Genomic DNA, 54,200 nt, shown 5'->3' with positions numbered 1-54,200 from the left:
GCGTAAGAAGGTCTGATGCCGATAAACATCGTCGACACCGATAATGCAAAAATCAAAAATGCGATAAAACTTCGAACAAAAAAACTAACTGAATCCGGTTTTAATTTCATTCTCCTTCATCCTCCATAATAGAGTTACATTGAATTTTTATCCATAACCATGTAATTGTAGCAGACTGATATTACCGTTTTATGACATTTAGGTTAAGTTTTGTTAAATTTCGTTACGGTTTTGTGATATTAAGGTTAGAATTGGCAGGGATGGACGATAGGATTGCCCGAAGGAACATATAGATATTACGGAAGCTTAAAAAACTTTTTATAAATCGAGGTTTGACCTATCGCAATTTTAAAACGTTGCTTGTTCTGCTTTATATCTGCTTTTTGCAATAGGCAAAATAAGGTTTTTTAAAAGAGATTGATTATAATTGCGTTTAAGAAAATCACACGGATTGCCTTTTGTAAATTTCTTGACTAAGTATCTGTATCCTATATTGCCGAATTTTTCGAATAGATATCTATTGACAAGGGATGTCTCAAGCATCGGTTTTAATTCTCTTCTCCAGAGCAAATCATAATCCAAACCTGAAACTATACTCTTTGCAGCCATATAACCGGATAAGATTGCGTATCTCATTCCAAATCCCCAGAGGCAGTCTTGAAATCCGGCCGCTTCCCCCGCATATATTTTTTCGTTATGTACGTTTGTATTTCTTATGAAGAAATTTCCGCGACCCCCAAACTTCTTGTCATTTTTAATATTAATATTTTTTTTATTTTTGAAGAAATCAACCATGTTTCTAAAATATTTTTTTACATTTTTGCGATCTCTATAAATCACGGTTGCCATAGTTCCTAAAGTATCATTGATAATCATATATGCATATCCCTTGGGAGCGATTTCGTCATCAAAAACCACTACAGCCCGGTTACTCATTTCCGTGTCGAATGTTATGCCTACCGCAATAAAGTCTGCCCTTTTTGGGCCGGTGGTAATGATGGTTTTACCGGAAGCTGCTTCGAAGCGGGTATTGAAAAATATTTTAACGCCGAGAGAAAGAGCCTGTTCCTTGAGTCCGTTATCAAGTGAACCTTCTGTTGAGCCTCTTTTTATAAGATAAAAAATAGGCTTCTCGGATTTTATTTCTAGAGGTGCCATCTTGGGAGCGTGTACATCGCCGTCGTAGTAGGGAACGCATAAAAAATTAATATCTACGCCTATATCTTTTAAGAGTGAGATGATATTTTTATCGGAACTCCAGTTTTCTAATCCCTGAAAATCGCCGTTCATGCGATGACCGATATCGGGAGATATTTCATAAACCCTTGCTTTATAGCCGCATTTTGCAAGAACTATAGCTGCGGTCAAACCGGCAGGTCCGGCTCCGACAATATTAATGTAGTTTTCCTCTTTAGAGTTCAAGGCTTTGAGGTATAATTAAATAAAAACATACATTTCTGATTTTGTAAATATGATCTAAGTATAACACATATAAGGGGCGAATCAAGAGATAAATAAATTACATAAAAGGGGATGTTATGATGAAAGCATTGATTATCAGCGGTGACGATTTTGAAGATACCGAGCTTTTGGTTTCGTATTACCGTTTAAAGTTTGACGAGATAAATTCCGACTATTACGACATTCTCATAATCCCCGGCGGAAAAGCCCCTGCCGCTATTAGAAAGGATAAAAAAGCGCTTGAAATCACTAAATCTTTTTTGAAAAAGAAAAGCCGATTGCTGCAATATGTCACGGACCCCAAATCTTAGTAACGGCAGGGCTTTTAAGGGGCAGATGTGCAACAACCTCCTATATGACCGTCGCCTCTGAACTTAAAGAAGCGGGTGTTTATATATATCGATAGAGACGTCGTGGTTGACGGTAATCTTATAACAGCAAGACAGCCGTCCGATATTCCCGCTTTTTTAAGGGAGACCGTAAAAAAATTAAATGAAATACTTTCTAAGCGGGCATAACAGGTATTATCAAAGTAATTCTTCAAAAACTTCCTCAGGGGTTAATGCAGTAATTACATCTCTTGCAGATTCGAAATATTCTACATTATTTGTAATTACAGCATCAACCCTTGCGCTTTTTGCAACTTCCACAAATTTTAAATCAGACAAGTAGATTAAATCGATGTTTAATTTTCCCGCTGTGACGAACATGGCGATTTCATTTATAAATTTTAATAAATAATTAACGTCCCTGCTTTCAAATCCCAACCCTGCCCTATTTAAAACCGAAACATATTCAAAATAAATCCTATCGTCTAACGCAATAGCGAAACGTTCATCTGAAAAGTAATCTATAAGCCGCACAGGATAATATGACGACATAATGAAGCCGGATAAAAAAACGTCCGTATCTATAACAAATATCATTTTTTCTCTTACCATCTTCCCTCCTTAACGGCCGCTATCTCTTTTTCTATATCTTTATGAGACAGCTTATTTTTCCTTATTGTTTCCCGCATATTTCTTATTGCTTCTTTTGTTTTTATGGACCTTATCAAAAATAATGTCTGTTCCAAATTAGTTTCATCAATCGGAATCATTAAAGAAGCCGGCTTGCCATTTGCCGTAACTATCATTTCCCCTTCTTTCCTTAATTCGTCGAATATCTCTCCGGTCCTTAATCTCAAATCTCTAGACGGTATAAATTTCAATTTTCTTCACCTCCCTAATATATTGATTATTGTACCCTTAATTATAAAAGTAAACTTGCCATCGTAGAATTAAAGCATCTAAAGCCTTACCGGAGCGGCGGCATGACCTATATAAAGAACATGCCGCGCAATTAATAGATTATTTACGGTAATATTGAGTGCTTAAAAATATCCGGGTGGTTTTTATAGCAGTCAAAAAATATTTTTATTCGCTTTCAGATTATGCCTAAAAGCAACGGTAAGGACAATGGCTAGTGGCCTTTTTTCGTTTAAGTATTATCTCCTCTACGTATATGTATTATTATTTGAATAGATTGCGTAAATTCTTTTTAATGCCGGAAACGTTTTTCTTATTACTCTTGTTTATTGCCCGTATTTTTTCTTCCGCGGTCTCTAACGCTTTTCTGAATATTTTATTCGAAGGTAACAAATTAACGGCGGATTTAAAATTTTCTGCGGCAAGATCAAGTTCGTTTAAGCCGTATTCGGCCCTTCCCGTTATAAAATGGGCAAACGGATTTTTAGGACTGTTTGCGATTACCTTTTTAGCATAATTTTTTGCAAGTTTAAATTTACTAATTTTTTCATAACCTATTGCGGAATTAAGCATTAACATATTTTTTAAACGTTTTGCATTAGCATAAGCCAACCCCTTTTTATAACTATTTAATGCATTCTCGGTTTCGTTTTTTTTCAATAGGTCGTTGCCGATTAATAAATAATTTAAACCAATGTTGTTTTTAGCCATACTTATAAATTTATCTATTCTTTTATCGGTTGAACTCTTTTTAGAGGCATTAAATACGGCGTAAGCAAGAGATTTTTTAAAATAATGGTTACTAAGTTTGAATTTCTTTAAGAATTGAAGTATGTTTCCGTTCAATTCAAGCGTGTATGTGTTTTTATTTTCTTTAAGTGCTTTTTTTGCTTCTTTTAAGGCTGAATCATATTTCTTAGACTTTAATAATCCCAATGACTTCTTGTAACTTACCTGCCATTTTAAAAGGGCATGTGCCGAGATCGGCGAAAATGCGATAAAAGAAGCTAAAAGAAATAATAATAATAAAGGAACGGAAAAATAGGTTAAATTAATTGAATTTGTGTTTTTTTTTCTCATAATTCTCCTTTGAATTTAAATAATTTAATAAAAACAGTGACAGTTATAAAAGTTATCAACGTTTAACTATAAAAAACCATTACAGGAGAACTGTAAGTTCTCCTGTAATGGAACCCAACCACTTTATAAGAGAGAGGGAATCAGGCTTAAAATTTAACGGCTGCCGTCAACATTGCAAATCTTGGAAGACCCGGCAAACCTGTTTCGTAATAATATCTTGAACCGTTCAATGTTCCGTGGTGCTCATATACATTTGCGTTATAATGTTTATTTAATATATTATCTATGCTCAAAGAAAGAGTAACTCCTCTAAGGTGCATTTTTTTCAATGCACCGCCCATTGCGTCAAAGTTAAAATAGTGGTTTAAATATACGTTGAATACCCAGTAGCCTCCGTAATGTTTACCCGACGGCACGCCGTTTATATAATTGAATGCGGATTGCCCGGTATATGTTCCCCACAATCTTAATTGCGAATTTGATGTATAACCGTCAAATCCTATATTCGCCAAATGTCTTGGAACATTTGCGATATGATCTCCGGCTTCTATGGTTCCATAATTCCCCTTGTAATCCGACGTGTATATTGCGGTGTTATACGACCAGTTGCCAAATAGTTTCAAGTATCTATCTATTTTATAATTTAAAGCTAATTCTATACCCTCATACATTGAATTACCGCTGTTGTATTCAAGGGATACACCCAGGGAAGGATTATAAAAGTGGCTAAAAGTATTCTCAAAAAGCTCTTTATAACCATTTAGCGATAAATGCAACCCGGCGTATTTGTATCTGGTTCCAAGCTCATAATCCGTTACGTATTCCGGTTTGACCGTTAGCGGCGGAGTGTAAGTGTGTCCATTTGCAGACCCTACTAAATCATAATAAGCGCTGATATTCGGAACTTTTTGAATTCTACCCCAAGCACCGTAAACGATCCAATTTTTTAACGGTTGGTAGCTAATGCCGACTGAGGGCTCATAATAAGTAAATGTATTAGACTCGGTTCCGCCCATCTTGTAGTAATAACCCCGATTGTCCGCGGATGTTGTATTGGTTGTGTTGTATTTTATACCGGGTTCTATACTGAGTTTGTTATTTATCAGGTATATTTTATCTTGAACGTATAAGGTATCGTTGGTTCTTGTATCATGCTCATTCCATGCGTTGTTATAGGAAGTGGCCTCGGGTACATTTGAATTGCCGTACCAAAACTCCGCGGAACGAACATTGCCGAAGAAAAATTTGCCGCCGAACGTTATTTTATTTTGCGGTAATTGTATATTAAATTGCGGAATATCTCCTGCTTCATTCATGTTTTCTATATAAAGATGATAATCGGTTCCGTAATTGCTCGAGCCGAATAGTGCTTCGGGATTGTAAGTGTTCGTAGAAGACGGATATACCCAGCCTTCAGATTGATTCGGCAAATAAAACGGCTGCTGTCCGTCTATCGTTATCGAACTGCACACTCCTTGTTCCGCCGCATTATAAATGGGGCTTGACGGATTATTGTAGACATCAGTCATACACTGAGGATTAGAATATGACGTTCTTAAGTAACGATTATTATGATAAAAAATTTTATTTTGAAAATTAAAATCTTTATTTACGTAATTTTTTAAACTAAGAATTACATAATAACTATCGTCGATGTTATTGCTTTTGTCGATAGAAGTCGGCCAGTTATAGGTAAATCCGTATTTCTGCTCAAGTGGAAGGGGGATAGAATGCGGAGTTTTGCCCACATTGTCGTTTCGCATATAAATTAACGATATATCTGACCTGTCCTCATTGTACGGCTTAATCAATGAAATATAGTATGAATTGTTTTTATCCTCGGTATTTTTTATCCATCCGTTGGAGTCGTTTTTCGTTGCACGGATGTACATTCTGATATCTCCGGGAAGAGTGCCGGTATTCACATAAAATCCGTATTTTCTTGTGGCATAAGAACCGTATCCGCCGAATATCTCGCCGTTTGCTTTATAGGACGGCAATAGGGGATTGTAATTTATAGTGCCGCCTAAAGAATTAAAGGAACTGACACTCGGATTATTTATTCCTCTGTAAATGTTGATTGATGAAACGTCGCCTAAAGTGAAAGGTACATTATTCCTTACGGAAGCAAAATTCTGAGAGCCGCCGTCAAAAAGGCTATTAAGAGGTATGCCGTCAAAAGATTCTGTTATTTGTCCGCTGTTAAACGCCCTCATTTCAATATGCGTCCGCATTCCGTTAGGGCCGAACGAACTGGCGCTAATGCTTGGTTTGGTTGACAATATAGAGGCGATGCCCGTCATCGGATTATTTAAGGTTTTAATCTCTTTTTTAGTAATCAGAGATCCTGAATAAGATGATTTAAAGAGTTTTTTCTTTAACTGTTCGGTTTTAGATACTTTCTTTGCGCTCACAAGTGCTTTTCCTAAAATTATTTCCTTAGAATTAATAATGCTGCTTGTCCCCTCTTCTGCATTTGCAAGCCCGGCGCCGAATGCAAGCATAACTATCATAGTTGCAACAATGAATAAATAGCTGCCTTTCATAATTCCTCCAGTATTATCGTTCTTTTTTGGTTTAAGTCGTTTCCATGCTTAAAATATGCCATTAATTATTTTAATGGCCTTTATTTATTTTACTAAACTAATATTACGGTTTTATGACATTCAGATTAAATTTCTGTTACAATTTTACATTGAAGCTATGTAAAATTGTAATTCGGCTGCCACAAAATAGGTTTTATTAAAGCCTCTTATTTTTGTATAATAAGTAAAAATATTTTTCTTTAGAAATTAATTATTAATATGTTTATAAAAAAAAATGAAGATAATTTTTATGACGTAATCGTCGTAGGGGCGGGGCATGCCGGTATAGAAGCGTCTCTGGCAGCCGCAAGAATGGGATTAAGGACCGCCGTTATTACTATTAACTTGGACAATATCGGACAGATGTCTTGTAATCCGGCCATAGGCGGTTTGGCCAAGGGGCATCTCGTAAGGGAAGTCGATGCCCTTGGCGGAGAAATGGGGAGGGCTATCGATAGAACCGGCATTCAGTTCAGAACGCTTAATACGAGAAAGGGTCCGGCCGTACGGTCTTCACGTGCTCAAGCAGATATGTTTCGCTATAAAACTTATATGAAAACCGCATTGGAATCGGAGTATGGCTTGACGATAATACAATCCATGGTCGATTCTTTAATAATTGAACAGAGAAAGGTCTCCGGAGTTGTTTTATGGGCGGGCGAGCGGCTTTATTCAAGCGCGGTTATTTTGACTACCGGAACATTCTTAAAGGGGCTGGTCCATATCGGTCTTTTTAGTTATAACGCCGGAAGGGCGGGGGATTTTGCCGCCGATAAGTTATCATTAAGTTTAATCGAAAACGGCTTTGAACTTGGAAGACTTAAAACCGGAACTACCCCCCGTTTAGACGGCAGAACAATTGATTTTTCGAGACTCGAAGAGCAAAAAGGCGAAGATGATTTTATTCCATTTTCCATTGAGGATAAAAAGATTTCGAATAGTATAAGCTGCTACATGACTTATACAAACGAAAAAACTCACAATATCGTTTTAAACGATTTGGATAAATCACCCTTATATTGCGGCGTTATTAAGGGTGTTGGACCGAGGTACTGTCCTTCCATAGAGGATAAGGTCGTAAGATTTAAAGACAAAGAAAGGCACCAGGTGTTTTTGGAAAGAGAAAGCCTTGATTCCGTGGAATACTATCCTAACGGGCTTTCAACAAGCTTGCCGTTGAATACCCAGCTTAAGTTTTTAAGAACAATAGAAGGGTTGAAAAATGTTAACATCATGAGGTCGGGATATGCCATCGAATACGATTATGTTCTGCCTACCCAGCTTAAACATTCGTTGGAGACCAAAATTATAGAAAATCTATTTTTAGCGGGGCAGATTAACGGAACGTCCGGTTACGAGGAAGCGGCGGCGCAAGGGATTATTGCGGGAATTAACGCCGTTCTAAAAATTAAGGGCGAAGCCCCCTTAATACTCAGAAGGGATGATGCATATATCGGGGTATTAATAGACGATTTGATTGTACTTGGGACTAATGAGCCTTACAGAATGTTTACGTCGCGGGCAGAATACAGGCTTTTGTTGCGGGAAGACAATGCAGACTTCAGGCTTTGTGAGTATGGCAAGAGAATAGGGCTGTTAGGCGAAGAAAGATACTCCGTCTATAAAGACAGGCTATTCAAATTTAATGAACTGTTATCCTTTTTAAAAACATACGAAAATGGCAAATATTACAATATGTTAAAACGACCGGATTTTTCCGTCGTAAATCTGGAGGCTGCATTTAATACCGGGATAGGAACGGAGTCTAACCATTACGATACGGATATATTGAATAGAGTTAAGCTTTTTATTAAGTACGAGGGTTATATCAACAGACAAAGAGAAGAGATAGATCGACTAAAAAAATTCGAGAATGTTAAGTTGGATAAGGATATTGATTTTAAGGTTATTCCGGGCTTATCGCTTGAGGTAGTAGAAAAACTTAATAAAATTAAGCCTGAAACCGTTGCCGAAGCCGGCAGAATTTCAGGCGTTACGCCTGCTGCAGTCGGTATTTTATTAATGAGGTGCCGAAAATCTTAATTCAGCTAATTTAATTTTAATTGAGGATTGAACCGATGGAGATTCGTTATTCCGTTTGCCCGCACGACTGCCCCGACACCTGCTCCTTAAGGGTAGGAATAGACGGAGGAAAAATAGTTAAAGTTGGGGGTGACCCGTCTCACCCTATAACCAAAGGGGTTATTTGCGAAAAAGTTCGCGCTTATCCGAAGCGCATATATAATCCCTCTCGAATATTATATCCTATGCGCAGGGTCGGGGAGAAGGGAAGCGGCAAGTTTGAAAAGATAAGCTGGGCAACCGCCGTAGGAGAAATTGTTAAACGCTGGAAAAACCTTTTAACAGCATACGGTCCCGAAAGCATTTTGCCTTATTCCTACGGAGGGACCGAAGGCGTGATAAATCATTCCTCTATGGACAGGCGCCTTTTTAACAAGATAGGCGCGACAAGGCTTAAGCGTACAATCTGTTCTACCGCAGGAACCTTAGGATATAAATTGGCTTACGGCGACTCTATCGGCACAAACCCTATAGATACGATTAATTCTAAACTTATAATATTTTGGGGGATTAATGCTCTAGAAACCAATATGCATCAGGCTATCTTTGCCGATAATGCCCGCAAGAACGGTGCTAAGATTATAGCTATAGATGTTCATCGGAATAAGACGGCAAGATGGGCAGATGATTTTTATTTGATTTTACCCGGTTCGGACGGCGCATTGGCTCTGGGTTTAGCCCATATTATATTGAGAGATGATTTAGCCGATAAAACATTTTTAGAAAAATATTCGTACGGATTTAGGGAATTTTATGCAAAAGCGATGGAATATCCCCCGGAGCGAGTTGCGGATTTAACTGGTATCACCAAAGAACGGATTGAGGGGCTGGCAAAGGTTTATGCCGAGACGAAACCGAGTCTGATACGCATTGGAAATGGTCTTCAGCATCACAATAACGGCGGTATGAATACATGGCTTATTTCATTACTTCCCGCATTGACCGGTGCATGGCAAGACAAGGGCGGGGGTGCCATAAAATCAAATTCGGGGTATTTTCCCTTAAATAATAATGCGTTAGAAAGACCTGATTTGATTAAGAATTCCCCAAGGACCGTAAATATGGTTCGGCTCGGTAAGGCATTATGCGAACTTAATCCGCCGGTACGCTCGCTTTACGTTTACAACAGCAATCCGGCTATTGTAGCACCGAATCAAAATTTAGTCTTAAAGGGTTTGGCAAGGGAAGACCTTTTTACGATCGTACATGAACAGGTAATGACGGATACCGCTAAGTGGGCGGATATAATATTACCCGCAACGACAAGTTTTGAACATGCAGATTTATATATAAGCTACTGGCATACTTCGGTTCAATGGGCGGAACCCGTGATAACCAAAATGGGTGAGGCTAAGCCCAATATAGATGTATTTAAGCTTATAGCGCATGCTTTTGGATTTACAGAATCATGTTTTTTAGACTCGGAGGAAGATATAGCCCGTCAGGCTTTAGATATTCCATATTGGCATCGTAAAGGAATAACGTTTGAGCGCCTTAAAAAGGAGCGATTTATCATGTTGAATGTTTCCGGTTATCCGTTTTCCGACGGTTTTCTCACCCCCTCCGGTAAAATTGAGTTTAAGAGTGAAAAGGCCTTGGAATCGGGATTGTGCGATATGCCGGATTATAAGCCGATTAAAGAATCACGCTTCGCAAATGCCGTCGAAGAAAACGAGGCACCTCTTGCCGAGCCTGAAGTCGATTTTCCGTTAACGCTTATTACGCCGCCCAATCACTTTTTTTTAAATTCTACTTTTACTGATATTCCGTCTTTTATAATTAAAGCGCGGGAGCCGCTTTTAGAGATGAGTACGGAAGATGCTGAATATAGAGGAATTGAAGATGGCGATTTGGTCATAGTTGAAAATAAACGCGGACGTATAGTTATAAAAGCCAAAGTAATAGACTCGGTTTTGCCGGGCGTCGTAGTTTCTACGGGTTTATGGCGCAGAGAAAATTACAAAAACGGCAGCGGAATAAATGCCTTAACGTCCGATAGTCTATCCGATATCGGCGGCGGAGCAACCTTTTTCTCGACTTCGGTTGAGGTCGAGAAAGCAGTATAGGCATTCAAGTCATTAGGGTCACTTGGTTTATAAATTTAACAAATATGTTTATGTATTGAATTGCCGGGCGTCGTTTTTTTATGTTCTTTACCAGTTAATTCTTTTGCCAAACGGATTATATCCGAAATCAAAATATCCGCCATATCGCTGCTAAAATTCTCTCTTATAACTATCCTTAAAATTTTAACATCTTCGGCATCCTTAGGTAAATTATACGCAGGAACGATCCAGCCTCTTTCTTTTAATCTTGCCGATAATTGAAAAACGTCGAACCCGGATCCTTTTTTGATAGATGCAGTAATTATGGGCAGTTTTATGGTTTCCAAGACCGGTTCTAAAAAATCTATCCCTTTTATTTTTTCCAAAAGATAAACGGCATTTTTAAAAGTATTTTCCATTATGCGTTTATATCCGTCTTTTCCCAGCATTAAAAGGTTGTAATATTGAACAATCATCATTGAACTTCCGCGCGAAAAATTCAGCGTATAAGTAGCTTCCTCACCCCCTAAATAATTCACGTAGAATATCAGGTCTTCGGGTAATTCGGTTTTATCCTTAAATATAAGCCACCCTATGCCAGGATAAACAAGGCCATATTTGTGTCCGGAAACGTTTATAGACTTGACGTGCGAGAGCCTGAAATCCCATTTCATGTCAGGATACAAGAATGGTACTATAAACCCTCCGCTGGCTCCGTCTACGTGGATAGGAATATCCCACCCCTTTTGTTTTTTTACATTCTCTAACATTTCGTTTATTTCTTCAATAGGGTCAATCTGCCCCGTGAAAGTAGTACCCAAAACCGCGCCGACGCAAATCGTATTTTCGTCGATATTTTTTTTGACGTCGTCTACGTCCAATATATATTTTCCTTTTTTCATCGGAATGATTCTCATCTCAACATCAAAATAACGGGCAAATTTTTCCCATACTATATGTACATCCGCCCCTATTACGATGTTCGGTTTGCTGCTGTCTCTATTTAACCCCTGCATTTTCTTTCTAAAATTCCATTTATGGGCTAAAAGTCCGAGCATTATGGCCTCCGACGAACCGACGGTCGCCGTTCCCGTATGTTGATTATTGCCGGGTGCATTAAACAATCTTGCAAGCATATTGACGATGCGTTCCCGTATGACGCCGGTTTGAGGATATTCATCTTGGTCTACAAGGTTCTTATTCATGGTCTCGATTATAAGTTTTTCCGCATTTGGATCCATCCATGTTGTAACAAAAGAGGCTAAATTTAAAGACGGATTTCCATCGATATTCAGTTCATCGTGAATTATTTGATATGCGACATCGGAGCCTATTCCTTTATCTGGAATATCATGTTTGGGGATAGACTCGGAAAAGAATCTGCTTGCATAAGTCGTGGCAATGCTATCGTTATTATCTGTAATTATGTTTTTCTTTTTAGACGACATGGCGTATTTCCTCCAAATAATCATTAATTACATGCATTAGTAATAGTTAATATATTACAGATTAAAAAATTAATCAAATGTGACTCAGGTCATTTTTTATTGGGTATCAACAATGATATGATAATCTAAACATCGATATATGTCGATAAATGAATTTTAAAAATGGAGGTTTTAAATGTTTTGTTTTCAATGTGAAGAAACCGTCGAGCGCAGTGGATGCATAAAAATAGGGATATGCGGCAAGACCGACGAGGTTTCCAATTTGCAGGATTTGCTTATTTATAATCTTAAAGGGGCGGCTTTTTGGATGGCTGCAGTGAAAAAAAGCGGCGGAACAATAGAAGATGTAGATTATTTTAACATACTTAAGGGTCTTTTCTCAACCGTTACGAATGTAAATTTCGATCCGAATGCGATGAAGGTTCTTTTGGATGAATCGCTGAAAATAAGAGATAAATATAAGAAAAGCTATTCAGGGAATGAAGTCGGTTTTATCCCGGATTGTGCGGTATGGGAGCCGGTTGATGCGAGTTTGGCGGAATATAATCAAAAAGCGGTTACGGTCGGTATAACAGATCGGGAAGACGACATTGTTTCTCTGAAAGAGTTGCTGACTTACGGACTAAAAGGCATGGCTGCATATGCATACCATGCTCACGTGCTGAACTATACGGATAGTTCGATAAACGAATTTACCGTGAGGGCATTAAATTATTTAAATGCAAAGGATGTAAATATGAATGATACCCTCAATCTTGTTTTTGAATGCGGCGAAAAAGGGGTTAAGGCAATGGAGCTGTTAGATAAGGCAAATACTTCCCATTATGGAGACCCAGAGCCCACTCAGGTTTTAAACGGAACTAAAAAGGGTAAGGCGATTTTAATAAGCGGACATGATTTATATGAACTTGAGAAATTATTGGAACAGACTCAAAATACGGGAATAAACGTGTATACACATGGGGAAATGCTTCCCGCACATGCTTACCCGTTTTTTAAAAAGTATAAAAATTTAGCGGGTAATTTCGGTGGCGCATGGTGGGAACAGCAGACAGAATTTGAAAATTTCGGTGGCGCTATCGTTATGACTACCAATTGCATACAGAAGCCTACGAAGAAATACATAGATAGAATTTTTACGACGGACTTAGTTGCAATGCCGGGCGTGAAACATATTAAAAATTACGATTTCTCCGAAGTAATCAAAACGGCGTCAGCTATGGATGGAACGGAAGAGGATATTAAGGGCGAGATTACTACCGGGTTTGCCCGCAATACATTAGTGAAGTCTGCGGATGCGATTATAAATTTAATAAAGAATAATAAAATTAAAAATTTTGTGGTTATGGCGGGCTGTGACGGAAGAGATAAAGGAAGAAATTATTATACGGAGCTTGCCCAGAACCTTCCCGGCGATTCCGTGATATTAACGGCGGGCTGCGCAAAATACAGATATAACAGATTAAATCTCGGCAGCATTGAAGGGTTGCCGCGCGTAATAGATGCCGGACAATGCAACGATTCATATTCTCTTGTGGCAGTGGCGTTAAAATTAAAAGAGGCTTTAAATTTAGATGATATAAATGAACTGCCGATATTTTACGAGATTGCATGGTACGAACAGAAGGCCGTTTTGGTATTACTTGCCCTGTTATATCTTGGCGTAAGAAATATAAGGCTTGGGGTTAATCTGCCGGCATTTTTATCGCAAAACGTATTAAACCTGTTAGTAGAGAAGTTTCACGTAATGGGTGTTTCTTCGGTTAAAGAAAGTATAGATTATATTAAAGGAGAATAATCACGCGCCTGATAGCTTAATCACCGTGTGTTATTCTATTTTGAATTTAAGACGGCGACCGCAAATATGTGAATCGTCGTCTTAAATTTGACAAATTCGGCAGGTATTGTATATAATTGATAATCAGAGGCGGTTATAATGCAGAATACCGGAATCAAAAAAAACAATCTTTCTATCACTGTTTTATTCATCTTCCTTGTTATTGTCACATCGACAGTCTTAAGCGGATGCGGGCATGAGGCCAAAGTGCTTAACGGAGAACTGTCGCTCAAGCTTATTAACCAAAAAACAAAAATATCGCCGTTTTTCGGCGTTCTATATTCCAGGGCAGTAAGTATAGACAGAGATTCTTTTTACCCCGTGCTTTTCAAGAACGGCTATATAAAATTTAATAGAAAATTGGGATATTCGTCATTTACGGCAAAACTGAGGCCTTTTTTATTTAAAAAGGCAGGCAAGGTATATGTCATATTCGGAGGGTTTTCGGCTCAAAAACCTGATGTAAAATTTATATCCAAAAACCGCGCCGAGGTTTCTTTTTATTTCATTTTTAAGCCGAATCGACTATACAAATTAGCAAAAAATAAGCACATTGCGTTTCCTCGATTAAATAAAATTATTATGTCGGGTAAGGCCGTTGCAGTTTTTATGCTCAAGCCCTTCCTTGGATGGCAAATTGCGAGGTTTAAACCGTTTTCGGCCGGTTCATAGTCTTGCTTGTTAAATTATGGGTTTTATCGTATCTTGCTCTTTTTAATACAGACTTAAATATGGACAGAGTGTGTTTATGGCATGAATAATGTATAAACACAAAAAATTTAGCCTCTTCTAATTTAATAATATCAGAAGAGGCTAAATAAAGCTTTCCTATCAATAGCAAGGCAAATTAAAATCCGAACTTTAGACCAAACTTTAAGAATATTTGATTGTATTGATCGGAGGGTTCAATACCCCATGAGCTCTCATTGGATGCACCCATTTTGTTTTGTTCAAATGTTACTCCTGCATACGGACTGACAGATAAAACAGGGTTGTTTTTATAACTAAACTGCCATAACTTATATCCTATCTTTGCTCCGATTATGTAACCCGCCTTGGGAGTCATGATGAAATTAGGATTACCAGGGTAGTAGAGGTAGTAGATATAATAAGGTTCTGACGGCCCCAGGCGGTTGTTATCTGCCATGCCCAGGTCAACTGTGTCATTAATATCATTTAAATAATATACAGAGGCTTCTACCCATAATTTATTATTTAATACAGGAGGGATATAATATCCCTTAATGCCTAACATATAATAATTTAAATGGTAATAATCACTGTTCAAACGAGGATCAAGATCTCTGTTCCAGTTAACAAATTGGTAGCCAAAGTTAGGGATTATAGCCAGCCTGTTTGATATATTAAAGACATAACCAAGTCTAAATCCATATTTAGCCATATTAGTTTTATGACTAATATCAGTCGGTCCTGTTATTTCATCATAAATACCCGACCCGGGGAGGTATGAATAACCTGCCTCATACCAAATGGGTATCTGTTTACTTAATATACTCTGAAAGGATATGCCATAGCCATGCATACCTATATGCTCGCCATCCGCATAAGACCCTAATGGTTTTGTCCCTGCAGTACGCGTACCATAATACTCGCCATAATGGAAATAGTCATTCTCAAAATAAACATTTATGGATTTTATTACAGAGTCAATATTAACACTGTCTAATTTTTTTAATTTAGGTATTGGCATGCTCTTGCCATACAAATTTGCAGACTTTGCAAAACTCCAAGCATTAGAATTGGGTATTGAAACAAAAGACAATGCGAATAAAACTAAAACATAAAACAAAATCATTCTTTTAAATTTTTTCATAATCTTTCTCCCGTGGTCAAGGTTTATCATTTGTGTTAATTTTGGTTATAGTGCCGCCCCTTATTCCGGTAAGTCTATGCTCAAGCCCTTCCTTGGATGGCAAATTACAAGGTTTAAACCGTTTTCGGCCGGTTCATAGTCTTGCTTGTTAAATTATGGGTTTTATCGTAATTTTGCTCTTTTCAATTCGTATTCCGTGACGGGTATCCCCATAATTTTTATTTGATGCCGATATGGTGCAGAAAGATGACAAGGTCTCGTCATTTAGAGAGTCATATATTACCTTCTTTATCTTGCTCATAGACTGTCTAAGCATGTCCATACTCAAGCCTCCTTTATAATTATATAGAAGGATATCGACCCTCGAAGGGCTTATTATTTTATATATTTTAGCCATTTCTTCCAGCGCCGGTTTTGTGGATAAGTCTAACAGGGACGGAAAACACTCCGTGCAGTCTATGCAATATTTCCGATCTGAATATTTACAATTATACAGTTTAATTTTTAAATAGGTTGCATATATCATAAGTTGCATGGGACTTAATTTTATATTTATACTCATGCCCCACAAGCTGTTCGATATATTATCCGAACTCTCCGGGAGGTTAATTCTGATTGTCCTGTCGTATAAATTAATCATTATATTCGGATGAGCGATCGCCGTATCAATCTCTCTCTGTCCGTATTGGACAGCAGATTCGAAATCGCTAAAATCCATTTTTATTCTATTTCTAAGTTTGAACATGGGTAATTCAATCAGGTTGATTTCACAATTTTCAGTATCCAGAATTTTATCTTTGGATTTTATCTTTTTGCTTTTACATGGTTTGTAATAAAAGTCACTATTCGATTCAAATTCGGGAGAAATCAGTATATGATAGGTTTTATCCCATGATCTCGCGTATAGCTCCATTGCGAGGCCCATATAGAAAGACATTGTCTTTCGTCCTCCCGATAGAAATGTGTGGAGTCTTGACGCAGAATTTACCGTTTTTCCTTTTATAAAGGATGTTATGAAATTTGCCATGATTTGGTTGTCCGCGGTTGTTGTTATATCCGCCAACTCTTCACCGTTATCGTATTTCGGAACAATAATGCATTTCTCATCTAACAAAAAAGCCGTAGATCTGCCCCCTATATCCATGCACATCTCTCTGAAGATATTGTTTTTAATTAACTTCTCGGTTAAGATATTTTTCCCTACCTTCGTAGTTATTATAAAAATCTCATCATAAAAAACCGGAGGGTCTTTTTTTGACAGGGAATAAATTCCTTCCGTGACTATTTGAGGCGTTACTCCTACGCCGAAAATGAATATTTCTTTGCTTGATTTGTTGTTCATATTGAATTAAACCGAATTAATGTGAACTAAATTTTATAATAATGAGCTCTAATATAACATTTTACGAGATAGCGTGGTAAGTAATAAATCAAATATAAACAGTAAATACAGGCGAAGTGTCAGTCAATCTCCAGACTCTGATACTCCCCCCTCGCAGCATACATTAGAGTGTGCCGGGAGGGGGGAATGAGAGGAGATAAATTTAGAAGTTATAATCCACTCCTATGGTATAGCTATTTATGAATGATGCTCCAATGTATTGCGCAGATATGCCCCATGTCCTGTTAAACATATATTCTATGCCTGCTCCGTACATTATGCTATGGCTCGTTTCGTTTTTAGAAATTGGAAAATAAGCAGAATAAGCATATGAGTATGGTCCGGAAACTGAAAGGATTGCATGATCGGAATAATCTAGATAGCCCAACTTTACAAAGGGCATTATATTTTTAAATGCATATCCCGCCTTTATCGCCGCAATAAAATAATAGTTCTTCGTGAGGGCACCCTTAACATTATCTCCATACCCATCAAAATTATTTTTAATCCACGTAGTATTGCCCGTATCACCCAGGGTTACTTCCCCGCCGATCACAAACTTGTTAATATTAAAGTTTTTTCCAAAAGACAGGTTTAATGTTCCGACGGAGTGTCCTTTCAGGTTTTCTGGTTTAATCTGAACACCGCCTGCATTAATGCTTAAGTAATAACTGTTAAAATACTTTGTGCCGGCATAGGCTTTTGCCGTCAAAAACATGAATGAAAATACCAATGTCAGCGCCAACACGGCTGCGCTCGTGCTGATGACACGAGTAGAAGCCGATTTACTAAATTTCTTCATTTTATCCTCCTTAATTGTTAAATTTAAATATTGTCATCTTACGATTATCATCATGCAGCAAAATCGGATTTTACTCCATAAAAACAATATTGCTGCAATATTGTTTTTATGGAACCTGCGTCGGTCATGCAGGTATCAGAAATGCATTCACCGTTTTTGATGAACAAAAAAAGTCTATAGTATTAAGAATATTGGAGAATTTGTTTTCCATATCGGCAAAAATATGGGGTCTTATCTTTCTTGACAAATACTGAATTTATGCTATCATCGCTATAAATAGTGTATGGTTTTATTCTTTTCTCGAGATTCGAGTGGTCGTATCCTAATTAGTTAAATAAAGAGGTATCTTATGGAAGTTGAGCGGGACAAATTACGTGAGCAAATTATGCGTCAGGCTCAAGGCGCGCTCAGTATGAGCATTGCATATATCGGTATAGTTAATCGATTATTTGCTCATCTTGCCGATGCAGATTCGGTCTCTCCGAAATGGTTGGCACAAAAAACCGGTATGAATACCGATTACGTAGCGCGTTGGTGTGATGCCGCGTATGCTTTTGAATATCTTGAGCAGCCTGTCGAGAACATATTTGGCTTGACCCCGCTGGGTCATGCTTTTCTCGATGATCAGCCTGGTAATTTGATATCTTTTGCCGTCCAGAGTATGCTGTCGGCGCACATGGCGGAACGCGCCGCCGGTTTGATGCGAACGGGAGAATGCCCCGGAGAAAAGATATTGAACGAGTGGGAGACAATTTTGCCATGGTTCGGACCAATGCTTGAACATATGTTCGGTCCTCTATTAAAAAATGAAATTATCGATCGAGTGCCGGCTTTTAGTGAGGTTGATGCCCAAGGCGGTACGATCATTGATCTGGGATGTGGTAACGGCTGGTATCTGCGCGCAATAATCGGTAGTTATCCGAAGTTGCGCGGTATCGGGCTGGACGGTATCGGGGAAAATATTGATCAAGCAGTTAAAGCGGCAGAACGCGAGGGGTTGACGAATCGTCTTACTTTTGCGGTTGGTGATATATATAATTTTCATGTCGATGAGCCGGCCAATCTTATTGCCATGAATAGGTCGCTGCATCATGTTTGGGATCAAAAGAAAAAAATATTTACCATTCTTCGCGATCATTTGTGTCCGGGAGGATCGGTAGTGATCTGGGAGCCTAACTGGCCATTGGAATATGAAAACTTACGGATACCCGATCGCCGCGCATTAGCCTTCCAAAATTTAAGCGAACATGTATTGGGTAACCATTTTCTCCATGCCGATGAAATAGTTGCCGAGCTTAAGGCTGTGGGTCTTAAGCCTGAGGTATTTTCTATTGCGGGTGGGCGCGATGTGGTCATTACCGGCACGCGAAGCAAATAGGAAGTTATATATGAAACTTTTAATATTGCTGATAAGTAACGAGACGATCCCTAATGTTTTATGCGCATGGCATTTTAAGCCAGATGCTATCTTGTTCTTTACTACCAAGGGCATGGAGAAAGAACATAAAACACAAATTATATTGAACGGCCTAAAAAAAATATCGGATAGTTTTGCATTTTCGGAAGAGAAGAACAATTATTGGTCTGTTACCGTAGATAAAAACTCGGTAATTGATATAAATGACAAATTGGATGATTGGATTAAGAAATATTGGAATGATAGATTTGATGAGATTATAGTCAATATAACCGGCGGTACTAAGTTGATGTCATTAGGGCTTTATACTGGGATTAGAAGTAAAATTAAGGCAGGCAAAGAATTTTCCGATAAAAATACTAAAATTATTTACCTTCCAATAGGAGAAAATAAGGTTCTCTTCCTGGAAGGTAATAGTGCAGGCAGCGGTAGTGCTATAATAGAAGAAAGATTAAACATTGCTGAATTCTTTGAGTCTTCCGGAATACAAATATTGTCTAGAGGTGATGATGCTCGTAAAAATAAGGAATTGGCCGAACTTATAATGAAGCATTACGATACATTGAAGGAATTTTTAACAAAACTCTATGGAAAAATAAATGATAAGGATAATGATAGAAAAAGAGAAATGAAAAAGCAATTTAAAAAACATCATCCTTACGCTATAGATGTTAGTTTTTATCTTGAAACCAATAAACCCGCAAATGATTTTAATGAATGCTTTAACCGTATATTTGAATTTGATTACTTAAATCATCTTGACGCTAAATACGAAAACGATCAAATTACCATAAAGGGAAACCTTGAGAAAGGTGCGTGTGGGTTTTTGAAGGGAGGGTGGCTTGAGCAATTTTGTTTTAATGAGCTTTTAGAATTAAAAGATGAGAAGATCTTTGACGATGTTAACATTAATGTCAGTGTGCGGAATACTTTAGGCGCCGAGACCGAAAATGAATTTGATGTTTTGTTTACGTGCAATAATGCGCTATATATGCTGGAATGCAAATCTCTGAATCAAGAGTATGATAATAAAACGGATATACTTTATAAAATTTCTGCATTACAGGTAGACTTGGGACGGCTCACTGCCAAGAGTTTCCTTGTCAGTACGTCTGAAAATATTATAGATGAAAAAGGAGAAATAAAAGAATACCTCGAAAAGCGCGCCAAACTATTAAAGTGTGTTATTATTAAACCCGACAATATAATCAATCTTAAGGATGAGATTAAAAAAAAGCTAAGCGTATAGATAAAAACATTGCCCGCTTTGCTTGGCAATATAAAACCCTTATACTTTGCAGACTGTAGTAAATAACACTAAATAAATGTTAAATTTATATTTCTTTGCCGCGGCCCATCGAATTCACAAAGAAAAATACCCTCCCATCTTCCAAGATTTAATTTATTATTAGAATAGGGTATAATTCTTGAGTTGCCGATTATAGACGATTTTATGTGGGCAGCTGAATTTCCCTCGCAGTGACGATAATTAAGTTTTTTCGGTACTAAACTGTCCAAAAAATTATTTATATCGAAAGCTGCGTCTGCATCATATGCCTCATTAATAATAATACCGGTGGTCGTGTGAGGGGAATAAATTATGCATATTCCTGCAGTCTTAGAAGAGTTTAAAACAAAGTTTCCGATTGTTTTAGTAACGTCGATTAACTCTGTCCTTTTATTTGTTTTGACCGAAAAAGTATAGGTTTCCATCTTTTTGGTTTACCTTAAATGTTTGTTTTTATACGTATAACTATATAGCATAACATATTTTTTCATATATTTAAAAATCTTGACACGGCAAATTAATCGGCTATATAATAGACGTATGAGCGTATATTCATATAAAGACATTTACAATGAAAGTTTGAATGTGACGGATTGTTGCAATAAATCTAAACAACCTGTTCTTGTAAAAACATCATCCGATTGGTCATTGTCCGATTATTTAGGTTCGTTTAAATGTAGAGTAAGCAATTCATTCAGAATGAAATATGGGGTTGAGCCGGCTCTTTATTTATTAGGCGTGCCTGACGACGAATCGGATGTTTTTGTGAGCGCTAACTATAAACTAAGTTTTGATATTCTTAGGAAGGCGTTGGAAGGTTTGAGCGTATGGATATTAGTTATAGATACTAAAGGAATAAATGTATGGTGCGCTGCCGCAAAAGGAACATTCGGCGCCAAGGAATTGTCTATGCGTATGAATGAGGTTGGGCTTGCCGATATCGTGAATCACCGAAGGATAATTGTACCTCAGCTTGGTGCGGCAGGTATTAGTGCCGGCGCCGTTTTCAAGCATACGGGCTTTAAAGTGTGTTTTGGTCCGGTTTATGCAAAAGATATTAAAGGATACTTAAGTGCCGGCAGAAAAAAAACCCATGAAATGAGAAGAATTAATTTTTCAATGACGGATAGGCTTATTCTTACCCCTATAGAGATAATCCCATTAATTAAAAAATTTCTTGTTTTTACGGTAATAATTCTATTATTTTTCGGTCTTCGACCTTCGGGTATTTTATTTGAAAATGCATGGTTGTTGGGTAAGCCGTTTTTGTTACTGGGATTAGGGAGTATTATCGGGGGTGCATTTATAACCCCGATTCTTCTGCCGTTTATTCCTTTTCGTTCTTTTGCCCTCAAGGGTTGGATGATCGGGATTTTGTTAACCTTAACGACGATATTTTCTTTCAATATACAAGAGCAAAAAAATATTTTAATTTTTATGGCGGAGATTATTTTTTTCCCGATGGCGAGTTCTTATTTGGCGCTGCAATTTACCGGTTCAACAACATTTACAAATATATCGGGAGTCAAAAAAGAGTTAAAAATTGCATTGCCTGTTTATTTTGTTTCGGCATTAATATCAATAGTACTAATGTTAATATATAAAATTGGCATATTAGGGGTTTTATGAAATATCTAAAAAATGTATCGAGTCTCAGTTTTTTTCCTGACAATTGTATAAATTGCATGACCTGCATTGATGTCTGTCCTCACGGGGTATTTTTCATAGAAAATAAAAGGGTTGCGGTGTGCGACAAAGATTCATGCATGGAATGCGCTGCCTGCATTCTGAATTGTGAATATGGAGCTATTACCGTAAATTATGGCGTAGGATGTGCATCTGGTATAATAAACGGCATGATATCCGGCGGAACGCCTTCGTGCGATTGCGACACAGTTCGTCATTCGTCGAATGTTGTTGAATAAGGTATTGTTCAAATTTTAATGCAGGAATAGAATATATTAAGGATTATAAGGAGGTATTAAAATGAAGACGCCAATTTGTTTTACATGCGGCTGTTCCCTCGTAAGATTGGGCATTACTAAGGAGAGTGCGGTAACGCGGAAATACCGAGAAAAAGAATATTTGTTCTGCTGCGACGGATGTGCTGTTATGTTCGAAAAAAATCCCGAGGCACTGCTCAAGGAGACTGCTGATATAGTCGTGTGTCCAAGTTGTTTAGCGGAAAAACCGATAGGTCAAACTGTGAAAATCAACTATCGGGGCGAGAGGCTTAATTTTTGTAAGTGTCCGCATTGTATGACTGTTTTTCAGAGAGATCCGGAATACTATGTAAAACGTCTATCCGGCGAAATCGAATTTTCCGGTATTTTTTCTGAAGGACGAGGATGTTGTTCGTAATATATGGAGAAGACATATAACAACGTTGTATACTTGTTCGTCTTTTAGGCGCTTTTGAAAAACAATCTGAGTTTCTGCCTGAGCGAAGGAAAATATAATAGGAAAGTTTGGAATAAGTGAGGTTATTTATGAAATGCATGGTGTTAACGAAAATATCAGATTTAAGAGTAGATAAGAACCCTTTATCTTATAAAGAAACCGATGTTCCAAAGATTAATAAAACCGAAGTTTTAATAAAAGTAAATACATGCGCGGTATGTCATACCGAGTTGGATGAAATAGAGGGCAGAATCAAACCGATTAAGTTGCCGGTTATCCCCGGACATCAGATAGTCGGTATGGTAATCGAAATAGGGAGCGAAGTAAAAAAACTTAAAAATGGAGATAGGGTGGGGATCGGCTGGATTAATTCGGCATGCGGTAAATGTGTTTATTGTAAGAGCGGATTTGAAAATTTATGTCCGAATTTTGTGGCAACCGGCAAGGATATAGATGGCGGTTATGCCGAATATACGAAAATAAGCGAAGATTACGCCGTTCCAATTCCTGAAAGGTTTACCGACGAAGAAGCCTCGCCGCTGCTTTGCGCAGGTGCCGTGGGATACAGGGCATTGAAGTTAACCGGCGTTGAGGACAAAATGAATTTAGGGCTTCTCGGATTCGGGGCATCTAACCATTTGGTCCTAAAAATAGCAAAAGCCGTTTATCCTAACTTAAAACCGTTTGTCTTTGCAAGGTCGGAAAAGGAAAGAGCGCTCGCCAAAGAGCTTGGGGCATACTGGTGCGGCAACATTGAAGAAACTCCGGCGGAAAAATTAAATGCGATTATAGACACTACGCCGGTCTGGGTGCCGGTCGTGAAAGCAATGAGAAATTTAAAGCCGAACGGCAGACTTGTTATAAATAATATCAGGAAAGAGGACATTGATAAGGATGAACTCGTAAACATAGATTATTCAAGAGATTTATGGATGGAAAAAGAGATAAAATCAGTTGCAAACGTTACTTTTAACGATATAAAAGAGGTTTTAAACATCGCTGATATTTACGATATAAAACCAGCATATCAACTATATGACCTTATGGATGCCGATAAGGCTGTAATGGATATAAAAGAAAAAAGAATCAAAGGGGCAAAGGTCTTAAAGATATAGTAATAAGCGTAATATGTTAGCAGGTTGCCCCATTTAAAAGAATCAATGTCCAAGTATTGTCGTAAAAAACGTCAAAACGTCAGTGGTTGATATCCGTCTGCCATGAATGATGCTATCGCTTGACCGGCATGAACAAGCTCTATCTTTTTATCCGTTAATATTTGGCTGACACCGTATTCCTCGGCCACAAAGATACATGCCTGAGGGGCAATGCCGTTTGCAAGTACCTGTTTGTAAGCCTCGAGAATACCCTCGTCGTCGGTCTTCGCGATAAGATCTTCTCCCGGACCGAAGAATACTAACTGCACATCTTCAAAAGCCCCGCTGTTTTTTGTTCTCCACGCAATGGTAAGGCCTAATTTGACTTTTATCGGATCGTCAGCACCGGATAGAATAATTATCAAAGCCTTTGCTTTTGCCATAAATCATCCTCACTCTGAAATTTAATTGATTTTTTGCAAAACTAAGCAAACTCAATTATAGCATGGCAAGCCAATCTCGGTCAATTTAAGTTATAATACGAGATTATCAAAACGGGATAACATTTTACAGTACCTTCTGACCTTCAAAAAAGTCTGATAATACGGTTCAGAAGATAGAATGCAATATTAAGGCTGTCGCCGCTAATGATAAAATTATCATTACCATATAATAAAATGTTTTTTGGTTTATGACGAAATGAAACTTATTGCCTAAAAAAAGACCTATCAATACGGGTGGTATTAGAACAGCGGACAGCTTTAATGCCTTGAGGGTTAAGAGTCCTAGAAAGGTATAAATAAATAGCCTAAAAACGCTGTCTGTGATCGCAACTATTTGAAATGTTGCTCTAAATGTGCGTTTTCCATGATGTTTCATTTGCAGGTAAGCCACTATAGGCGGACCGCCGCCACCGTACAAACTGCCTATGAATCCACCTAAAAACCCCAAGGGTACACCTATGGTATTTTTTACGTAGGGAAGTTTATCCTGTTTAATGCTCATGGCATATATTACATATGCCAGAATAAAAATTCCCAGAAAGATGGTTAGCTTTTGCGGGTCTGCGTATTTTAATATATATGCTCCGAATAAAAGCCCGAAAACGGTTGCTGGAAGCAGGTATGAGAGGTCGTTCCATTCAACTTCCTTGAAATCATAAGCCCCTAGTAAAATACTACCCAAAAAATCAAGTACGAAAACTGCCGGAACGGTTATACTTATCGGGATAAATATTGTCAATAGCGACACAGAAATCAATCCGGAACCGAAACCTATAGTAGCCCTAACGAAGAAAGCTATCAAAACTATTACGATTCCCGCTATTATGTCAAATGTGGATATTGGGTGCATAACGTATTTTATACTTACAATTTTTTTAAGGGGCAATCATCACATTGAGGAGTTTTTTTGCAAAACATCTTTCCCGTTTTTACTATTAGGGCATGATATTCGTTGCATAAGGAGACATTTGTTTCATCAGGGGAGATATTAGCCATAAAGAATCCCTGTATATTCTTATATTTTTCCTTTGAGGCGTTTTCGATTATATTATGTCTTTCGAGTATTCTTCTTGTATATGCATCTATTACGAATACCGGTTTTTTTAATGCGTATAAAAGAATACTGTCCGCCGTCTCTTCGCCTATACCGAAAATAGTTAAAAGCTTTTCTCTCATTACGTATGTGTTCTCTCTTTTCATCAAATCTATGGAAAAATTATATTCTTTTTTTGCAAAATTTATGAACGCCTTAATTTTTAACGTCTTCTGATTGTAATATCCGGAAGGCTTAATATACTCCTTTAATAAATCGGAATCAATTTTATAAATGGCTTCAAAGGATAAAAGATTGCGTATCTTTAAGCTGTTTATAGCTTTCTCGACATTTGTCCATGCGGTATTTTGCGTTAGTATGGCGCCTATCATGACCTCAAAGTCTGATTTTGCAGGCCACCAGTTCATCGGTCCGAATTTACTGAACAAGATGTCGTAAATTGTCTGTAAAATGTTACCCTTATTTTTTTTGGTCATTTCTTGTCGGTTTATTTAAATTTTATCTCAGGTATTATAGAATATGCTGAGCCCTATTGACAGACATATTTTAAAAAAGTTTAAGGTGTACTCTTCTAATCCGCATTGTCTAAAGGAGTAAGGCATTCAATGTATTGATGAAACCGTTCCTTATGGTAAAACATGAAATATCTCTTAATCCCTTTCTTTAGTTCTCCCATAGTTTCATATGATTTCAAATAGATGTCTTCATACTTCAGACTCCCCCATAATCGTTCTGTATGGATATTGTCCAATCCAACTTTGTTTAAGAATCTCTTGAGGTACCACAAGATTCCAGTCAAAAATAAAACGACCGGATCTTCGCTTGCTTCGCTCCAGATAATAAGAATGCTTCGGACGAAGAATTTAAGTAAGACAAAGAAAGAAGAAATGCAATGAAGGCAATTAGTGCTCCGAAGCTATTCTCTCTTGCCGCATTGCAGTAGGAAGCAAACATGATATTGGGATTATCGGCACGGAAAACACTTAACATAGTCCGAAATTTGTATGAGGCGCACTGCAACAAAGGCAAACTGCAAAAAGCTGCGCAAAAAAGGTGGACGCGCAGCAAGATACCTATCCTAAATCGGCGGCAGACATTGTTATTGCAGGATCTGTTGCGGGCGGCGTATATCGCCGTTCAGCGCGGTATACAGCGCCTCAAAATTTGCCGTACATGCGCTGGCTGAAGACCTGCGGCGCTAAGTCTGCTCTAAAGGGGTTCGCGTTTTATTGGTTGAGTCGGGGATCGTATTGAGTGGTTTTCAAGCGGGTGCAGAAATGGTGCAGAATTTCAACGATAAATTTGGACAGCTTTTAATCGGAGATGACGTGGCAAACGCTATCCATTATATTGCTACCCAGCCGCCACATGTGCACATAAGCGACATTATTATCCGCCCTACGCGCCAAGATCATCCATGATTGCAACAAAGCATAGCGTTGTGAGATAAAACCCGGGGGGATGTATGGATTTAAAATTAAGTGGCCGGACATGTCTTGTTTCAGGTGCAAGTTCAGGAATTGGCGCAAGACATCTATTTATGAGATTTTTCGGAATTAAAACAAAAATTACCGAAAGAGCGTTTATGGAATCCATCATTCTATATTGAGGCCATGGGATATATTTCTAAAAATACTATTGGAATATATATAAAATCAGAAAAGGAGATGAAGTTTAAAGGCCATAAATATCGTCTTTACTCTAATACGGAACAGGCTCACGAACTAAATAAGCAGTTTGGATGTTCTCGTTTTGCTTGGAACTATTTTCTTGACTTGAGAAGATCTATTCGTCATTGAACTGAAAAAGATATATATAAAATTCCTCAAAAAAACTTTTGAAATATCTGAGATTCACAAAAAAAAGAAAGAGCCGTCAATCGGTTTTCACACCACAGCACTTCAAAAGCGATAATAACAAATTATTTATATCTAAAATATCATCATGTATAAAAATTTATTTGCATAGATCGCTTGATGGTATTGCGAAAACTTTAACAATACAAAAAACATCCTAAGTTGTTACGAATATCCGGAAGAAAGTTAAAAAAACTTCATCAATAATTATCACGATGGAAATGCCCTAAATACGCACAACCCGCGACAAGGACATAAACGTTTTATAGATAAAGTAGGAAAGGCATGCCCCAACTTATACCTGCAGAGAGAGTGACATCTGTAATAACGATCTTATTGATGAAGTAAGTTGCGCCATAGTTTTGCAACGCATATACTTGCGCAAATGACCGATTTAAGGTATATTTAAAAGTTATTAGGGGAACATAACAGTTTAAAAACGACAGAGATTTACGCTCGTGTATCCAAAAAGATAATTAGTAAAATCAGAAATTAGGTGGATGACTCTTTTAAATAGAAGGTAATACAAGATGATGATAAAAGAAATATATAAACGATTGTTCTTATATGCTTAAATTGGCATGACAAGAACAATACGCATACATAGGCGTTAGGCAAAATTAGGACGAATGGCAGATGTCAGCAAATAATTTAGGCAACAAGAAAAAATGATTGTATTTTTGTTGTATAAAATAGGAAGATAAAAATGACAGAATTATTATCAATAAAAGAAGCAAGTAAATGGGCAAGTGAACACTTGAAAAAGAATGTTACTACTTCTAACATCTCATATTTAATTCAATACGGGAAAGTTAAGAAATATGGTAATAATGGGACAACTGCTGTTAACAAATATGAATTAATCAGCTATTATAAAAGTTACAACGGACAAAGAGAAACAAATTGGCGGGAAAAGCTTGGTAATGATTTAAATTGGGCTTTGTCATTTGATAATTTAAAAGAAAAAGACACTACAAAACATATTAATAGATTACACCCTTACAAAGGAAAATTTATACCACAATTGGTTGAATATTTTCTTGATAATCACACCGATAATTTTAAAAAAGAAGTTTATTTTCAAAAAGGCGATATTATTTTAGACTCGTTTTCCGGAAGTGGCACAACAATGGTTCAAGCTAATGAATTGGGTATGCACGCAATTGGGGTAGACATTTCGGCATTTAATTCATTAATTGCAAATGTAAAAGTTGGGAAAGTTGATTTTCAAGATTTAAACAGTGAGTTAAAGCGAATAACAAATGTTTTAAAAGAATTTATTTCTCAAAATAAAAATGCACAATTTGAAAGTGAATTGCTTGATAAATTAAATGTTTTTAATAAGAAATATTTTCCATCACCGGAATTTAAAATTAAAGTTCGCAAAAAAGAGATAACAGAAAAGGAATACACGACCAAAAAAGAGAGTGAATTTTTGCAAACTTTTGAAAAACTTATAAAAAAATATGATTTAAAATTAAAGCAAAAAAACGAAAACAATTTTCTTGAAAAATGGTATCTCGAACCTATTAAAAATGAAATAGATTTTATATTTGAGCAACTGAAAAAAATTAAAAACCCAACAACTAAAAAAATAGTTACAATAATTTTAAGTAGAACTATTCGTTCTTGCCGAGCAACAACCCACGCTGATTTGGCAACACTTAAAGAACCTGTTATAACTACTTATTATTGCGGAAAACACGGAAAAATATGTAAACCTTTGTTTTCAATATTTTCTTGGTGGGTTAGATACAGCGAAGACACAGTTGAAAGGTTACAAGAATTTGAAAAATTAAGAACAAACACTTATCAAATCTGCTTACAAGGTGATGCAAGAAATATTGATATTCTTTCGACTCTTGAAAATAAAAATCCCGAATTTGCAAAATTGGTTAAAAAACAAAGAATAAAAGGGATATTTTCAAGTCCGCCATATGTGGGGTTAATAGACTATCACGAACAGCACGCTTATGCTTATGATTTATTTGGTTTCAAGCGAAACGATGAATTAGAAATAGGTCCACTTTGCAATGGACAAGGAAGAGAAGCAAGAAAATCATATATTGAAGGAATCGTTAAAGTTTTAAATAATTCAAAGCAATATCTACAAGATGATTACGATATTTTCCTTGTTGCAAATGACAAATACAATATGTATCCGACTATTGCAGAAAAATCTGGCATGAAAATCGTCAATCAATATATGCGCCCTGTTTTAAACAGAACAGAAAAAAACAAATCAGCTTATGCTGAAATAATATTTCATCTAAAGGAAAAATAATGGATAGAGTAACTAAAAATTTAGTTTCTGATTTTTTAAACAAATATGAACTAAAATCAAAAGATAATTCTTTTGATTTCGAAAGGTTTGCAAATTATTCAATATTGAAAAATCTGTTTAACAATGATTTTCAAATTGATGAAATATCAACTGGCAAAAACCAAGGAATTGATGGTATTGCTATTCTTGTAAATAATCAGTTTATAACAAACATAAATGAAGTTCGAGATATTATTGAGGAAACCAAAATATTAGAAGTTAAATTTATGTTTACTCAATGTAAAACTTCACCAAAGTTTGAAGGTTTAGAAATAGGTAATATGTTTTTCACAATTAAGGATTTCTTTTCAGAAACACCAAAACTACCAATGACATCAGAGGTGAAACACAAATTTGAAATAAAGGAAGAACTTTTTAAAAACTTCCAGTTAATGATTAATGGTAGCCCAGATGTTTTTATGTTTTATGTTTCTCTTGGAAAATGGCAAGATGATGCAAGTTTGAATGCAATTATTGACAGAAACAAAGAAGAGATTTATGATACTGGTGATTTCAAAAAGATTGTTTTTACTCCTTATGATGCAAAATCAATTCAAAAGTTGTATAGAAAAACATTAGAAAAAAGTTCTGCTGAATTTAGTTTTGTTTCATCTCCTGTAAATCTACCAGAAATTCCCAATGTTGAGGAAGCATATATTGGATTATTAAAATTTTCAGAGTTTAAGAATTTAATACTTAACGATAATGGAGATATAAAAAATGTATTTTATGATAATGTGAGAGATTATTTAGGAGACAATCCAATCAATAAAAAAATTGATTCAACATTAAAAAATAATGATTTTGCTATATTTTCTCTTTTAAATAATGGAGTTATTATTGTATCTGAAAACAAAAATGCAAATAAAGGGAATCGATTTTCAATCAGCAACTATCAAATTGTAAACGGTTGCCAAACAAGCCATACATTGTTTAATAATAAAGATTCAAATGGGATAAATGAACTCCAAATTCCTGTGAAGTTAATTTTTACAGAAGATGAAGATGTAAAAAGTTTAATAACTGTTGCAACCAATAGTCAAACAAGTATTACAGAAGAACTGGACAATGTAGCACCAACCAAACAATTTTAAAATCAAAAGTTGTTTCTATAAAGAATCAAATAAAAGCTATTTCTTCGATGTTTTTAAATTCACCACATTTAGCATCTGGATATTACGGTAAATTATTTAAAACAATACAAAAGGAAATTTTTGAAGAAAATCACGAATTTATACCATATTACACAAGCAGTTATTTTCTTTATCGATTTGAAAGATACATAAGAAGCTCTGAGGTTGATAGAATTTACAATAAGGCACGTTATCATATAATGATGCTATATCGTATAATCATTAGTAATGAGAAAGTTGTTGAATTGAATAATAAGAGCATTATAACCGTATGTGAGAAAATAATTAATTCATTTGATTCTTTTGAATCATTCAAAGAAGTCTTTGATAAAGTTATTTTCCTCCTCAATAAATCGGAAATTGATATAGACAATCCAAAATCTCTTTATCAAAAAAGTAATACAGAGATTTTAATAGATACTTTTAACAATAACAAAGGGAATTTATAATGGCATTATCAAAACAACAAATACAATCAGTAGAAGATACTATAAGAAATAGTTTGAGAAATAAATTTAAAACTTATAATCCTGAGCCGGCTGTAATGCCATTTCACGCAAGATTATTAGGAAAAGACAGACTTGCACTATATTCTTTTATTCATTCCTTAAATACAAATTTTGGAACTACTATCTTTGAACCGGTTGCAGTTTCCTTGGCTTCAAGTAGATTTAAAGTTGCTAAACTTCAAATGAAATCGGGAACACAAATAAGCGAAAAGGCACAGTATGAAATTCAGAGAATAGTGGACGAACTAACTGCTGCAAATAAGAAACCGGATAAACAAAAAGAGATAGAAATAATTCGTAAAGTATGCCAAAAGGGAGAAATGCGAACTGTAAAACCTGCAAGAGTAGATGTTTATCTCGAAAGCAACAATGATGAGATATATTTATTTGATATAAAAACAGCCAAACCGAACAAGGGCGGATTTAAGGAGTTTAAAAGAACTCTTTTGGAATGGGTTGCCACTGTTTTATCAGAAAATCCAAATGCAAAAATAAATACATTAATTGCTATTCCTTATAATCCGTATGAACCCAAACCATACAGTAGATGGACAATGGCGGGGATGCTCGATTTGGAACAAGAACTAAAAGTTGCAGAAGAATTTTGGGATTTTCTTGGTGGTAAAGGAACATATGATGATTTGCTTGGTTGCTTTGAGAGAGTAGGAATTGAATTAAGAGATGAAATTGATGATTACTTTAAAAGATTTAAGAATGAATAACTTTGCCTAACAATGTATATAAGTCATTGGGCGAGTGGTGGTTATATTGAATATTGTGAATATAAATAAACGGCATCGTAAATTGAAAGTTAGGTGTTTCAAAACGCCCAACGCCTCATATACTTACCGTTGATCCAATTAGAAAAAACGAACGGAAAAATGATAAACTTGCTACAATAAAACATTGAAATGAAAAGCCAACGCTTGGCCAAGATTAAAAACTAAAAGGATTGCTTAAGAAACATGGCAGAAATAAAGAAAATAATAGACAAGTAAAATCTAAAAAAAGAGTTGCTGACCACGGTGAAGTGTTTACATCTGAAAGAGAAGTTAATGCTATGCTCGATTTGGTAAAGCAGGAAACAGAGAGGATAGATTCTCGTTTCTTGGAACCCGCTTGCGGAACAGGTAACTTCTTAGTTGAAATATTAAGAAGAAAACTTGAAGTTGTTAAAAACAGATATAAAAAGAGTCAGTCGGAGTATGAGCGTTATGCTGTAATAGCTGTTTCAAGTATCTATGGGGTGGATTTATTACAAGACAATGTTGAAGAAGCAAGAAAAAGACTTTTTATTACTTTCGATGAACAATATACTTCTTTCTATAAAGCTAACTGCAAAGAAGCGTGTAGGCTAAGCATAAAATTTATTCTAGAAAGAAATATTTTGCGTGGCGATGCCTTAACTCTGCAAGCAGACAATGATGAGCCCAAATCTTCAGGTTTACCAATGCGGCCCAGTGGATAGATGGTCTTTATCATTTCATGGAATTTTTGTTTTCCGTCATCCAGTTTATTGATGTTTGACTCAACTAATGGCGTGTCTATTGTTCCCGGAGCAATAGCATTTACACGGGTGTTCTTTTTTCCCATCTCAATTGTCCCCTTGGTAAGGGAATAAGCAGTTGAATGCCGTCCCTGCAACATCCGATGAGAAAAATAAGAGGATATATTTATCACACTTGTTGTCTCGAAATAATTCTTTGAATATGACTTATTTAAATGATCATCCAATGCTTGTTTACCAACGAAATGCTCCCATAGGATAAATTCCCCGGGTTTATCCATGTTCTCGTGGATTTCAAACTGTATGCACCCTTTATCCGCCCTTGTTTTGTGTGCTATATCATTCTATAATTCCATGAACAGAATTTGGTGTGAGTCCGCTTGTGAAATATATGCTTTTACTCCTTCAATCGGAATATCTGCCTCTGGTAAATTTTTGATTATTTCAGGAAATGATTTCATCATGTCGTGTATTTGTTTTTTTTGCATAATGGCGCAAATAACCCCCACCTGTAGCTAAAAAATGTACCCAATCCTCTCATTGCCGTTTTTGAGTTTCTTTAATGTCTTTCAAATTGCTTTCTTACACACTGCTTTCTTCCTATTTATCATATAACATAAGCTGAATATTTTCATTCTTACCGCCAAATACCTCATAAACGGCATCCCACATAGATTTTGAAGTGCCAATCGTAAATATTTTGTTAAACTCAATGTGGTTATAAAGGGCTTTGGCGATAAATGTTTCAGTATAGCGTTTGCCATTAATCTCATATATTGCTTTTTATATTCATTTTCACCATAAACTCCTGTTCTAATAGAGGCGTTCAGAATTTTTGACATTTATTTTGCATCCGTTGGAAGAGGCAAAATTTTCGGATTGAAATCATAAATTGTAATAATCCTTTTGTGCCTACCCTGGACACTGTTCTTTTAAAAGAGTAATTTTTTCGTAATCAAACAATGCATCAAAAAGAGTTTTTTATATTCTTCATCCGATAAGTGATCTCTGTAATATAAAATTATTTTCTCAACCGGAAAATATCCATATTTGGTTAGATAGATATCGTTAATATTACTAAACATGGTAATAAGATTTCCCCTTTCCCGTTCTTTTATTTTCTTTAGCTTCCTTTTTCTGCTTTTCAGTCATATGCTCTATTTCATAGTCTTTGGATACTGCCTCGAAATAGCCATACCCAACAGCCGTCTTTGCGCCAATACCATGCTCGGACAGTGCTTTTCGCATATATTCATGCGCCACTTCTATGGAAGTCTTGCCTTCAAACTCTTCACCCTTAATAACAATATTGTCTTTCTCTTTTATCCCGATTATAAACTTAAATGGCGTTGTCTTTACAGTCAAAAAGAAGATGGGGTTAGGATTATGATAATCAGCAGGCGGAACTTTTTCTGAAGTATCAGAATAATAAGGATTATAATGCGAATTCATAATATCCGGTTCTATATGTGGAGGCTCAAGCGGGAAAGCATCAAAAAAGATTATCTTGCCTATTTTTCCTAGAGTGCCAAAAATATTTTGAAAATTAATAATTTCAGCAGTATTTTTGCTAAAGTAATTGAATAAAGTCTCTTTAGGTTCTACCTTTTGTCCATATTTTAATATAGCAAATTTACTTTTAAAAATCTTATATTCTAAATTATTATCTTTCTCAAGTTTGAAATTTTCAAGTATTTTTTCAATAATATTAATCTGTTCCACATTATTCAATCTGATTCTATCATATATGTCATTTATATAATAATTTCTGGTTACTCCTTTAATGGCGCTTCCGGGAATGTAAGGAAATCCGTAGATATGATGCAGTGTCATTGATGTCTCATAAATGGATTCATTTCCGAGACCAACTATAAGACGCCAGTCGGGTTTTAGGGTCAAACTTTCCGATAATTTTAAATTTAAATTTTGTATAGAATCGTAGTATCGTTTAGAAATAGCCTTAATCATATCCTCTGAAAAGTTTGGTTTAATCTGATATATTACCTTTCCTCTATTATCTGTTTTAAAAAATTTAAATTTACCATTTTCAAACCGTGCTGCTTTGTTTAGCTTTAGATTAAAATTATTAATGTTTTCTTGTTTAACTAATTTCCATGTATCATCTGGCAACATATTAGTAAACAATTGAACCTTTATTGCTTTATTCTTTTCTTGTTTATTTTCTAATTTAAACTCGACCCAATCGCCTATAGATGGTGGTTTTTCTTTAAAACTACCTCTACCAAAATAAACATCCTTTTCTCCTTTCCATTCTATAGACCCGAGTTCTTTCGTAAAATCGTAAAATTTGACTTTTCCCCTCGCGCTCATATTTCAGTCTCTCCCCCTATCAAGCCTTCCGCAAATCGCCGAAGCCAGTTAAAAAATGCGAGAACTTCAATGGTAACTGCGCGATACTCTGGTGAGTTAAGTGAGATGATTTCATTTACTAAATCATCGTTATCGTTTAATTTAATACATTTTCTTTCATCTTTTCTCAGCCATTCTTTTATCTGGTTATATATCAGACAATAAGCATATCCCGCTTTGTTCTCATCATCACTACTTTTTGATTTGATAAATGCAAAAGTTGAACCAAGTCCATTCGTCTTTATCAACATGGGAATTTTATTAACATAAGATTTATATTCTTTCTTTTTGTTAATTTCACTTCCTTTTTTTGCACAATCATAAGCGAACTTCGCCTGTTCCTGCCCTTTTATTGTAGTGGTTGAATTATTCATTTTTATTCTCCCAAGCTACCATTCTAACAATACCTTTGCCGATGGTTGCATTCCCGCCGATCTGCATCACTTCAGGAATATTACATTCAAAAAATTTCATTACTTTCACTTCCTCTTTTTGATTATCAGTTTCTTTAAATATTCCTTTCTCTTTATTAAATATTGGCGTAGTTAAAGCAAGTGAATACATAACTGTTTCGGTAGGCAAATATTCCTCTGTAAATAATGCCCCTGGTTGAACAGTTCCAGTTTCATTATTGATTTTCGTTCTCGTTATGACTTCTGTAGAAAGGTTTACAAAATCTCGAAAATCGTCATCGGAAAGAACGACGAGCTTATTTTTTATTTCGTTAATATCTGCATGATTGGACAGGAACTCTGCCAGTTTTTTTATATCATTGTTTAAAATCTCAAACGCATATTCTTCTAATATAATATTGCCATTTATTTCAACTTCTTCCCTATCTGAAACGAGACATTTGCCCTTGCCGTCCGCAATTTTTAACGAATTACTTAGTAAAGCTATTATATCAAATATATCATTTATATCTTGTTTAAAGCAAATATTACATAATTTTAAATCTTCCTTAAACTTTTTCAGCACCATTGGGCAGGTAATCCAAGCAAACACACCCTTCATTGATTTTACAGGAAATAGCAATAAACGGGCATCTGTAAAACCCAACGCCCCAGCATGAGCGTCTCCATTTTCAGGACCAAAAGCAAGCGAAATTGATTCCTTTCTATTCTCATTATTAACTTTAGCACTACCTACTGAAATTTCGCCTGTGGATTCTTCAAACACCTCTCTTATGCTTCCCTTTAATCCCGAACCTTCAATTTTTGGGAATCCAGTATGCCTCTCTCTTTGAATAGGCATATCAACGATACCCAATTCCGTTCCGCTTCCCGCATGAAGCGGGGTCTCTACTATCATAAAAAATGGCATTGCTATTTTATACATTTTGCGCCTCCTTGATTGAAATTTCCGCGATATCTTCCTTTTTTATATCCCAATGGGTATTAGTGGAATAATTATCAGGTATTTTTAACCAGAACCATCTTAAATTTTCTGTTTTTTTTGAATATTTTTTGCATAAACCCCTCATCTGTTCAACAACACTATAGTGAATGGGTTTTGAGCTATATAAAAACACTTCAAGTTTCAAATTTTTTCCATTATGGTTATCAATTAAGTGTTTAAAACCTCCTTCTGTGAGTTTGTGCTCAATTGACTCTTTTCCAGCTTTATCCTTATAGATAGGGACGTTGCCCCCTGATTTTACTTCAATGGCTGTTGTGTTTTTATTTTCTATATAAATATCTATATCGTAGCCTTTCTCCCCTAATTTTTTGCCGTGTTCAACACTTGCCTTCTTATCCCGATATTTTTTAACAAAATACTTGCACAATTTCAATTCTATAAGATTACTTATTAAATTCTGTTTATTGTATTTGCCACTATTAAATAAATCTTCATACCTTTTCACCAGCATATTTCCTAATGGTGTTAATTTTACCTTCTCATCAATTTCTTCAACTAAGTTTTTATTTTTTAATCTATCAAATACCTCCTGTGTGAACTCTCTTGTGAACTCTTCAAGACTGGATGATTTAGTTTTACCCAAAGATTGAAATGCGATATAATTTTCATCAATCACCGAAAAATCAAAATCTACCGGTGCCTGCGGTATTTTTATCAGTTTGTCTGTGTCTTCAAAGATGTAATAAATAGGGATGTTATAAATCTGGCCCATAATTGTCATATATGGGATTAAAGCTTTGTATCCCCCTGTTATATTGAAAATTAAATTTTCACAAGAACTGATAATTGTATGCAATCTATCAATAAGATGTATAACCCCCTCTTTTTCAAAGGTGCGTGCATCGCTAACCTGTAGCCCCTTGATAATATCTTTTCCCTCAGAAAACTCATATTCTATATTGTTTCTTTTAAAATAATCTCTAAGAATAGTGGCGGCCAAAACCGAAAGGATTGTATGTGTAGCGATTAAATGAATACTTACATCGCCGTATTCCTCTGTTAATTTTAAAATGCTTTTAATCTCGGCAGAAGAGTTGTTGTTACTGATAAGCCATTGATGAATCGTATCTTCTATATGTTTTATATCATCTTTCCAGTCGTCCCATTTGCTATATGGTTCAGATTTTAAGCATTCAATTTTGTCATTAATATCTTTGTGCCCCTTTTGATAATTAGTAAAAATAGATGTTCCAACCGTGGTTATAACTTTTTTCATAATACTTCACCTCCTTTTGATATTTTTCCAACATAAGTTATGCCAAATCCCTGTTCAGGATAGATATCTGATATTGCCGTTTGATAAAATGTTTTTTTAACATCTTCCATCGTTCCCTTCTGTAATTCAAAGTAATATACGCTCCCTGCAGGCACCGCTTTATACATGGGTTTAGGCTTTCTATTTTTCATATCAAAACCGCCAATATGAATGGGTTTACCTATTGCAGTAGTTAATAGTTTTACCTCAATCTCTTTATAGTTTCCAATCAATGTATCTTCGTCAATCCATTCCGGAATCCAGCCTTTTTCAAAAATTGCGGGTGTTGAAAGATACAACTTAAACATAGTCCCTACGGCAACAGGAAAATCGATCAAAACTTCTTCGTTATATTTCTTGTATGATGCGGCCTTACCTTCACCACCAAGCTTCATCAAGCCTTCTTCAGGCAAATTCAAACCTTCAAAATCAACAATAATAGATACTTTGTCGTTCTCCTCATTAGATAACCTTCTCATATCCGCACGGTAGAGTTTACCTTCCTCACTCGTCCCCGTTTTCTTATCGATACCAATACCTATCTTGGGTTCCGGTAGAACATAATCGCTTATTTTTTTTATGTAGAATTTCTCAATAGCATTTTGTATCAAATATTTTTTAAACATAGATTTCCTAACAAGCCCATTCGACACATTTTCCACTTTTATGTCATTTTTGTAAGATAATATACAATCAGTTAGGCTGCTATTGGTATTTTTATTCTTGGTCATTGATAGCACCGCTACTTGAGTGGGATTATTTATATTATCTTTTTCCTTCACGCAATCGGCAGGAAGATGCAAATAAATATCGTTCCCAATTTCATAATAGATAGCTTTTATTTTTAACCCTTTCGTCGGATCATCATTGTGATTTGCCTTTTCAAGTTCATCAATGTGGTTGGAAAAATAGGCACTTCGTAAGGCACCGTAAATCACTGATGGAAAGGGAGGGAACACGGCATCTGCCCAAGTGTCATCGTCCATGTTAAACGGCTTTCCATCTCTAAAAAAGAGTGTGTCCAATGGCTCTATTTTTATTATCATATAACCCCTCCTCGTTCTATAAATTCAGCTATCGATAAAGCCGAAAGAAAATTATCAAACGATTTATTATTAATATAAAGAGTATTAAGGTTTTCAGACAGATTATTAATTGCTTCTTTCTTACGATTTTCTAATTCATCTTTTGTTTCATTCTGTTTTCTTTTCATCATACACGACCGTCCGACCAATCGTTTTAACTCCGTCTTGAAAATCGCAAGCTCTCTGCATTTACCTTCTTTACTTATTAACTGCCTAAATTCAAAACAAAGATTTTTGATAAAAGTATTGGAAAAATCCTCCTGTCTTAAGAATTCAATGAGATCCTCTAATATTTCTATGCTGGATGAATTATTGAATTCCCATTTGAGTATGGATTTACTGATTTCACCTGATCGCTTAAGTACTGCAATAGCAAAAGAATCCCTCCCACCGCTTTCTTTCGCTTCATGTTCCATCTTTCGCGCCCATTTCAGCACCTCAGAAAGAGGCGTTTTATAATGTGCAATTACAACTCCAGCAGACGCGGTAGACCCTTTATTATTTTTAATCTTAGTTCCCATTTCTTCAAATTTAGGGAATTCCTTTCGCAACTCTATCAGAACATCAAATAAATGGTTCACGCTAACAAATGTAAATACGTCGTCTCCACCGGCATAAATTACTTTTCCTTTTGGGTCACCGATTATATCTTTTATTTCTGTGGCGTAATTCCCAAGCTTCTCTGATGCCTTTTTATGAAAATCTTTTAAATTTGCTTTCTCATTCTCTTCTAAAAATTCTCCGGAAAGCCATTTCCCCATTATATCGCCGTCCAGCATAACAAGAGCATAATATTTTGATAAGTTCTTTGATTTTATATTATTCTTATCTAAAATCTCTTTTCTCAATTTTTTCACTTCTTCCAAAGGCGTTTTAACCCCAAATTTTTCAAAATAATCCTTTGTAAGATTCTCTTCAAAAAATAACTGGGGGTCTAAATTTTTATTTTTAAATTTATTCAAATCGTCTTTTGGAATTTTATCCATCAATGCAATCTCTGCCGTAGATGGAAAACTTGCGGTTTTACAAAACCTTTTGGTAAAACAGACTGCACAGAGTCCTTCTCCAGGGTTTAATTCATTTCCTTTAATCTCAATTACACCTTTCTGAATATAGGCAGGTTCTTTATTTTTTGCTGTTCTCTTATAAAATAAAACATTCCTCTCACCGCATAAAGAGCATTTGCGACCTATTTCGCCTCTGCCTCTATTCAACTGTTCAAATACTCTAATATTTTTAATGGAGCCGAGATAGCTTTCAATTTTTTTGTAAGTAACTTCATAATCATCCTCTTTTAAAGGAAGGGCAACCCAATTCACCTGGAAAAAATCTTTTATTTGTGAATTAAAACCATCGGGCTTGGATGAATCTAAGGTTACGTTATCTAAAATACTAATAGATATCTCTTTAAACATATTCACCGCGAAACTTTTTAATCCCTTGCCCACCTTCTCTATATCATCAGATTCTATCTCAGCGATGAAACGGTTTGGCTTGAATTTTATATCTTTGTGTGGGAAAATCAATTCACAGTTGTTTACCTTATCCTCAAGTTCTTTCATGACAGAGTCAATTAAATGAGATAGCAAGAAACTTCCTGTATAAATGTCCTGAGTCTTGCGCGCTTGAGAAATAAAAGATTGGACAGGGCCTATTGTGAACAAGAATAAATATTTGCTCATAGGATTGCCTCCTTAAGATTTTTAGATAAAATATCATTGAATTCTTTGCAAACCTTTATAAAATTCTTAGTTTCTTTTGTATTATCTATTTTTTCTTTTCCATAAGCATATTCGGATGGAATATGTAACATATACCCTATATATTTATTGTTCTCGTTATGCACTGACATAAAATATGGCTTAGCCCGTCTTTCCATAATGGATTTTTGTATCTTTCCCACAATAATAGGTGATGCTATATATTGTTTTTTGTCATAAACATATTTTGCCTCCAACTTATTTCTCGCATTTTTATATACAACCCCTAATTCGGCTAATGCATCATCCCATTTGTCGAATTGTTTAGTTTTCCACAATCTGATTCCTTGTGAAAAGGCAGAGTATTTAGGTAAATTGGATGTATAAGAGCTTTTTTCTAAATTAGAATAAAAATTATCTGATTCACTACCTATTGATTGAATCTTAAATGAGCCAAATCCATTCCTTGACCTTGACCCTAATCCTCCAAATGTTGACAATAATTCAAATGAACTTTTGACCTCGTTTACAATTTCACTATAACAAGAGACAAATACTGAAACTTTTTCTCCAGATTTAATGTAATCTCTGGTAAACACATTTCCATTCTTTCTTTGGTATTCGTAAGTTCCGTAACAAAGATATTCCAATATGTTGATTCTAAAAACTTTATTGGAGCTACGAACAATTATGGGATGGTCCGGTAGTTTATCCTTAGATGAATATAGTTCTTGCGACTTTATTCTGATACTAAATTTGCTTCTGCCTTCCCTTTCTCCACTACCTCCAAATATCTCAGATTCTTTCTTCTTTAGTTCTTCAGGTGGTAGATGTCCACCCATTGCCCGCCACCAGAACCGCATTGCGCCCTTGATAGAAGGAGGTCTGAGTTCCGGCGTTTTGCCGTCTGCACCGGCAAGAAACATTGGCGTAATAATCTCACATTCAAATTTAATCGTATTCATTTTGTCTCTTCAACTCTTTCTACAAGCCATTCATAAAGACTTACATAATATTTCTTGATATTTTCAAAAATCTCCCTTGAATTTCCAAAATCATAGGTATGAACAAGTCTATTTCTATCGTCAATCATCATTAACCAGTTCTTCTCATCTTTAATCAAACCGTTGATAAAAGCTTGCTTAAAACAATCTCTTGGATTTTTGCAGATAATACCAATGTTGGACAGGACCTCTTTAATAAGCTTCCATGATAATTCATAGCAAAGCTCAAATCGTTTAATTGTTCCATCGATTTCAAGGTCAGTTTTTGCTTTATCGACCGCAACCTGTAAATTACCGAATGCTTTATAAAAATTATCAAAATCTCTTTTTAATCTTTCATTCATATTTCTATTCCTTCTTTTTCAATTGCTTTTTTAAAGTCATCATCTATGTTTTTTAAATCTACCAAATCAATTGATCCGGCTATGTTACTCAAACCAATATTTTTGTCTGTTTCAACTGCGATGTCAGTATCAGAATCTTTATGAAAATCTCCTCTTGCCCTTGAACCGAAAAGAACTACTTTTGATGGCGATAGTTCTTTTACAATACGAGCTTTTAGATCTTTCACAGTGTCTGGGATAGATAATACTTTTTCAATATTTTCTCTTTTAATGCCGTTCCAGAATTCGTTGATTTTTGAATAGTCTGGTCTTTGTGATTTATAATTATTTTTCAAAACAACTCTTTCAGGCAAAAATTCTCCCGCAAGCCGCAAAGCCATCCAGTAATATTTATCCCCCACTTTTAGAATTTTAAAGATCAAAGGAGAACTGCGCCGATTAACCTCTTTGGGTTTGTTTGTTTTTATATGTTTTCTTGGTAATCCAAATGCAGCGGTACCAAAAATATCTTCTTTGTTACTGGTGCGATATAGGGCAAATTTAGATCCCATGTCATTTAAAGCCTCTTTCCAATCCTTGAAACTATGATCTGAAATAATAAACCTTGAAATTGATAGGTTAGAATATTCCGAAATAAAATCTGTATCTTTGCCTTTGTTTACGGCTAAGCTTGCTATCCGATAATTTTTGATGAGCCATTCTGCTATTTCATTGCCGTTTATTCCCTTTAACAAGAAATCAATATTTGTTTCGCCTATAATATTGTTCTTATCTACAATATTCGTAACTATAATATTTCCGCCACCTCGCCTTGACCGTGTTCCAATTCCGCCAAGATGCACCAATGACCAAAATGAAGCTATTGCATTTTTTAAGGCATCAGAGTTTTTGCTTCTTAATTCCACATTAAATGTTTGTTTATCCTTAATATATGGTCTCTCATTTAACATGAGGACAGAATATAGTAAATAAGATAACCCGTTATATTTATATTTTTTTCCAGCTTTTGAAGTTTTTTCAATATGAGGTATTTCACTCCAAAGGCTGTCTGCAACGCTTTTTTCAATTGACTGTTTGCTTATAATGATGATCACTTTACTTTGCTCTATTTTTTCTCCACTTCCGCCAAAAATATTAGCTTCTGATGGTAGATGTCCACCCATTGCCCGCCACCAGAACCGCATTGCGCCCTTGATAGAAGGAGGTCTGAGTTCCGGCGTTTTGCCGTCTGCACCGGCAAGAAACATTGGCGTAATAATCTCACATTCAAATTCTATTTTCTTCATCAATCCTCCTCTGCTTAGTTCCAGCAAAATTCAAAATATGAGCATTTTCTGCAAAACGGAATCTTTGGGGGAACAGGTATATTGTCTTTAGACAAGAGAGTTTCGATCTCATCTATTTTTTCTTTGATTAATGTCACATCGCCTTCTTGAAGTTCTATTGTCATTGATATTTTTTCTTTTGGAATTTTTATAATTCCTTTGCACTTAATACCTTTTATACTGAGCAGATATAGATAATACTTGAGTTGTTTTATACCGCTCGCCATCGTTCGGGAAGATTTTTTTATTTCTGCAACAAATAGACTGCCATTCTTTTGTGTTATAAGATCAATTTCAGCAACAAACTCTGCAAGGTATATTTTTTTCTTTTCGCGTTTGAACGTAGCTCCATCAATTAAAATCCTTATCCCCACTTAAAAATGGGAATAAATCGGACGTAGCAAACTTGCGATAAATAGGTACGTTCATTGCAATTCTAACTGTTTTATTATAAATTCACAAGGACTTTCTTTAGCCCCTGCATGTCTTGTGATAGAGTGTAAAGCGTCGTTCCATTCTGCCATGCCTTATTATTTTTTTAGCCCAGCAATGTTTATATTTCTAATTTCATATATCTTTCAATTTTTATAATTTTTGGGTAAATTTTTTCAAAAATTCGCATGCTAATTCATATCGACCCCCACTTTTTTTCTTTATCCCCTCAATCATTCTGCCCACTCATAGTTCTTCATTCCAAAATTTCCCTCATCTCATCCAAAAATGAAGGCCTCTGTTTATTCTATTCTTTCAACTGCGCCAAAAATTCGGTATATTTGCCTTCTGTTCCGTTGATTATGCTCAGTTTTCTCATTTTTATCAATGTTGAGCAGTATATATTTAGGATTGGGTGATTTCCATCTTTTATAATCCCTGATTATCAAATTTTTTTAACGGTCAAAATATTCATCTGAAAATAGTGTCAATAAAATTTTGAGATATTGATCATAAAGATCAGCCATATCGAGTTTCGCCGATTTCATAAAGGCTTCCCTCATCCGGCCGCTTTTTAGGTATTAGTCGATAAATTCAGGCGAATCTTTGATTTTATTATACATATCACCTTCGATACTCACACTGAAGTCTCCGCTCGTTTGCTTAACCTTTTCATACAAGTCATGCGATGGCAAGAGGTCAAACAAAGAAATAAGATTGTTGAAATATCTGCCTTTGTTATTTTTGTATAAATAACCGGATATATCGGCTCTAAACTCATAACTCTCATTCTTCACTCCCGCACGAATTGCATGCAACGAACACACTACCCTTGACCTTGAATTCCGTGTATTGATCAGGAACCTCCTTGCGGGGACTCTTGCTTTTATATTGTTTTCATCGCAACGAAGACCCTTTAGACTTGATGCGTTTGTTGAAATATCATTTAATGTCAAAAGGTGTATAATACAAGAGAAAAACTAAGATATACTATAATTTGGAATGGGAGAAGTGATGTCCACCACAAATGAATGCAACTGAGAAGACAGAGGACGATGAAAAGAAGGAATAGCTGAATTTAACCAGAATAATACCAGACAGTGACCTTAGAGGGATTGTTGCATATCGCCGGGTCTCTGCCTGTCGGAGATGCGGAGGGGAGAAATAGAATGGAATTCAGATTGAAAGCATTGACACCGATTTGGACGGGGGGCGTGAAAGGGGAGAATGATGAGCTTCATGTAACAGGAATAAAGGGTTCTATTAGATGGTGGTATGAGGTATTAATTCGTGGACTTGATTGTTATGCCTGCGATCCGACAGCCGAGGGGCATTGTGAACTTAACCCTAAAAAGCTCGATAGAGACCAACCGTTAGCCCCGCAAATTAAAAAACAAATCTGCCCTGTCTGCTATATGTTCGGCTGTACCGGCTGGAGCAGTAAAATTATTCTGAAATTAAAAGAACCGGGGACAAGCAGGCCAATACGGTCTTTCTCATCGCGAGAAATTGCGTTTCAGCTTCATTTTCTTGAACAAAAAAAGATTGATCCTGAGGAAAAATTATTGCTGAAAATGACCTTAAAGCTTATTGTTAACCATGGGGCCATAGGCGGGAAAACTATTTTTAAACCATCAGAAATAAAATATAAAAATACAAAACTTCACCATAGGGATTTTGGAATACTTACAAGAGATGTGCGATCAGATTTACCTAAGGAAAAAATACAAACAGATGAGATAACTCCATATATGGAAGAATTTAAAAAGAAAAAAGGGAATAATAAACCTGAATGGCCCGATATGAAATATTTTTGGTTTGTCAAAGGTAAACATATAAATAGACTTCAGCATAATCAACTGGTTGGAAGAGATGCTAACGGAAATTATAAAGATACTGTCAATGAAGCTGGTATTTTTCTTGGTGGCTTTATTTCAAGAGAAAAATCAAGTTTTGATCAAAAAGTACAAGAGAAATATAATGATAAAAATTCTGCAAGCAAAAAAATATTTTCTTTCATAGGAACTGGAAATAAGGATTGCCGGATCGAACGATGTTTTGGCTATATAAGAGCAGGTGATGATGATGATTTAGATAGTTTCATTAAGAACCTCGATTTCAGTCAGTTAGCATTTAAAGAGAATGATATTATTAAGGGATATGTGCTTATAAAAAATTTGTAAGGAAATAGCGATGAGCAAATGCGAAGATTCTGATGAATATGAAAATTGCAGTGATGGCGACATTCTCTATGAGCTTGATAATAAATGTTTATTTCATAGTGATGATAACAATAAAGATACCAGTGATTTTATACAAGCATTGCAAAAAAAAGAAGGATCTGACTTTAACGGCTATGTCTTTCCTGTTGAAGTGGAGTATAGCATATTCCATCAAGAAGTGATAAAAAAAGGCAGCGAAAGCTCGACAATAACCTTTGACAAAGAGATGATATTTAAAAAAGCCCATTTCTTAAAAGGAATCATGCTGGCAGGCCTTATCTTTGAAAAATCCATCAATATGAGTGAGTGTAAATTCCATGAGGAATGTGATTTCAAGGAAAAGTCATTTTAGACGGATCTGTCGTTCACGGTAAAATGGATTTTAATAAATCAAATTTTTTAGCTGGCCTTTCTTGGAATAATGCGCAGCTATCCGAACAAACTTCAAAAGAAGAAATATCTTTTACCGATATTAAATTGCATAATTCAGTGCGAATTGATTTCGATAATATTGATCTGCATCGCTGGTCATTCTTGGGCTCAGATATTAGCAGGATAAATTTTAAAGATTGTACTTGGGTTGGTGTCAGCGGCATGAAAGAATGTTATGGTCGTTCTAAAAGTACATCTATGCTTTATGATGAACTTAAGGAGAAATGGGATTACAAGCCCTTTCGTAATAAGTGGCTGCATATTGCCAACATAGATCCAGAAACTGAAAAAAAATATAAAGAAGTACTTAGCTTATACAGAAAGTTAAGAATAAATTATGAAAGTAAGCTTCAATACCAGGAAGCAGGAGCCTTCTACATTGGAGAAATGGAAATGCGCAGATTATTACTATTACAAAATAATAAGCGAAAAATAATTTCTGACTTTGAATATTTTTTTATGTGGCTTTACAAATTTTTAAGTGATTACGGTGAAAATTATCTAAAAATATTAGGACGCTTCACTGCCATGGTAGTTATTTTTGCCATTTTCTTTATGTTTACTGGTCTTCATAGGGTTCATGATAACTTGAACCATAGCAAAAAGACCATTAGTTATTCACTGTCGTTACAGCCGCCCTCCGTTGAAAATATCAAAGAGATGCTATTAAATTTCAGTCGTTCATTGGTATATAGCTTTTCAGTAGCTACTATATTTCTGAAAAATAGGCAATATACTTACAAAAATGAAAGTGGGTACTATCTGTTTATTCTTGAATCATGTTTTGGTGCTATTACACTGCCATTATTGGTTCTTGCTATGCGCCGCAATTTTAAGAGATCAACAAAGGAGACAATTTATGACTAATGACATTTTTGCCTTGTGGGATGAAAATAAAACTCGGATTAATGATATCTCTGATATATATACAAAAAACAAATATCTTCTCACTCGCAACAAAGCGGATGCGAAAAAGGATTATCAACAATTTTTAGAAAGATACAAGTTTTCAGATATACCAGACTATGTTCCATCGTCTGGTATGTTGGAAATAATGCCAAAATATTCTTTATTCCTCCAATTCAAATTCTTTCTATCAACTCCCTACATTTCCAGAGATGATGAAGGTTTCTATATAATCGACAATCCGATAAAAAAAGATAAGGTTTTTAAAGTTCCAATGGTTTCAGGAAGTTCGTGGAAGGGCAATATGCGATGGGTAGCTCAACATATCGAAACAGATCCAGCGAAGATTATAAATCTTTTTGGTAATGAAAAAAAGGTTGAAAAGGATTTTAAAAGAGGGCGGTTGAATTTCTATACTACATTCTTTAACCAAATTGGACTTGAGGTCATCAATCCGCATGATAGAAAAACGAAAGCCGGAATTCAGCCCATATATATAGAAAGTGTTCCTGGGGGTGCAGATGGAACGTTTAGTCTCCTTTATATGCCCTTTGACCTGATGGGCAGACCTGGGACAGAAGTCAAAGAAGAGGTTATAAAGGACTTGGAGGCGATTTATCCTGCTATAAAGAATATGATGCTGACCTATGGTTTCTCAGCCAAGAGGAGTAGCGGGTTCGGCATTGCAAAAAATGAACTGTCAGATGTTTTCTGTGAAATGAATGGAATTGAAATCAAAAAATCACCAAAAAAAGATAGTAAGCAAAAATCTAAAATCAAAAGCTTTAAAGAGTTGAAGGTGAAGGAGCAAAAGACTTTTAATGATCTAGAAGATAGGCTAAAAGCAATTGTTGTCAAACTGCTAAATTCAGGAGGTAATAATGCCTGATCTTTCTAAGAAATTGCATGATAAACGGAATCAAATTCTCTTTATAGAACTTGCCGGACTTCTACATGACATCGGAAAACTCAGCAAGGTATTTCTTGAATACAGGCAAGAATGGCAGGACATTCCCAATGGTTGGGATATTGATCCTCATGACCATGAGTATCTTGATAAGCATGAAGTTTATAGCAATCTGATACCTTCAGAGTTTGAAAACTATAGAATCCCTGCGAATATTGATTCCGGAAAAAAAAACTTTTCAATAAAAAAAGCTATTGATTTTCATACAAAGCCAGGCGAGGATCTAATTTTGAAGTTACTCAAGGCTGCCGATGGTTTAGACTCGGCTATTGACCGCAATAACCCTCTTTGGAGCGCCGAGCAAAAGAATAAGATTTTCAAATCAAATGTTTTCGGATATGAAGGCAATAAAATTGTTACTGTCGAGAGCCAGGAAAAAGCAAGACATGTGTTGTACGCCTTTCTTGGTAATATGTTGCCTGGCTATCTTGATCATTTTGACAGTAAAGTCCGGATTAAAATTCTTAGCGGAATTAAGAAAGCATTTAATCAAGGTCTCAGTGATACGACAAGACCGCAGAATGACACCACGCTCTGGGAGCATAATTATGCCGTCGCATCGATCCTGAAGGTTATTGTTGTGCGTTATATCCTTTGCAATGAGAAACTTGACGACTTTGAATTTGAAAAAGTAGAATTTGGCATTTTCGGTATCGGGTGGAATGGCATGCGTTTTTTATCTTACGGTCAGAAGATTGGGGATATTCTTGGACGGCAGCATATTATAGAAGATATAAAAAGATGTTTAAAAGACTTAATAGAATATGAATATCCGATTGGAAACGAAATATATTCAGATGATGATGGAATTTATTTTATTGTGCCTGCCAAACTCGATGGTTATGAATTGAAAGAGTTGAGGAATAAAATAGATGATGAAGTTTATAAAATAGCTGCTAAAGCCTCATCAGGTGAACTTCAGCCCCATATTGTTAACATATCAGAAACCAATACCCTGACGTCATTGGCCAAAGCGATTCAGTGTATGGTTGAAAAAACCATATATCCTTTTGATAGTTCGGTTAATGGATTTGATGAATATTTCAAAGGTGCTTTAGAAACATTTGAAGACGGAAAAACAGTATGCCCAATTTGCAGGCTTAGACCAGTTGAAAAGGAAGATAAAAAAAAGAAGGTCTGTAAGACTTGCATGGACAGAAGGGCACAAAATGATAAGAATGACGCGGATAAATACAAACCTAAGCATAATGAAACACTTTTTATCGATGAAATAGTTGACAAACACAGAAAGGCTGCGCTTATTGTTGCAAGGTTCGGGCTCGATGATTGGCTGAAAGGGACAATGGTGCGAAGTCTATTTGTCACAGAGGCTAGCGGACTGGAAAAAGAGATCAATAACCTTGGAAATGTAAAACAGAAGGAATTCCTATCAAATATAAACTATGGCGAGTTTAATTACGGCAGAATTAAGGATGATATTGACGCCCTGTTTAAAGATAAAGATTTTGAGCGGGCGAAAAATATAGCTTTCTTGTATGATCGCAGAAATACTTTTAGTCCGGATGGGGAAGCGCTGAAAAAGATAAGAACAAAGTGGGAAATATTTCTGAAGGCTGCAAAAAAAGAAGATTCAACTATAGATATTTATAATCTACTTAATGCCAAAACTCCGACCCCTTCAACATTGTTGGATATATGGAATACAACATTGAATTTTTTGGACGATTTACCTGCAAGCATTTTGAATGCCCTTTTGCCTGAGAAAAGGCGGCTAAAATTAACCGTTAATAATTTAGATCCAAATAAATACGGAAGAACATTGGACGGCAAAGTTATATTCAAAGATAAATCAGTTAAAAAAATAGATATACTAATTATAAACAGTAACGAAATTGAAGTAATAAATGAGACGAAGTCTGACTCTCCAACTTCAAAAGATTGGAGCAATGCTGACATAATACTAACAGATCCTCTTCCGCATCTTAAAGTTTCTAAAGATCAGAAAGGAAGCTCTTTTGTCCCCTACCGCACAATCACTGCTACGCCAAACCTCTTTATGTCCATTGTGCCTGCTGACAGGGCTGTTGAAATAACCAATCTTATTTACCAAAAGTATATTGAACACTTTGGCAAGGTCATGGGCAGGCTGCCTTTCAGTATTGGGAATATCTTTTTTGACCGCAAGATGCCGATGTTTGTTGTTCTTGATGCAGGCAAGAGAATGGTTGATAATTTTGATAAGCTCAGTAAACAAAGGATTAAGTTTACTGCGTTAAAAGATAAAGAGAGTATTCCCTCTGGCATCAAACTTGACCTGAAGTGTACTCTCGGCAAGCTAGATAAAACTCTGACATGGCAACTGCCTTCCAAACTCGGCAACTGCGAAGATGATTTTCACCACTCGTACTTTATTGTAAATAACAACAAAGAAAGTCTGCCAGATAATAGGAAAAGTTTTTTCAAGACGATTGCAGGTAATGTTGTTCATTGTTCAGAAATTATGAAAGGGGATGAGCTACAAGTCTTGCCAAACTATTACGATTTCGAGTTTTTGGATTCAAACATAAGGCGATATGACATAAATCTGAGTGAGAATAACAGGAGAAAATCAAATGTTGCGAATTTCAGCTCAAAACCTTTTCTGCTTGATGAACTCGGTCAGAAGATTATGTGCCTCTGGTTTAAACTCCTTCAGGGAAAACAGTTAAAGGGAATTACTGATACTAAACTCAGAAATCTTCAATCTCTCTGGCTGACTAAATATCAGGAATGGGATGTAAATATATCCAATAATTCTTCTAAAAACTTCAATGGGTGGATAAACCTTGTATTACTATCCATCCGAAAGGAATTCAATGAGATAAATGATAAGCATTACATATTGCTTCAGGAAACAATTAAAAACGGATTATTCTTCGATACCCTTGAACTTTATCTTGGGATATTAAAAGAACGAATAGAAACAAAATAAAAGGAGGGAATTGAAATGGCTGAACCATTTGTAAAGAAAACATATTTTGCAATGACCCTTGACCCTGTGCATATTGGCACTGGCGGATACAGGCTTGGAAGGGTGGATAACACGATTACCAGAGAGCCGGGAACGAACTTGCCCAAAATTCCCGGTTCAAGTATTGCCGGTGTGACAAGGGCGTATACGGCAATGGCAATACAAAACGGGAATTTTATTGAGATAAAAGATGGAAAAATATGTTTAAAAATATACTCAAAACTCAAATATCAAAGACCTGCATATCAGTTAAAGATATCAGATGATAAAAAGACGGCGACTGTAAAAAAAAATCCAAAAGGAGAGCTTTTGTATTTAGGAGATAAACCAGAAGAACCAAAATATTACAGTTGCGCAGGTAAAGGTGCTGACGATGGTGAAGGACATTGTGGTAATCCTGATTGTGAAGTCTGCGTTTCTTTCGGATTCTCAAAAGGCAAAAGCAATTTAAGTTTCCAGGGGCTTACGCAATTCTATGACGCACGGATTTTATTCTTTCCTGTTCACTCAATGATCGGACCAGTATGGGTTACATCTCCAAGTATTTTAATGGAACATAACAAAGTTATTAAATTAGCAGATTTGAATAAGTTTAAAAGTTTTGGACGAGCAGATTTGATAAATAATGGACTTAACTTCGGTTGGCTAATGCTTGAATCGGAAGGTACAGAGACATTGGATGATCTTTTTCCTGATGTGTCTAAGGATATAAAAGACAGCCTTTTTGTTGTCTCTGATAAAATCTTCTCTCGGATTGTCAATGATAATCTTGAAGTCCGCACTTCTGTTGCCATAGACCCTGCCACAGGGGCAGCAGAGGATGGAGCCCTCTATACATATGAAGCCATTCCAAGAGCAACAGTAATGTGGTTTGACGTGGTTTATAACAAACCGGAATATTTCAGGATAAACGGACAGGAAATCATGGAAGATGTTGCTAATAAACTAAAAGCAGATTCAGGGTGGATTCAAACCAATGTCGAAAAAGGGCTTGCCTATTTTGAATACCTTGGAATTGGCGGAATGAATACGCGAGGAATGGGTAGGTTAAGAATCCTGAATATGGGAGGACAAAGCAATGGAAATACTTGATATGAAATGCGCTGAATACGGGAGCCGTATTGCTTCTATTGAAGGCATTAACGAGGCGCTTATAACAAAGGTTTTAGGAGTTCTTCGGGAAGATGGTGTTTATGCATTTTTTCTATATCGCTCTTCTCTAAAAAAAGATCAGCATATTGCTATTAAAAATCAAGCTTTTGATTTTCTTAAGCAAGACGCAATATTAGGACACGTTTTTGGAACCGAAACAGATGTCTTGACGGGAATAAGGGAAAAACTTTCAGACAAATTGGACGAACTCTTTTTTGCCAAAGAAATTCTTGAACGCACACTTGTCTATGCACGCTATCATGCAAAGACTTTAGAAGATAGTTCAAACAGTGGAGGTGCGTAATGGGCTGGAAAGCGTACCTGCTTGTTTATAAAGCTAAAAGCCCTATTCACATCGGCTGGCATACGCTCGGCTATATAGAACTCACCCGTTATTACATAACGGGCAAGGCTATGTGGGGTGCATTTACAGCCAATCTGACAAGGGCTAGAGAAGAAAATAATACAGAAGCATATCAAAAATATGGAGAATTATTTAAAGAAGATGTCCTGCTCAGTTATTTTTACCCTGCTCTTGACTCTGATATCCCCTTATTACCTAAATTTACCGACAAAGGACTGGAATACGGCGAATGCTCAAAATCTGAATTTGAAAGCCTTTTCATTAAATCCTACAGCCGGACCGCCGTCCTCCCTGGCAGCAATACAGCGGAGGATGAATCTTTGCATGAATCCGAGTTCATTGCGCCTTGTGTCGGAGATAAACAAAGTCCTGTCTATTTTGTGGGGTATATCTTTATTAAAGATGGTGCCAAGACTAGGGACAATGAATCTGTTGGATGGGACAGTGAAAACGTTCAACTTAAGGGCGCATTGTCTGAAATTTTTGTAGGTGGAGACAGAAAATATGGATGGGGAAAATTATCATTAGTAGATATGGGTAAAACCAGAGAAGTCATCGATTCCAAATTCTTTGGGATAGACCTTATTTTAAATGATACAGATGTAAAAATCGAGCTTAACGAGGAGCAATATATTCCAGCACACCTTGTTAAAGATGATTTAAAACTAAAAGGCAATATTGAATTCCTCGTTGGCAGAGAATGGGGTACTATTAAGATTCTTAAAAATAAGTCCGAGGAAACACACAGTGGCTTTGGTCAAAAAATCAGTAAAGCAGAAATTTGCTGGGCACCGGGTTCTGTTATGCCTAAGCAAAACAACCTAACAATTGGAACGTTCGGAATATTAAAGGGCTCCCTTTAAACAATCATGATTGAATAAATTTTAATTAACATTGTTGCCGGCATCGTGCTATCATGGTCAGGCTGCTCAGCAAGAATACTTTACAATATAAAAAAATATTCTCTTTTCAGATTTGTCATAAAATTTAAGTTGTTTAACTCCGGAGCGCAGGGTTATTACGGTATCTTTGAATTTTAGTGAGAACCTAAAATAAATGAAAGAAAATAATAGACAAGTAAAATCTAAAAAAAGAGTTGCTGACCACGGTGAAGTGTTTACATCTGAAAGAGAAGTTAATGCTATGCTCGATTTGGTAAAGCAGGAAACAGAGAGGATAGATTCTCGTTTCTTGGAACCCGCTTGCGGAACAGGTAACTTCTTAGTTGAAATATTAAGAAGAAAACTTGAAGTTGTTAAAAACAGATATAAAAAGAGTCAGTCGGAGTATGAGCGTTATGCTGTAATAGCTGTTTCAAGTATCTATGGGGTGGATTTATTACAAGACAATGTTGAAGAAGCAAGAA

General features: G+C 36.0%; 51 protein-coding genes and 2 pseudogenes. 27 read left to right on the top strand and 26 right to left on the bottom strand.

Features of this window, described 5'->3' with window-relative positions; translation table 11 throughout:
- Positions 1–348: 348 nt before the first annotated feature.
- The gene (locus tag ACMCNP_RS08540) at positions 349–1,422 is read right to left on the bottom strand and encodes an NAD(P)/FAD-dependent oxidoreductase (RefSeq protein WP_419316321.1); all 1,074 of its coding nucleotides are present in this window, start codon (positions 1,420–1,422) and stop codon (positions 349–351) included.
- A gap of 119 nt (positions 1,423–1,541) precedes the next feature.
- Here ACMCNP_RS08540 and ACMCNP_RS08535 point away from each other — a divergent pair.
- Positions 1,542–1,979, top strand: a pseudogene (locus ACMCNP_RS08535) (DJ-1/PfpI family protein).
- Positions 1,980–1,988: 9 nt separating this feature from the next.
- On the opposite strand, the gene ACMCNP_RS08530 reads toward ACMCNP_RS08535, so the two are convergent.
- The 4 genes from ACMCNP_RS08530 to ACMCNP_RS08515 all read right to left on the bottom strand — a co-directional run bounded on the left by ACMCNP_RS08530 (position 1,989) and on the right by ACMCNP_RS08515 (position 6,334).
- Positions 1,989–2,402, bottom strand: a complete 414-nt coding sequence (locus tag ACMCNP_RS08530; RefSeq protein WP_419316320.1) for a PIN domain-containing protein — start codon at positions 2,400–2,402, stop codon at positions 1,989–1,991.
- A complete protein-coding gene (locus ACMCNP_RS08525; protein WP_419316319.1) occupies positions 2,396–2,671 on the bottom strand; it encodes a type II toxin-antitoxin system Phd/YefM family antitoxin in 276 nt (91 codons plus the stop codon). Before ACMCNP_RS08525 ends, ACMCNP_RS08530 begins: the two co-directional genes overlap by 7 nt.
- Positions 2,672–2,972: 301 nt before the next feature.
- Complete coding sequence (locus tag ACMCNP_RS08520) at positions 2,973–3,788, bottom strand: tetratricopeptide repeat protein (RefSeq protein ID WP_419316318.1); 816 nt, start codon at positions 3,786–3,788, stop codon at positions 2,973–2,975.
- Positions 3,789–3,934: 146 nt separating this feature from the next.
- Positions 3,935–6,334, bottom strand: coding sequence for a TonB-dependent receptor (locus ACMCNP_RS08515; protein ID WP_419316317.1), 2,400 nt, complete (start codon positions 6,332–6,334; stop codon positions 3,935–3,937).
- A 258-nt stretch (positions 6,335–6,592) separates the two neighbouring features.
- Here ACMCNP_RS08515 and mnmG point away from each other — a divergent pair, with 258 nt between their 5' ends.
- Together mnmG and ACMCNP_RS08505 are read left to right on the top strand one after the other, a co-directional pair.
- A complete protein-coding gene (gene mnmG / locus ACMCNP_RS08510; RefSeq protein ID WP_419316316.1) occupies positions 6,593–8,416 on the top strand; it encodes a tRNA uridine-5-carboxymethylaminomethyl(34) synthesis enzyme MnmG in 1,824 nt (607 codons plus the stop codon).
- Between the two features lie 35 nt (positions 8,417–8,451).
- Complete coding sequence (locus ACMCNP_RS08505) at positions 8,452–10,521, top strand: molybdopterin-containing oxidoreductase family protein (RefSeq protein WP_419316315.1); 2,070 nt, start codon at positions 8,452–8,454, stop codon at positions 10,519–10,521.
- Positions 10,522–10,556: 35 nt separating this feature from the next.
- Here ACMCNP_RS08505 and gad read toward each other — a convergent pair whose 3' ends face one another.
- The gene (gene gad / locus ACMCNP_RS08500; protein WP_419316314.1) at positions 10,557–11,948 is read right to left on the bottom strand and encodes a glutamate decarboxylase; all 1,392 of its coding nucleotides are present in this window, start codon (positions 11,946–11,948) and stop codon (positions 10,557–10,559) included.
- A 175-nt stretch (positions 11,949–12,123) separates the two neighbouring features.
- Between gad and hcp the strand changes: the two genes are divergently transcribed.
- Both hcp and ACMCNP_RS08490 read left to right on the top strand, forming a co-directional pair.
- Entirely contained in the window at positions 12,124–13,746 is a 1,623-nt protein-coding gene (hcp, locus tag ACMCNP_RS08495; protein ID WP_419316313.1) for a hydroxylamine reductase, read from the top strand.
- Positions 13,747–13,884: 138 nt separating this feature from the next.
- Positions 13,885–14,457 (top strand): hypothetical protein, encoded by a 573-nt coding sequence (locus tag ACMCNP_RS08490; protein ID WP_419316312.1) that lies wholly within the window; start codon positions 13,885–13,887, stop codon positions 14,455–14,457.
- A gap of 175 nt (positions 14,458–14,632) precedes the next feature.
- On the opposite strand, the gene ACMCNP_RS08485 is transcribed toward ACMCNP_RS08490, so the two are convergent.
- The 3 genes from ACMCNP_RS08485 to ACMCNP_RS08475 form a co-directional block, all read right to left on the bottom strand.
- Positions 14,633–15,619, bottom strand: coding sequence for a hypothetical protein (locus ACMCNP_RS08485; RefSeq protein WP_419316311.1), 987 nt, complete (start codon positions 15,617–15,619; stop codon positions 14,633–14,635).
- A gap of 148 nt (positions 15,620–15,767) precedes the next feature.
- Positions 15,768–16,961: a CRISPR-associated ring nuclease Csm6 gene (gene csm6, locus ACMCNP_RS08480; RefSeq protein ID WP_419316310.1), complete on the bottom strand. Its 1,194-nt coding sequence runs from the start codon at positions 16,959–16,961 to the stop codon at positions 15,768–15,770.
- Between the two features lie 202 nt (positions 16,962–17,163).
- Positions 17,164–17,802, bottom strand: a complete 639-nt coding sequence (locus ACMCNP_RS08475) for an outer membrane protein (protein WP_419316309.1) — start codon at positions 17,800–17,802, stop codon at positions 17,164–17,166.
- Positions 17,803–18,151: 349 nt separating this feature from the next.
- On the opposite strand from ACMCNP_RS08475, the gene ACMCNP_RS08470 reads away from it, so the two are divergent.
- Entirely contained in the window at positions 18,152–19,180 is a 1,029-nt protein-coding gene (locus ACMCNP_RS08470) for a class I SAM-dependent methyltransferase (RefSeq protein ID WP_419316308.1), read from the top strand.
- 10 nt (positions 19,181–19,190) lie between these two features.
- Positions 19,191–20,468, top strand: a complete 1,278-nt coding sequence (locus tag ACMCNP_RS08465) for a Card1-like endonuclease domain-containing protein (protein WP_419316307.1) — start codon at positions 19,191–19,193, stop codon at positions 20,466–20,468.
- Between the two features lie 68 nt (positions 20,469–20,536).
- Here the strand turns inward: ACMCNP_RS08465 and ACMCNP_RS08460 are convergent, their stop codons facing one another.
- Positions 20,537–20,932 (bottom strand): secondary thiamine-phosphate synthase enzyme YjbQ, encoded by a 396-nt coding sequence (locus tag ACMCNP_RS08460; protein ID WP_419316306.1) that lies wholly within the window; start codon positions 20,930–20,932, stop codon positions 20,537–20,539.
- 115 nt (positions 20,933–21,047) lie between these two features.
- Here ACMCNP_RS08460 and hgcA point away from each other — a divergent pair, with 115 nt between their 5' ends.
- The 4 genes from hgcA (at position 21,048) to ACMCNP_RS08440 (ending at position 24,022) form a co-directional block, all read left to right on the top strand.
- The gene (gene hgcA / locus ACMCNP_RS08455) at positions 21,048–22,136 is read left to right on the top strand and encodes a mercury methylation corrinoid protein HgcA (protein WP_419316305.1); all 1,089 of its coding nucleotides are present in this window, start codon (positions 21,048–21,050) and stop codon (positions 22,134–22,136) included.
- Entirely contained in the window at positions 22,133–22,432 is a 300-nt protein-coding gene (gene hgcB, locus ACMCNP_RS08450) for a mercury methylation ferredoxin HgcB (protein WP_419316304.1), read from the top strand. The genes hgcA and hgcB overlap by 4 nt, the downstream gene beginning before the upstream one ends.
- A 61-nt stretch (positions 22,433–22,493) precedes the next feature.
- Positions 22,494–22,868 (top strand): hypothetical protein, encoded by a 375-nt coding sequence (locus ACMCNP_RS08445; protein WP_419316303.1) that lies wholly within the window; start codon positions 22,494–22,496, stop codon positions 22,866–22,868.
- A gap of 137 nt (positions 22,869–23,005) precedes the next feature.
- Positions 23,006–24,022 (top strand): zinc-dependent alcohol dehydrogenase family protein, encoded by a 1,017-nt coding sequence (locus tag ACMCNP_RS08440; protein ID WP_419316302.1) that lies wholly within the window; start codon positions 23,006–23,008, stop codon positions 24,020–24,022.
- Between the two features lie 71 nt (positions 24,023–24,093).
- Here the strand turns inward: ACMCNP_RS08440 and ACMCNP_RS08435 are convergent, their stop codons facing one another.
- From ACMCNP_RS08435 to ACMCNP_RS08425, 3 genes are all read right to left on the bottom strand, one after another.
- Positions 24,094–24,444 carry a hypothetical protein gene (locus tag ACMCNP_RS08435; protein WP_419316301.1) on the bottom strand — a complete coding sequence of 117 codons (351 nt, stop codon included), beginning with the start codon at positions 24,442–24,444 and terminating at the stop codon, positions 24,094–24,096.
- A gap of 166 nt (positions 24,445–24,610) precedes the next feature.
- The gene (locus ACMCNP_RS08430) at positions 24,611–25,354 is read right to left on the bottom strand and encodes a sulfite exporter TauE/SafE family protein (protein ID WP_419316300.1); all 744 of its coding nucleotides are present in this window, start codon (positions 25,352–25,354) and stop codon (positions 24,611–24,613) included.
- Positions 25,355–25,368: 14 nt separating this feature from the next.
- Positions 25,369–26,034: an endonuclease III domain-containing protein gene (locus tag ACMCNP_RS08425; RefSeq protein ID WP_419316299.1), complete on the bottom strand. Its 666-nt coding sequence runs from the start codon at positions 26,032–26,034 to the stop codon at positions 25,369–25,371.
- 989 nt (positions 26,035–27,023) lie between these two features.
- Between ACMCNP_RS08425 and ACMCNP_RS08415 the strand changes: the two genes are divergently transcribed.
- From ACMCNP_RS08415 to ACMCNP_RS08385, 7 genes and pseudogenes are all read left to right on the top strand, one after another.
- Positions 27,024–27,167 (top strand): hypothetical protein, encoded by a 144-nt coding sequence (locus tag ACMCNP_RS08415; protein ID WP_419316298.1) that lies wholly within the window; start codon positions 27,024–27,026, stop codon positions 27,165–27,167.
- A 4-nt stretch (positions 27,168–27,171) separates the two neighbouring features.
- Positions 27,172–27,357 carry a helix-turn-helix domain-containing protein gene (locus ACMCNP_RS08410; RefSeq protein WP_419316297.1) on the top strand — a complete coding sequence of 62 codons (186 nt, stop codon included), beginning with the start codon at positions 27,172–27,174 and terminating at the stop codon, positions 27,355–27,357.
- 763 nt (positions 27,358–28,120) lie between these two features.
- Positions 28,121–29,698, top strand: coding sequence for a DNA methyltransferase (locus ACMCNP_RS08405; RefSeq protein ID WP_419316296.1), 1,578 nt, complete (start codon positions 28,121–28,123; stop codon positions 29,696–29,698).
- Positions 29,698–30,831 (top strand): AIPR family protein, encoded by a 1,134-nt coding sequence (locus ACMCNP_RS08400; RefSeq protein WP_419316295.1) that lies wholly within the window; start codon positions 29,698–29,700, stop codon positions 30,829–30,831. The genes ACMCNP_RS08405 and ACMCNP_RS08400 overlap by 1 nt, the downstream gene beginning before the upstream one ends.
- A gap of 47 nt (positions 30,832–30,878) precedes the next feature.
- Positions 30,879–31,319, top strand: coding sequence for a hypothetical protein (locus ACMCNP_RS08395; RefSeq protein WP_419316294.1), 441 nt, complete (start codon positions 30,879–30,881; stop codon positions 31,317–31,319).
- On the top strand, positions 31,319–32,101 hold the full coding sequence (locus tag ACMCNP_RS08390) for a TdeIII family type II restriction endonuclease (RefSeq protein ID WP_419316293.1): 783 nt from the start codon (positions 31,319–31,321) through the stop codon (positions 32,099–32,101). Before ACMCNP_RS08395 ends, ACMCNP_RS08390 begins: the two co-directional genes overlap by 1 nt.
- 230 nt (positions 32,102–32,331) lie before the next feature.
- Positions 32,332–32,814, top strand: a pseudogene (locus ACMCNP_RS08385) (DNA methyltransferase); the annotation flags it as partial.
- On the opposite strand, the gene ACMCNP_RS08380 reads toward ACMCNP_RS08385, so the two are convergent.
- The 13 genes from ACMCNP_RS08380 to ACMCNP_RS08320 form a co-directional block, all read right to left on the bottom strand.
- Complete coding sequence (locus ACMCNP_RS08380) at positions 32,703–33,224, bottom strand: SDR family oxidoreductase (protein WP_419316322.1); 522 nt, start codon at positions 33,222–33,224, stop codon at positions 32,703–32,705. The pseudogene ACMCNP_RS08385 and the gene ACMCNP_RS08380 sit on opposite strands and share 112 nt — an antisense overlap.
- A gap of 6 nt (positions 33,225–33,230) precedes the next feature.
- Complete coding sequence (locus ACMCNP_RS08375) at positions 33,231–33,374, bottom strand: hypothetical protein (RefSeq protein WP_419316292.1); 144 nt, start codon at positions 33,372–33,374, stop codon at positions 33,231–33,233.
- Between the two features lie 589 nt (positions 33,375–33,963).
- Positions 33,964–35,217, bottom strand: a complete 1,254-nt coding sequence (gene cmr6, locus ACMCNP_RS08370; protein ID WP_419316291.1) for a type III-B CRISPR module RAMP protein Cmr6 — start codon at positions 35,215–35,217, stop codon at positions 33,964–33,966.
- Positions 35,214–35,630: a type III-B CRISPR module-associated protein Cmr5 gene (gene cmr5, locus ACMCNP_RS08365; RefSeq protein WP_419316290.1), complete on the bottom strand. Its 417-nt coding sequence runs from the start codon at positions 35,628–35,630 to the stop codon at positions 35,214–35,216. Before cmr5 ends, cmr6 begins: the two co-directional genes overlap by 4 nt.
- Positions 35,623–36,594: a type III-B CRISPR module RAMP protein Cmr4 gene (gene cmr4, locus ACMCNP_RS08360; protein WP_419316289.1), complete on the bottom strand. Its 972-nt coding sequence runs from the start codon at positions 36,592–36,594 to the stop codon at positions 35,623–35,625. The genes cmr5 and cmr4 overlap by 8 nt, the downstream gene beginning before the upstream one ends.
- Complete coding sequence (locus ACMCNP_RS08355; RefSeq protein ID WP_419316288.1) at positions 36,587–37,891, bottom strand: hypothetical protein; 1,305 nt, start codon at positions 37,889–37,891, stop codon at positions 36,587–36,589. The genes cmr4 and ACMCNP_RS08355 overlap by 8 nt, the downstream gene beginning before the upstream one ends.
- On the bottom strand, positions 37,888–38,976 hold the full coding sequence (cmr3, locus tag ACMCNP_RS08350) for a type III-B CRISPR module-associated protein Cmr3 (protein ID WP_419316287.1): 1,089 nt from the start codon (positions 38,974–38,976) through the stop codon (positions 37,888–37,890). The genes ACMCNP_RS08355 and cmr3 overlap by 4 nt, the downstream gene beginning before the upstream one ends.
- Entirely contained in the window at positions 38,973–40,697 is a 1,725-nt protein-coding gene (gene cas10 / locus ACMCNP_RS08345) for a type III-B CRISPR-associated protein Cas10/Cmr2 (RefSeq protein WP_419316286.1), read from the bottom strand. Before cas10 ends, cmr3 begins: the two co-directional genes overlap by 4 nt.
- Entirely contained in the window at positions 40,694–41,680 is a 987-nt protein-coding gene (gene cmr1 / locus ACMCNP_RS08340; protein WP_419316285.1) for a type III-B CRISPR module RAMP protein Cmr1, read from the bottom strand. Before cmr1 (ACMCNP_RS08340) ends, cas10 begins: the two co-directional genes overlap by 4 nt.
- Positions 41,677–42,063: an HI0074 family nucleotidyltransferase substrate-binding subunit gene (locus tag ACMCNP_RS08335; RefSeq protein WP_419316284.1), complete on the bottom strand. Its 387-nt coding sequence runs from the start codon at positions 42,061–42,063 to the stop codon at positions 41,677–41,679. The genes cmr1 (ACMCNP_RS08340) and ACMCNP_RS08335 overlap by 4 nt, the downstream gene beginning before the upstream one ends.
- Positions 42,060–43,349: a type III-B CRISPR module RAMP protein Cmr1 gene (gene cmr1 / locus ACMCNP_RS08330; protein WP_419316283.1), complete on the bottom strand. Its 1,290-nt coding sequence runs from the start codon at positions 43,347–43,349 to the stop codon at positions 42,060–42,062. The genes ACMCNP_RS08335 and cmr1 (ACMCNP_RS08330) overlap by 4 nt, the downstream gene beginning before the upstream one ends.
- 14 nt (positions 43,350–43,363) lie before the next feature.
- Positions 43,364–43,762 carry a Dna2/Cas4 domain-containing protein gene (locus ACMCNP_RS08325; RefSeq protein WP_419316282.1) on the bottom strand — a complete coding sequence of 133 codons (399 nt, stop codon included), beginning with the start codon at positions 43,760–43,762 and terminating at the stop codon, positions 43,364–43,366.
- A 639-nt stretch (positions 43,763–44,401) separates the two neighbouring features.
- Complete coding sequence (locus tag ACMCNP_RS08320; protein ID WP_419316281.1) at positions 44,402–44,776, bottom strand: hypothetical protein; 375 nt, start codon at positions 44,774–44,776, stop codon at positions 44,402–44,404.
- A gap of 213 nt (positions 44,777–44,989) precedes the next feature.
- Here ACMCNP_RS08320 and cmr1 (ACMCNP_RS08315) point away from each other — a divergent pair, with 213 nt between their 5' ends.
- The 9 genes from cmr1 (ACMCNP_RS08315) to ACMCNP_RS08275 form a co-directional block, all read left to right on the top strand.
- On the top strand, positions 44,990–46,003 hold the full coding sequence (gene cmr1, locus ACMCNP_RS08315; protein WP_419316280.1) for a type III-B CRISPR module RAMP protein Cmr1: 1,014 nt from the start codon (positions 44,990–44,992) through the stop codon (positions 46,001–46,003).
- A 10-nt stretch (positions 46,004–46,013) separates the two neighbouring features.
- A complete protein-coding gene (locus ACMCNP_RS08310) occupies positions 46,014–46,394 on the top strand; it encodes a hypothetical protein (RefSeq protein WP_419316279.1) in 381 nt (126 codons plus the stop codon).
- 23 nt (positions 46,395–46,417) lie between these two features.
- Entirely contained in the window at positions 46,418–47,341 is a 924-nt protein-coding gene (locus ACMCNP_RS08305) for a hypothetical protein (RefSeq protein WP_419316278.1), read from the top strand.
- Positions 47,334–48,269, top strand: coding sequence for an RAMP superfamily CRISPR-associated protein (locus tag ACMCNP_RS08300; protein WP_419316277.1), 936 nt, complete (start codon positions 47,334–47,336; stop codon positions 48,267–48,269). Before ACMCNP_RS08305 ends, ACMCNP_RS08300 begins: the two co-directional genes overlap by 8 nt.
- The gene (locus ACMCNP_RS08295; RefSeq protein WP_419316276.1) at positions 48,262–51,279 is read left to right on the top strand and encodes a CRISPR-associated protein Csx11; all 3,018 of its coding nucleotides are present in this window, start codon (positions 48,262–48,264) and stop codon (positions 51,277–51,279) included. The genes ACMCNP_RS08300 and ACMCNP_RS08295 overlap by 8 nt, the downstream gene beginning before the upstream one ends.
- Before the next feature lie 15 nt (positions 51,280–51,294).
- Complete coding sequence (locus tag ACMCNP_RS08290) at positions 51,295–52,410, top strand: RAMP superfamily CRISPR-associated protein (protein WP_419316274.1); 1,116 nt, start codon at positions 51,295–51,297, stop codon at positions 52,408–52,410.
- Complete coding sequence (locus ACMCNP_RS08285; protein WP_419316272.1) at positions 52,397–52,774, top strand: hypothetical protein; 378 nt, start codon at positions 52,397–52,399, stop codon at positions 52,772–52,774. The genes ACMCNP_RS08290 and ACMCNP_RS08285 overlap by 14 nt, the downstream gene beginning before the upstream one ends.
- Positions 52,774–53,697 carry a hypothetical protein gene (locus tag ACMCNP_RS08280; RefSeq protein WP_419316270.1) on the top strand — a complete coding sequence of 308 codons (924 nt, stop codon included), beginning with the start codon at positions 52,774–52,776 and terminating at the stop codon, positions 53,695–53,697. Before ACMCNP_RS08285 ends, ACMCNP_RS08280 begins: the two co-directional genes overlap by 1 nt.
- A gap of 193 nt (positions 53,698–53,890) precedes the next feature.
- Positions 53,891–54,200 (top strand): DNA methyltransferase (locus ACMCNP_RS08275; RefSeq protein ID WP_419316268.1); only part of this gene is annotated, 310 nt, incomplete at its 3' end.

This window comes from Candidatus Acidulodesulfobacterium sp. H_13 (assembly GCF_048541835.1).
Lineage (GTDB): Bacteria > SZUA-79 > SZUA-79 > Acidulodesulfobacterales > Acidulodesulfobacteraceae > QIJE01.
This window is presented reverse-complemented; position numbering and strand designations above follow the sequence as displayed.

Excerpts from the sequence above, each read along its gene's own strand:
- ACMCNP_RS08490 (WP_419316312.1), top strand. The coding sequence starts at position 13,885 with ATGCAGAATACCGGAATCAAAAAAAACAATCTTTCTATCACTGTTTTA.
- ACMCNP_RS08280 (WP_419316270.1), top strand. The coding sequence starts at position 52,774 with ATGGGCTGGAAAGCGTACCTGCTTGTTTATAAAGCTAAAAGCCCTATT.
- ACMCNP_RS08465 (WP_419316307.1), top strand. The coding sequence starts at position 19,191 with ATGAAACTTTTAATATTGCTGATAAGTAACGAGACGATCCCTAATGTT.
- ACMCNP_RS08485 (WP_419316311.1), bottom strand. The coding sequence starts at position 15,619 with ATGAAAAAATTTAAAAGAATGATTTTGTTTTATGTTTTAGTTTTATTC.
- cmr3 (WP_419316287.1), bottom strand. The coding sequence starts at position 38,976 with ATGATAATAAAAATAGAGCCATTGGACACACTCTTTTTTAGAGATGGA.
- ACMCNP_RS08530 (WP_419316320.1), bottom strand. The coding sequence starts at position 2,402 with ATGGTAAGAGAAAAAATGATATTTGTTATAGATACGGACGTTTTTTTA.
- csm6 (WP_419316310.1), bottom strand. The coding sequence starts at position 16,961 with ATGAACAACAAATCAAGCAAAGAAATATTCATTTTCGGCGTAGGAGTA.
- ACMCNP_RS08290 (WP_419316274.1), top strand. The coding sequence starts at position 51,295 with ATGGCTGAACCATTTGTAAAGAAAACATATTTTGCAATGACCCTTGAC.
- ACMCNP_RS08410 (WP_419316297.1), top strand. The coding sequence starts at position 27,172 with ATGGGATATATTTCTAAAAATACTATTGGAATATATATAAAATCAGAA.
- ACMCNP_RS08470 (WP_419316308.1), top strand. The coding sequence starts at position 18,152 with ATGGAAGTTGAGCGGGACAAATTACGTGAGCAAATTATGCGTCAGGCT.
- ACMCNP_RS08400 (WP_419316295.1), top strand. The coding sequence starts at position 29,698 with ATGGATAGAGTAACTAAAAATTTAGTTTCTGATTTTTTAAACAAATAT.
- gad (WP_419316314.1), bottom strand. The coding sequence starts at position 11,948 with ATGTCGTCTAAAAAGAAAAACATAATTACAGATAATAACGATAGCATT.
- cmr4 (WP_419316289.1), bottom strand. The coding sequence starts at position 36,594 with ATGTATAAAATAGCAATGCCATTTTTTATGATAGTAGAGACCCCGCTT.
- ACMCNP_RS08355 (WP_419316288.1), bottom strand. The coding sequence starts at position 37,891 with ATGAAAAAAGTTATAACCACGGTTGGAACATCTATTTTTACTAATTAT.
- ACMCNP_RS08430 (WP_419316300.1), bottom strand. The coding sequence starts at position 25,354 with ATGCACCCAATATCCACATTTGACATAATAGCGGGAATCGTAATAGTT.
- ACMCNP_RS08295 (WP_419316276.1), top strand. The coding sequence starts at position 48,262 with ATGCCTGATCTTTCTAAGAAATTGCATGATAAACGGAATCAAATTCTC.
- ACMCNP_RS08300 (WP_419316277.1), top strand. The coding sequence starts at position 47,334 with ATGACTAATGACATTTTTGCCTTGTGGGATGAAAATAAAACTCGGATT.
- ACMCNP_RS08395 (WP_419316294.1), top strand. The coding sequence starts at position 30,879 with ATGTTTTTAAATTCACCACATTTAGCATCTGGATATTACGGTAAATTA.
- ACMCNP_RS08425 (WP_419316299.1), bottom strand. The coding sequence starts at position 26,034 with ATGACCAAAAAAAATAAGGGTAACATTTTACAGACAATTTACGACATC.
- ACMCNP_RS08375 (WP_419316292.1), bottom strand. The coding sequence starts at position 33,374 with ATGCAAAAAAAACAAATACACGACATGATGAAATCATTTCCTGAAATA.
- ACMCNP_RS08305 (WP_419316278.1), top strand. The coding sequence starts at position 46,418 with ATGGATTTTAATAAATCAAATTTTTTAGCTGGCCTTTCTTGGAATAAT.
- cas10 (WP_419316286.1), bottom strand. The coding sequence starts at position 40,697 with ATGAGCAAATATTTATTCTTGTTCACAATAGGCCCTGTCCAATCTTTT.
- ACMCNP_RS08440 (WP_419316302.1), top strand. The coding sequence starts at position 23,006 with ATGGTGTTAACGAAAATATCAGATTTAAGAGTAGATAAGAACCCTTTA.
- ACMCNP_RS08460 (WP_419316306.1), bottom strand. The coding sequence starts at position 20,932 with ATGGAAACCTATACTTTTTCGGTCAAAACAAATAAAAGGACAGAGTTA.
- ACMCNP_RS08435 (WP_419316301.1), bottom strand. The coding sequence starts at position 24,444 with ATGGCAAAAGCAAAGGCTTTGATAATTATTCTATCCGGTGCTGACGAT.
- ACMCNP_RS08505 (WP_419316315.1), top strand. The coding sequence starts at position 8,452 with ATGGAGATTCGTTATTCCGTTTGCCCGCACGACTGCCCCGACACCTGC.
- ACMCNP_RS08475 (WP_419316309.1), bottom strand. The coding sequence starts at position 17,802 with ATGAAGAAATTTAGTAAATCGGCTTCTACTCGTGTCATCAGCACGAGC.
- mnmG (WP_419316316.1), top strand. The coding sequence starts at position 6,593 with ATGTTTATAAAAAAAAATGAAGATAATTTTTATGACGTAATCGTCGTA.
- hgcA (WP_419316305.1), top strand. The coding sequence starts at position 21,048 with ATGAGCGTATATTCATATAAAGACATTTACAATGAAAGTTTGAATGTG.
- ACMCNP_RS08445 (WP_419316303.1), top strand. The coding sequence starts at position 22,494 with ATGAAGACGCCAATTTGTTTTACATGCGGCTGTTCCCTCGTAAGATTG.
- ACMCNP_RS08415 (WP_419316298.1), top strand. The coding sequence starts at position 27,024 with ATGGATTTAAAATTAAGTGGCCGGACATGTCTTGTTTCAGGTGCAAGT.
- ACMCNP_RS08405 (WP_419316296.1), top strand. The coding sequence starts at position 28,121 with ATGACAGAATTATTATCAATAAAAGAAGCAAGTAAATGGGCAAGTGAA.
- ACMCNP_RS08285 (WP_419316272.1), top strand. The coding sequence starts at position 52,397 with ATGGAAATACTTGATATGAAATGCGCTGAATACGGGAGCCGTATTGCT.
- ACMCNP_RS08515 (WP_419316317.1), bottom strand. The coding sequence starts at position 6,334 with ATGAAAGGCAGCTATTTATTCATTGTTGCAACTATGATAGTTATGCTT.
- cmr1 (WP_419316280.1), top strand. The coding sequence starts at position 44,990 with ATGGAATTCAGATTGAAAGCATTGACACCGATTTGGACGGGGGGCGTG.
- ACMCNP_RS08520 (WP_419316318.1), bottom strand. The coding sequence starts at position 3,788 with ATGAGAAAAAAAAACACAAATTCAATTAATTTAACCTATTTTTCCGTT.
- ACMCNP_RS08390 (WP_419316293.1), top strand. The coding sequence starts at position 31,319 with ATGGCATTATCAAAACAACAAATACAATCAGTAGAAGATACTATAAGA.
- hgcB (WP_419316304.1), top strand. The coding sequence starts at position 22,133 with ATGAAATATCTAAAAAATGTATCGAGTCTCAGTTTTTTTCCTGACAAT.
- ACMCNP_RS08310 (WP_419316279.1), top strand. The coding sequence starts at position 46,014 with ATGAGCAAATGCGAAGATTCTGATGAATATGAAAATTGCAGTGATGGC.
- cmr6 (WP_419316291.1), bottom strand. The coding sequence starts at position 35,217 with ATGAGCGCGAGGGGAAAAGTCAAATTTTACGATTTTACGAAAGAACTC.
- cmr5 (WP_419316290.1), bottom strand. The coding sequence starts at position 35,630 with ATGAATAATTCAACCACTACAATAAAAGGGCAGGAACAGGCGAAGTTC.
- cmr1 (WP_419316285.1), bottom strand. The coding sequence starts at position 41,680 with ATGAATACGATTAAATTTGAATGTGAGATTATTACGCCAATGTTTCTT.
- hcp (WP_419316313.1), top strand. The coding sequence starts at position 12,124 with ATGTTTTGTTTTCAATGTGAAGAAACCGTCGAGCGCAGTGGATGCATA.
- cmr1 (WP_419316283.1), bottom strand. The coding sequence starts at position 43,349 with ATGAAGAAAATAGAATTTGAATGTGAGATTATTACGCCAATGTTTCTT.
- ACMCNP_RS08335 (WP_419316284.1), bottom strand. The coding sequence starts at position 42,063 with ATGAATGAAAGATTAAAAAGAGATTTTGATAATTTTTATAAAGCATTC.